A 49,860-nucleotide genomic window follows, 5' to 3' on the forward strand; every position below is an offset into this window, starting at 1 on the left:
TCAGCTACTCCTCCGAGCCCGCCCTCTCTTTCTCCTGCATTTTCTGATAGCGCTGTATTTCGTTGGTTCCCCTGCCAAACTCGCGTTGTTTGTAGAGTTTGAAGCGAGAAGGCTGCGCACGGCGGGGCCATGCGTTGTTGCCCAGATCAGCGTCGGCCGTTTCGAGGTGGGGATCGAGCATGATGGATACCGCTTCCTTGTCGGTAACAAAAACCTTGGTAACCTTCTCGGTGTTCTTTCGCCAGATTTCTGCCGGTATGCGGCGGATTTCTTTGGTGCCATCGGCGTACTCAAATTCAAGAATAAGCGGCATCACCAAACCACCTATATTGCGGAAGGTGATTTCGTAGAACTGCTGACCTGATTGCAGTCGCGCCAGTTCCTCGTCGCTCAATGACGCAATGTAGCGCTCGTAAGCCACTTCCTCATGCTTGGCAAAAGCTTCGTGGCGGTCAAAATCGGAGTAGAAATCACGAAGGGTTGAATCCTTGTCTGCCAGTCGTTTTGGCATTTCCTCACGGTTGCGGATTTCGCTGATGTGCTCGCGCTCGTTGGCTTTTTGCTCTTCGCGCCATGCCCTGATGTCTTCGGGGTTGCGGGTGTTGATTTGAAACCAGCGGACGTCATCGATGGAAATATCCACGTGGTCCGTTGTAAAGAACCAACCTCGCCAGAACCAGTCTAAATCCACGCCCGAGGCATCTTCCATGGTGCGGAAAAAATCCGCGGGTGTAGGATGCTTAAACATCCAGCGGTTGGCGTATTCCTTAAAGGCAAAGTCAAACAACTCGCGCCCCATCACTGTTTCGCGCAGAATATTGAGCGCAGCCGTGGGCTTGGCGTAGGCGTTGTTTCCGAGCTGAAACACACTTTCGGAGTTGGTCATGATGGGCACCTGGGTGCTTTTATCGCCACTCATGTACTCCACAATGCTGGCCGGAGTGCCGCGACGCGAGGGAAAATCTGCGTCAAACTCACGCTCGGTAAGGAATTGCAAAAAGGTGTTGAGGCCTTCGTCCATCCAGGTCCATTGGCGCTCGTCTGAGTTCACAATCATCGGGAACCAGTTGTGGCCTACTTCGTGGATGATGACCCCAATCACTCCCCATTTCATGCGCTCGGAGTAGGTGCCGTCGGGCTCACAGCGACCGTAATTAAAACAAATCATTGGGTACTCCATCCCGATGCGGTCGGCGTTCACAGAGATGGCTACCGGATACGGGTAATCAAAGGTGAATTTGCTGTAGGTTTTAAGGGTGTGCACCACGGTTCGGGTGCTGTATTGCTCCCACAGCGGATTGGCCTCCTTGGGGTAGTAAGACATGGCCATTACGGTTCGGCCGTCAAAATCTACACCTTGCGCGTCCCAGATAAACTTGCGGCTGCTGGCAAAGGCAAAATCGCGCACATTGTCGGCCTTAAAGCGCCATGTTTTGGTTCCCGAGGCGCGGCCTTTTTCGATTTCTTCGGCTTCTTTCTGCGAGAGAATCATCACGGGTTGGTCGGCCGTGCGGGCTCTGTCGAGCCTGGAGCGTTGCTTTTCAGAAAGCACATCGCGGGGGTTTTGCAGCACGCCTGTAGAACCCACCATGTGGTCGGCAGGTGCTGTAATGCGCACATCGTAATTCCCAAAGTTGAGGGTAAACTCACCTGCGCCGAGAAATTGTTTGTGCTGCCAGCCGTCGTGATCATTGTACACGGCCATGCGCGGATAGAACTGCGCGATGGTGTAGAGGTAGTTGCTGTCGGCTTCAAAGAATTCGTATCCCGAGCGCCCGCCAATCTTCATGCGGTCGTTGATGTTGTACCACCACTTGATTCGAAAAGTATAGGCCGCTCCGGCCGGCAACTGGCGTGGCATATCAATGCGCATCATGGTTTTGTTGATGGTAAAAGGAAGGTCTTTGCCGTCTTTGTCTTTTACCCAGTCAATTTTAAAACCTCCGTCAAAATCGGGTTCCCAGTAATCAATGTCGGCAAAGCGCAGCGAGTCGCCCATAGAGCTTGTGCGGGTTTTGTAGGTGTCCGAATCGCGCGCCCGCACGTTCTGGTCGAGCTGCACCCACAGGTATCGCAACTGGTCGGGAGAGTTGTTGAAGTAGGTGATGGTTTCCTCGCCGTAAATACGCTGGTTGTCATCGTCGAGCGTGACGTCAATCTGGTAATCTGCCCGCTGCTGCCAGTAACGGTGACCGGGGGCACCCGAAGCTGCCCGGTACACATTGGGGGTGGGAAGCAGGTCGTCAATCTGGGCAAATTTGTGTGGCTTATCCTGCGCGTTTGAGGGCGCACACCACATCAAGCCGGCTAGTATGAGAAAGAAACCAAGGTATTTCATGGGCAACTGGGGGTTCAACTTTGCGAAGCGGCTAAATTAAGGAAAATGCCCTGTGCAATGCCTATTTTTGCCCGTATGAAAACAGCGCTGATTTGTGTTCTGCTTATCGCGGCTCCATGGCTCACAGGTTCACCGCCGGTACACGAGGTGTACGTAAGCCTCGCTCAAATTGAATACAACCCCGAAGCCCATACCCTGGAGGTTGCGCTCAAGCTCTTTACCGACGACACCGACCGTTGTGTAGGCCGCAGGTTTCGGGAGAACCTCCGGCTGGGCGAAGCCGATGAGCACGCGCAAAGCGATTCCCTTTTGATGGCCTATGTAGACGAGCATTTCCAGCTTCAATGCGGAGAAGTAAGGCTTCATCCGCGCTACTACGGCAAGGAGGTAAGCATTGATGAAACATGGGTTTATTTTGACTACCCCATTGAATGTGAACCCGGAGTCGACTTAAAAGTGAGCAACCGCATTTTTACGGAAGTGTTTGTGGCGCAGGTGAATCTGGTAAAATTCGAAGGGCCGGGTGTTCAGGCGCAAAGCCTTCAACTCACCCACGATCAATACCGCGGAACGCTGCAACTGCCATGACCAAAAAAGAGAAAGCAGCTTTTGTGATGGAGCAATTGGAGCGTCTGTACCCTGAAACGCCCGTGCCGCTCAACCATGTTGACCCCTATACCTTGTTGGTTGCTGTGCTGCTCAGCGCACAATGCACCGACGCCCGTGTAAACCAGATCACGCCATTGCTTTTTGAACGCGCCGATAATCCGCACGACATGGTGAAACTCACGGTGGATGAAATCAGGGAAATCATCAAGCCCTGCGGGTTGAGTCCGGCAAAATCCAAAGCCATTTACGGATTGTCTGAAATCATTCTGGAGAAGCACGGCGGAGAGGTTCCGCAAACTTTTGAGGAGCTTGAGGCGCTGCCCGGTGTGGGACACAAAACAGCATCCGTGGTGATGGCCCAGGCGTTTGGTGTGCCGGCTTTTCCGGTTGATACGCACATTCACCGCTTGATTTACCGCTGGGGACTGAGCACCGGCAAAAGCGTTGAACAAACCGAAAAAGACTGCAAAAAGCTCTTTCCGCGAGATAGCTGGAACAAGCTGCACCTGCAGATTATCTTTTACGGCCGCGAGTACTCTCCTGCCCGGGGGCTGGACCTCAACAAGGATTTCATTACGGCAGCCATCGGGCGGAAGTCGGTGATTCAGAAGGCTGGGAAAAAGTAGCCAGGCCTAAGAGCGTTAATTGAAGGAGCGGAATTGAGATTTACTGGTGGTTTAAATCCTTTCCGAAAACACTCATATCTGCCTTGGCAACTCGTGGGATAGTTCTTAACTTTATACAATGATTACGCAGCGCCAGAAACAAGCGATTAAGGATGTCCTTTCGGCCTACAAACCCATCATGATTGGTTTGTTTGGGTCTTATGCACGCGGCGAACAGAACTCAAAAAGTGACCTTGATTTACTGGTAGACTTTGACGACAATGTTAACCTACTAGATATCATAGGAATGGAGCAAGAACTGAGCGCCAGATTGGGAATCAAGGTTGACCTCGTAACCAGACGTTCATTACACCCACGACTCAAGGAATACGTAGAGCGCGACCTAATCATTCTGAAACAATGAAAAAGGAGCCTGCTATTTACCTGGAACACATTGCTGGTTGCTCGCTGAAAATTCTTCAGTACACCGAAAACATAACGCAAAATGACTTCATGCTGAACACATTGGTTCAGGACGCGGTAATCCGAAACCTCGAAATAATTGGAGAAGCGACAAAGCAACTGGATCATGACTTTCGCTCAAAATACAGCGAAATCGAATGGAAGAAAATTGCAGGAATGCGTGACAAGCTTATTCATGACTACATTGGGGTTGATTTATGGGCTGTATTCAAGGTGGTAAAGGATATTATACCTGAGTTTCATCAGCAAATTTCAGACATCATTCAGCGCGAATCCGATGGTGCCTGACGTAGGAGGAGTCCGGATTCCAGAGGAGCCATTCGCCATTACAGGTTCATCTGGCTGAGTACATTTTCAATTGTCTTTCCTTAATTTGGCGGCTATGCCGACCATGTTGCAGGATAAACCCAAAACCTACTTCCACGGCCTCGACGGTCTGCGGTTTCTGGCGTTTATGGTGGTGATGGGCGCACACCTGGCGCACCCGCTGTCGGCAGAGTATGAAACCGGATGGCTCCACTACGTGCTGAGCTGGTTTCAATTTGGTTACCTGGCGGTAGATTTATTTTTTGTGCTCTCTGCCTTCCTGATTTCATGGTGGGGTTTTCGCGAAATGGAGCAGCATGGCCGCTTCAGGTTCAGAAGGTATTTTGCACGCCGCGCCATCCGAATCTGGCCGCTTTACTTTTTGATGGTGCTTATTTCGGTGCTGGTCATTCAGCTTCAGCGCGCGGGCGGCATGCCTGAATCGCCCATGCCTTCCATCTGGCACTATCTCACCTTTACGCTCAATTTTGCGGCACTGGAAGGCGACCAGTTTCTGATGGTGATTCTGTGGTCCATTTCGGTGGAAGAGCAGTACTACATCCTGAATGGTTTGCTCATGCGTTTTGCACCGCGTTACTTTGCTGCTGTGAATGTGTTGATTTGGGGCGGCTCCATTGTTTTCAGAATCATGCACCTTGATGCTCCCCTCACCCTGCACTACCATACGCTAAGTGTAATGGCGTGTTTTGCCGCCGGAAATCTTCTCGCCTGGCTTATTTGCCGCAGCCGATACAAATCCACACTGGAAAACTTCTACCGGCAGCAAGGCGCCAATATCCCGCTATGGCTGCTTGTGGGCGGACTCGCTGCCTACCCCATTCTCGCAAGCTACCCATGGGTCTTTGCGCTGGAGAAAGCCTGGATTCCGGTTTTGTTCGCTGCCGCCATCGGCTACCAGTACTTTCGCACATCCGGTATTTTCAGCCTGGAAAAAAGGCGTTGGATCAACTACCTCGGCAAAATTTCCTACGGGCTTTATTGTTTTCACGGACTGGTCATTGCAGTTTTCGTGAATACCCTACATGTAGCCGGAATGACCTATCCTCCACAGCAACCCTGGCTGGCACTTGTGGTTTATCCGATGTTGATGTTGTGCTGCACGGTGCTGCTGGCACACCTCTCATACCGCTGGTTTGAACTGCCCGTGCTTAGACTTCGCGACCACTTTCGATAAGGAACTTCGCTCAAAAATGGTTATTCTTGTATGACCAAAATCACCGCACCATGAGCGAAGAACGCATCGCCAGTTTTCGTGAATTCTACCCCTACTACCTGCGCGAACACCGTTTGCGGGGCACCCGCATCACGCACTTTATCGGAACCACCGGTTTTTTGGTGGCGCTCATTCTGGCAATCTCTACCCCCAACGCGTGGTACATTCTCTATGGCGTTGTATTTGCATACGGCTGGGCGTGGATTGGTCATTTTTTTATCGAGAAGAACAAACCGGCCACTTTTCGCTATCCATTGTGGTCATTGATGAGTGATTTTAAGCTTTACTTTCAGATTATTGCCGGGAAGGAAAATTTTGGAGAATGAAGTACGTAATGATTTTTGTGGCAGGCTTTGTAAGCTCATTTTCAATGGCTCAAACAACACCCGCGTTGAAAGCAGATACAGCCGACGTTTCGAGTATTGACAATATTGTAAGCGCCTATTACGACGTTACCAACGGACCAGCGGGCCAGCGTGATTGGGCGCGTTACCGGTCGTTGTTCAGGCCTGAAGCACAACTCAACGCGCGGGTTTTCAATCGCTCGGGGCGTTTGCAGTTCATTGGCGGAACGCTCGAGGAATACATCGCACAGGTGGATGAGTACTTTACCATAAATGGTTTTTTTGAGACGGAAATCGGTCGCACAGTACATCACTACAACGACATTGCGCAGGTTTTTACCGCCTATGATGCCCGTCTCGCAACCAACCAGGCCAGCTACCACCGGGGCATGAAGTCCTTGCAATTGGTTTACGACGATGGGCGCTGGTGGATTGTTAATGTATTGTACAACAACGAGCCGAAGCTCAAGCCCATACCCAATGAGTTTTTGTTCGAAAAATATCACAGCGAGCAATGATACCGGAAGGTGTATTGATGGTAAGGCCGCGCTGTTTTGGATACAACCCCGAAACGGCAGAAAGCAATGCATTTCAGCAGAACACTGATCTTGAGCAGGCTTCGTTCCTTGCCCGGGCCGAGTTTGATTGCATGGTTGAAGCGCTCAGCAATGCAGGCGTAAAAGTATTGGTTGCTTCCGATCCGGATGAGCCTTGCTCCGACGCCGTTTTTCCCAATAACTGGCTGGCCTGTATGCCGGATGGAACGCTCATTGTTTTCCCGATGATGGCACCCGGCAGACGCAAAGAGGTGAATGAACCCACCATTGAGTTACTGCGTCATCACACCCTAAGTAAGCACACCATTGACCTGCGCCATCATGCGGATGTGGGCCGCTACCTGGAAGGCACAGGAAGCATCGTCTTTGACCATGCTTTCCGCATAGCCTATGCATGTGTTTCGCCTCGAACCGATATAAAGTTGTTTTCAATGCTTTGCAAAGACATAAACTACGACGCTGTATCATTTCGGGCAACCGATATACGGGGCCAAGAGATTTACCATACCAACGTAGTGATGAGCGTAGGTGCCAACAGGGTTATTCTTTGCGACGAAGCCGTGGAGGACCCGCTTGAGCGCAGTATGCTGAAAGAGCGCATCAAGCGAAGTGGAAAAGAACTGCTCATCATTTCGCTTGCGCAAATGCAAGCCTTTGCCGCAAATGCTTTTGAAGTGCGCTGCGGCGAGGATCATTGCTGGATATTTTCTGAAACCGCATGGAATGCACTTACCGCCGATCAACAGGAATCTCTCAAAAGCGACGGCAAGATTTGCGTTGTTTCCATTCCCACCATTGAGCAACTCGGTGGCGGCAGCGCGAGGTGCATGGTTGCGGGGTTTTATGCTGCTTGAAAACGGCTGCCAAATTCTGAAATAAGAAAAGCCAAAACAAAAAACCCCGCACGAGGCGGGGCTGTTTTTTTGTGATTGAAAACGCGGTGTTACGCCAATCGCCGCTGCAGTTCTGTATCAAGCGCCTCCAGAAAACCTTCGGTGGTGAGGTAGTGCTCTGAAGTCATCTTGTCGCCATGAATGAGCAGCGCAAGGTCTTTGGTCATTTTTCCGCTTTCTACGGTATCAATACAAACACGTTCAAGGATTTCACAGAATTTGACCAGCTCCGGGTTGTTATCGAGCTTACCTCTGAAAGCCAGTCCACGCGTCCAGGCGAAGATAGAGGCAATGGGGTTGGTAGAAGTCTTTTTGCCCTGCTGATGCTGACGGTAATGACGGGTTACGGTACCATGCGCGGCTTCAGCTTCCATGGTTTTGCCGTCGGGTGTTACCAGTGTGGAAGTCATTAAGCCCAACGAGCCAAATCCCTGGGCTACCGTGTCGCTCTGCACATCTCCGTCGTAGTTCTTACACGCCCATACAAAACCGCCGTTCCATTTGAGAGCTGCGGCCACCATGTCGTCAATCAGGCGGTGCTCGTAGGTGATGCCCGCTTTCTGAAACTTGTCTATGAACTCGTTTTGGTACACTTCCTCAAAAATATCCTTGAAGCGGCCATCATAAGCTTTGAGGATGGTATTTTTGGTGCTGAGGTACAAGGGCCATCCTTTGGTAAGGGCCTGATTCATGCACGAGCGAGCAAAACCATAGATAGATTCATCGGTATTGTACATGCTCAGCGCCACACCATCACCCTCAAAGTTGTAAACCTCCCAGGTTTGGGTTTCTCCGCCATCTTCGGGAATGAAGCTCATGGTGAGTTTTCCTTTTCCTTTGATAACGGTATCGGTAGCCTTGTACTGATCACCAAAAGCATGACGACCAATACAAATGGGCTTGGTCCAACCTGGCACCAATCGGGGCACATTCTTCATGATGATAGGCTCGCGAAACACCGTTCCACCCACAATGTTACGAATGGTTCCGTTGGGTGAACGCCACATTTTCTTGAGTTTAAACTCTTCCACACGCGCTTCATCGGGGGTGATGGTGGCACATTTGATACCTACATTGTATTTCTTGATGGCCTCGGCTGCGTCAATGGTAATTTGGTCATCGGTCTCATCCCGACTGGTCATTCCGAGGTCGTAATATCTAATATCCAGCTCAAGGTATGGAAGGATGAGTTTGTCTTTGATAAATTTCCAGATGATGCGGGTCATTTCATCCCCGTCCATTTCAACCACCGGGTTGGTAACTTTAATTTTTTGCATTGTTACGTGTTTTTTTAAGCGATTTTCTACTGAGCGGCAAAGGTAGCAATCCCTGCGTTTTAAGGCGAGTTTACAAGGGCTTAATCCTAAGAACCTCCTCTATAAACCGGCTTACCTCGCGCTCCACACGCTCCACGTCTTTCGACTTGATGGGTGAGGCCAGCACATGATCTCCGGGGGTATCAAAAGCGTAAAGCACCTTCTCATCATCGGGGGTGGCGAGCAGGTTGTGCATCCAGCGAATGGCCTCCACCTTAACCACTTTATCCTGTGCGGTATCATTGGCAAAGTAGAACCCATTGAACACCGGCTGGGTTACACGCTCAAAGGTTTCAGGAATCATGGTGGTTTCAATCAGCTCTTGAAGTTCAACCAGCGCCTCGTTGCGGTATTTGGTGTTCCAGTATTTGGCGTATTCGTCGCTCCCATCTACATAGCGGTACTCGTCGCCCAGTACAATGTTGGCTATTTGAAGCCCCCACGGATTATTGAGCAAAAAAGCAAACGGGTCGTTGATGCGCACATTGGGCGAGAGGTTGATGACGGCGTGTACCTGCGGAAATTCTGCCGCCAGTTTAAGCGCTGCTGTGCCACCCGTGGAAGTGGAAAGCAGAATGACCTTCTCTCCGATTTGGGTGCCAATGGCCAGTGCGAAGAGTGCGCTGTCGTAGAATTTCTCCGCGCTGAATTTGAGAAGTGCCTCCGTGGTATCGATGCCGTGATCGTGCAATCGCGCAAGGAAAAGATTGAAGCCATAGCGCTCTGCCAGGTTGCGATGCAAGGGATAACCTTCGTGGTGTGAAGCTGAAAAACCGTGCAGGTACACAAGGGCGTATGGCGTTTTCTGCCTGAGCGTGTCATTGGTCCAAACGATGTGTGCCTCATTACCCGGTTTCAACTTGTGCCGCCCTTCCATGCGCGCCACAATTGCGTCGAGCAGATCAGGCTCTACAGGCATCTCAGGCAATGTGGTTTTGTACTGTGGTGCGGGTGGCCTGGGCCCGCCAATATAGAGCATCAGAAGAGCAAAAACTACAGCAAGCAGCAGGTACCGTTTGTGGCGCATCTCAAAGAAATTGACCCCCGAAAGGTAACGAAAAAAGGCCGGCACCGGGCCGACCTTTTGAATGCTGTTTCAGTATGCTGTTTACCGCACAGGGGCTGAATCTCCACGGCGTTGTGGAGCCTGATCTCCGCGCGAACGCTGCTGCATTTGCTCACCACGTGATGCGGGTTTCTGACGCATTTCACGGCGGTGTTCCTGTCGCTGATCCATTCGCTCGCTGCGCTGTTTCTGCATCGCGTCCCACCGCTCCTGCTGCTCGGTGGTGAGAATTTCGCGAATGCGCGCATCGGTTTCATCACGCTGCTCGCGCACTGCTTCGCGGCGATCTGCACGCTGCTCTCGCTGGGCATCTTTCATCTTAGCTTGCTCGAGCACGAGTTTGTACACGCGCTTTTGCTGCTCTTCTGTCAGGTTGAGGTTTTCCGTCATGCGCTCGGTTCGCATTTTGGCGCGGTCTTCTGCGCTGCGGGTTTGCATTTCAGGTTGCCGCTCCAGTCTTTTCTCTGTTGTGGGGTTTCCTTGTTGTGCCATGACTGTGCTTCCTGCAATCAGTGCTATGGCAATGATGGCTATTTTCTTCATGTTGTGTGATTTTTTTGGGTTGTTGTGCAAGGGTCGTGCCAGTGCTGGGTTATGTTTCTGTTTTGCTCCGTTTGACTTGCATTTCGCCAAAAGGTTTAAAATCCATGAATGCGTTATATCCGACTTATCAGAAACGAACTAACTGAAAAGCTCCAAACAAGACAAATCCGCACATTTCGCATCATCCAAAAAATCTTTGATTAACTCTTGCTATTTCACGAAAAGCTGAGCTACCATCCTTGAGTTCAAATTTCCTGTACGCAACCAAATGATTTTGGGAGGATGACCGTAAAGACCTGACATGTCAGAAAAATCTGAATCGAAAGTGGCTATGGCGTAATTATTCTCTTTAGCATACGACCAAATCTGCAAATCAGTAAAGTTTTCCAGGTTCAACAATATTACTTGAGCACACCCGGGAAAGCTGTCTTCAATTAATGTCAAAACGCGAAACGAAATATTTTGGTCGAATAGAATTCTCATCAGGCCACCCTTGTTCTACCCTCTCTGTCAGCAGCATAAGCCAAACAAGCCCTTATATCCCTTTCTGTCAATTCCGGAAAATCAGCAACAATCTCAGCAATACTCATCCCCGAAGCGAGCCAGCCCAATACATCATCTACTGAAATCCTTGTATCTCTTACGCATGGCCGGCCAAATCGAACCTCGGAACGAATACGAATAATTTGCTGATACTCCTTCATGGTAGGTTGAGATTACGTTTACGTCTCGTCAAAATCAATGTGCGCATCCTGGGACGCCCTTCCACAAATATCGTAAAAATCCGTCAAAGAAAATCGTTGAAGGAATGTTGCATGAACCCACTTCAACGGCCATTTCCACGGAATAAAAACTTTCCAACAATACCCATAAAGGGTGCAAATCGTGGTTCTATCCTCTTCAATTTCCCGTAATTTTGGAGCGTGGATTACTTAAACGAACTCAACGAATCACAGCGGGCCGCAGTGCTGCATACTGAAGGCCCCAGCATGGTGATTGCCGGCGCTGGTTCCGGAAAAACCCGGGTGCTCACCTACAAAATTGCACACCTTATTGAAAAAGGAGTGGACCCCTTCAACATCCTGGCGCTCACCTTCACCAACAAGGCGGCACGCGAGATGAAAGAGCGTATCGGGCAAATTATTGGCGAGGCCGAAGCGCGCAACATCTGGATGGGAACCTTTCACTCGGTGTTTGCCCGAATTCTTCGCTTTGAAGCTGAAAAACTGGGCTACCCCTCCAACTTCACCATTTACGATACTGCCGATAGCAAGAGCCTGCTCAAGTCTATCATCAAAGACATGCAGCTCGACGACAAAATTTATAAGCCCGGTTTGGTGCTCGGACGAATTTCGGCTGCCAAAAACAACCTTATTTCTCCGCAGGCTTACAAAGAAAACAGCGATGTAGCCGGTGAAGACCACCTAAGCGGACGACCCAAGCTGGCCGATATATACCACGCCTACGCCGTGCGCTGCTACCGCGCCGGAGCCATGGATTTCGACGACCTGCTGTACAACACCAACGTGCTGCTGCGCGACTACCCCGATGTGCTTCACAAATACCAGCACAAGTATCACCACATTCTGGTGGACGAGTACCAGGATACCAACTACTCGCAGTACCTCATCGTGAAGAAACTGGCGGCACTCAACGAAAACCTCTGCGTAGTGGGCGACGACGCTCAAAGCATCTACGCCTTTCGGGGAGCGGATATCTACAACATCCTCAACTTCAAAAAAGACTACCCCGATTACAAGCTGTTTAAGCTGGAGCAAAACTATCGCTCCACCCAAACCATCGTAAACGCCGCCAACAGCATCATCGATAAAAACAAAAACCAGATTAAAAAGAAGGTTTGGACCGATAACGAAGAAGGCAGCACCATTGAAGTGAAATGCTGTGTTTCGGATTCGGAAGAAGGTTTTATGGTGTCTAACGCCATTTTTGACACGCAAATGAGCGAGCAGGCCCTCTACTCAGATTTCGCCATTCTGTATCGCACCAACGCGCAGTCGCGAAGCATGGAGGAAGCCCTGCGAAAGCTCAACATCCCTTACCGCATATACGGTGGACTTTCATTTTACCAACGTAAGGAAATCAAAGACTTGCTGGCGTATTTCAGACTTACCGCCAACCCCAATGATGAGGAAGCCCTGAAACGCATCATCAACTACCCCGCTCGTGGCATCGGCGCTACCACCGTTGACCGCATTGTGGCAGCCGCGCTCGAAAACAACGTGGCCCTGTGGGACGTGGTAACCGAACCTCAACAATTTGGCGTATCGTTGCGATCCAACATTGTCCAGCAAATTCAGGGCTTTGTATCCATGATTCGTGGATTCAGAAACCAACTTGCCGCGGCCAGCGCATACGATTTGGGGCACCTGATTGCCTCCAGTTCCGGATTGCTGCGCGACTTGCACGCCGACAAAACCCCGGAGGGCGTGAGCCGCTACGAAAACATTCAGGAATTGCTGAACGGTCTGAAGAACTTTACCGAGCAAGCCATTGCCGACGGGCGCGAATCGCACACCCTTAGCGACTTTTTGATTGACGTTGCCCTGCTTACCGATGCCGACCAGGATGACGACGACAACAACAAGGTTACGCTGATGACCATTCACGCGGCCAAGGGGCTGGAGTTTCCGTACATCTACATTGTGGGGATGGAAGAAAACCTGTTTCCGTCGCAAATGGCCCTCGAAAGCCGTTCCGGACTCGAAGAAGAGCGTCGGCTGTTTTACGTGGCCCTGACCCGCGCCGAAAAACGAGCCATGCTTTCTTACGCCCTGTCGCGATACAAATGGGGAAACCTTCAGCGCTGCGAACCGAGCCGTTTTATAGATGACATTGACGAGAAATACCTGACCCTGCCCCCCAAGCCGCACTCAACTTTTGCACACAGTGAAACACGGTCGGCCTTTGGTACCAAATACCGGCCCCGCACCGCTCCTGAAACTGCGCAACCCAAACCTTTTGAGCCACGCAAGAATCTGAAAAAAGTGCAGTCGAACATGGCTTCGGCACCCGGCGACAACGCGCTGGGCCTGTCGCTGGCCGTTGGCGACGAAGTAGAACACGATCGTTTTGGCAAGGGCAAGGTGCTTCAACTCGAAGGAAAATCGCCCGACACCAAAGCCACGGTGTTTTTCCCAACCGTAGGTCAAAAGCAACTTCTGCTCCGCTTTGCGCGGCTCCGGCTGCTCAACTGACCCCAATCAGAATCATTACCTTTGGCCCGTTAAAATCAACACATGGAATACAATTCACAACGACCCGACCTGGTTATTCCCGAATACGGAAGAAACATCCAGAACATGGTCAATCACATTAAAACCATTGAAGACCGCGAGGAGCGCAACCGCGCTGTGGAGTCGGTACTGAAAATGATGGGGCAACTCTTTCCCTATCTGCGCGACATGGACGACTTCAAGCACAAACTCTGGGATCACCTGCACATCATGTCGGATTTTGAGTTGGACGTGGACAGCCCCTACCCCAAACCATCGCCGGAAACCTTCAAAACCAAGCCTAACCACATGGCTTATCCGCAGGGCGATATACGCTACGGACACTACGGAAAAACCATTGAGCGCCTGATTGCATCGGTGGCAGCCGAGGAGGATGATGAGAAACGCGAAAAACAAATGTGGAGCCTCGCCAACCTGATGAAAAAAACCTACCTGGCGTGGAACCGCGATACCGTAAAAGACGAAGTAATTGCCAATCAACTTAAAGAAATGTCGAAAGGCAAACTTGTGCTGGACGACCCTTCAAAACTTCAGCCTACCGCCGATTTGCTCAAAAACCTGCCCGCAACAACCACCTCGAGCAGCGGAGCAAAAAGGAAAAAAGGAAAAAGTAACCGCCGTAAAAAACGCTAATGGGATCTTTCTTGATTGAAGGCGGACGACAACTCAGCGGAGAACTCGTTCCACAGGGAGCCAAAAACGAAGTACTGCAGATTCTTTGTGCGGTATTGCTCACTCCCGAAGAGGTGGAGATTTCGAACATCCCCGACATTGTGGATGTAAACCGGCTCATTGATTTGCTGCGCGATATGGGTGTGAAGGTGAATCGCGTAAGCGGCGATACCTACCGCTTTCAGGCAGATGATGTGGACCTTGAATACCTGCTTTCAGAAAAGTACAAGAAGAAAGGCGCGGGACTGCGCGGGTCTATCATGCTCGTTGGCCCAACCCTGGCCCGTTTTGGCAAGGGCTACATTCCCAAGCCGGGCGGCGATAAAATCGGCAGGCGACGACTGGACACCCACTTTATCGGCTTTGAAAAGCTGGGCGCGAAATTCACCTACAACGCCGAGGAAGAGTTTTTCAGCGTTTCGGGTGATGACCTCAAAGGCACCTACATGCTGCTCGACGAGCCGTCAGTTACCGGAACGGCCAACATCATCATGGCCGCCGTGATGGCCGAAGGCACCACCACCATTTACCACGCTGCCTGCGAGCCTTACATTCAGCAGTTGTGCCAGATGCTCAACAGCATGGGAGCCAAAATACACGGTGCAGGCTCCAACCTGATTGAAATTGAAGGAGTGGAATACCTCGGCGGCTGCACACACCGCTGTCTGCCCGATATGATTGAAATCGGTAGTTTTATCGGGCTGGCCGCTATGACACAAAGCGAAATCACCATAAAAGACGTGGCCTACCCAAAACTGGGTGTAATTCCCGACGTGTTTCGCAGGTTGGGAATCCAAATGGAGCTTCGGGGCGATGACCTTTATATACCGGCACAGGAATCCTATACCATTGACAGTTTTATTGACGGCTCCATTCTCACCATCTACGACCACCCCTGGCCGGGATTCACCCCTGACCTGCTGAGTATTGTACTTGTGGTTGCCACTCAGGCCCGGGGAAGTGTGCTGATTCATCAGAAAATGTTTGAGAGCCGCCTCTTTTTTGTAGACAAGCTGATTGACATGGGTGCACAAATCATTCTCTGCGACCCGCACCGGGCTACCGTTATTGGATTGAACCGCCAATATCCGCTCAAGGGTATCAGCATGACCTCGCCCGATATCCGTGCGGGTGTGTCGTTGCTCATCGCAGCGCTATCAGCTCGCGGCAACAGCACCATTCACAACATTGAACAAATTGATCGCGGCTACCAGCACATTGACCAACGGTTGAACGCAATTGGCGCAAGCATTCAGCGTTTGGGTTGAACAATGGCTTTCCAAAGCAAAGTGGAATAATGTTTGCGTAGCCCCTTGCCTCAACAACGAACTAAACGTAAATTGGCTCAAATTTTTGCAACATGAAGAATACAGGAATTTTCGCATTGGTTTTGATGATAGGCGCATGGCTTTTCACCACCACAGCAATGGCACAGAGTGCTGTAACCCCCACCGGCAAGGTCGGTCTCAACATTGGCGACACCGCGCCTGAGCTCGCCTTTAAAAACCCTGATGGCAAAGAAATCAAGCTGTCGCAACTCAAAGGCAACGTGGTGCTGATTGACTTCTGGGCTTCGTGGTGCGGTCCTTGCCGACGCGAAAACCCCAATGTGGTTGCGGCCTATGAAAAATACTCCAAGGCAAAATTCAAAGACGCCAAAGGTTTTGAAGTGCTGGGCGTTTCGCTCGATAAAAACCACGCCAGTTGGGTAAAAGCCATTGAGCAGGATAATCTTCACTGGCCACACCACATGAGTGATTTGGGCGGATGGAGCTCAGCCCCTGCGGCTGTGTACCAGGTGCGCAGTATTCCTGCCAGCTTTTTGGTGGACGCCAATGGTGTAATTGTCGCCAAAAACCTCCGTGGCCAAACACTGCACCTTGAACTCGACAAGCTGATTAAAAAGCTGTAAACAATACGGATTGAATCTATAAAACGGGCTCCTGAACAGGGGTCCGTTTTTTTTTTGACGAATTGCTCCATCGGCACATTCCGAAATCGTTCAAAAACTTCTGGAGCAACGCAAAGGATGCCGCTTGCAGCATTTTTTACGTTAACCACAGGGATTTTGGCTTAACATTGCAGAAATGAACTTTCTGACCAAACCTTTTCCCGCATTCAGAGAACCCAAACAAGTGGTTCAATCGGCCATTTTGTTTGGACTTTTTGTAGCCTTGTTTCTCGGCGTGTTCAAGCCTTTCGGACTTGAAGGTCTTGGCGAAAACCTGCTGTTGATTGCCGCGGGTTACGGCGTCATTACCTCCGTGTGTATGCTGATGATTCAGTGGTTGACCCCTAAACTTTTTCCGAATTTTTACCGCGAGGAACACTGGACCACAGGGCGGGAGATTGTTCAAACCATGGCCAATATTGTGCTGATTGCCGTGGGAAACTGGATGTACTCCTGGGCGCTGGGGTTTTTTGACGCCAACTGGTATTCCTTTGTTGTGTTTTTAGGATTCACTTTGGCCGTGGGTATCATTCCGGTGAGTATCCAGGTGTTGATTCGCCAGAACAGTTATCAACGCAAATACAGCAAAAGCTCTGATGCGATTAATCTCCAAATCGCCGAACGAACTGCGGATGCCCGCGATAGCCGCGCGATTCAAATCAGCGACGAGAACGGGAAAGTTGTATTGGAAACTGCTCCTGAAAAAATCATCGCTGCCGAATCGGCAGACAATTATGTGAAAATCTATTCCCTGGCCGACAACGGAGCATCCAACGAAATGATCCGCACCACCCTGGCTGCTCTGGAAGACATGCTGGCAAATGACCCACGTTTTTTCCGCACCCACCGATCATGGCTGGTCAATCTGGGCAGAATAGAAAAAGTGAGCGGCAATGCGCGGGGATATACCCTAAGGCTCGATGGATTTCAATCTGAAATTCCGGTGGCCCGAGGTCGGATTGCAGCCTTTGATGAGGTGATGGGTAAATTTTAGTTCACGAATTCCCTTTCCCGTTCACCCCAGGAGCCCCTACTGGCTTCCCATTCGTCCCAAAGCCTTCCCTGCGGCCCCATTTATTTGAATACACACACATTGCGCTGTAAGATTGCAGCAGTACACGCTTTTCACTGTTAAACTGCTATATCATGACCGCACAAATCTTACTCTACATTCACATTGCAGCTGGCACCATTGCACTGACGATCGGCGCACTGGCTGCATTTTCGCGCAAAGGCGGAAACCTGCACATACAGGCCGGGCGGGTATTTGTGATTTCCATGGCCGTTACGGCGCTTTCGGCCATTGTTCTCAGCACCATTCGTCCAAACCCCTTTTTGTTGGGCATCGGATTTTTCACAGGATACCTAGTATTCAGCGGCTGGATATGGGCACGGCGCATAAAAATTCGGCTTCGGTTGCGCTATGCAAAATGGGTGGCCTGGCTCAGTATGGCACCGGCCATCTACATGCTCTATCACGCATTTTCTCATGGGTTTATCAACTGGATACTGGTGGTGTTCGGTGGAATTCTACTTTCGATGGCCATTCCGGATGCCATCCGGCGTAAAAATCCCGAATCGCCCATTCGACTGCACGCCAGCAGAATTGGCGGGGCTTATATTGCTGCGTTCACGGCATTTCTGGCGGTAAACATCGAGTGGAGCTTGTGGGTGTGGCTCGGGCCCTCAGCAGTGGGCGCACCGCTGATTGCATGGGCGCAAAGGCGTTTCGCAAGATGAATGAATCCGCAAAGACACTAGTCTTGCCTCGCGTGGTAGACCAGAATTTTGACTCCTGCGCAGTAGCCCTTCCTCGTCCTCGTTGCAAACGAGGATTTAATGACCCCACGAAGCAGAGCTTCGCGAGTACGGGGGATACTATCCTGCTCCAGAGCCAATCCCGGCCCTTTGCTTCTGAATTGATTTTGTGAGCGCCTTATCACTGGTAAATTCTCTCTTTTCACCCGTGTAAATGATGGGAAATCTGTACTTTTCGGCTATGAAATGGTTCTGTGTGTATCTGCTACTTCTGTTGTGTACGTCAAGTGTATCAGCGCAAAAAATTCTGCCGGCTGAATCGCTCCAAAGGCTCGACTCCATGATTACCGCTTTGGATTATGTGATTGAATCTGAATTTGAGCACAGCTACATTTTAAGATATGACCCCGAGGGTGGAATTGTGGCCATGCTGCGAGAGAAGTTCTATGTGGACACCCCTAGAAAAACACCTGATCAGTATTACACGTTGTTTAAATTGTCGGAAATAGACCCCGTGACCGTAGAATTGCGCGAAGAGGAAAACGGTTTCGGCTTGCATTTCTTTACCGCCAATAATGCACGAGCAATCATCAATTCGATATATGTTGACAAGGAGCTAAAGATGCAGTCTGAGTCTGATAGACTGGTGTTGGGTTTTTGGCCTACAAAGGCCGACCAGGATTTGCTTGTTGCTCTGAAGAATGAACTTATCAGATTGATTTACGAGGTGTGGGAGGGCAACGTACCGCAATTCGAAACGGATGTACAAAAGCCGGCGGCGCTCTTTATCAACGGCGAAGAGGTAAAATGGCAGCAGTCTCCGACATCAAAGGACACTAAAAAGGATTGAGGCATATAGTTTATCCCAAATTATGCAATAGGAGGAGCGCTTAGCTCCGAACTACCTGCGCGCCGGCAGGCAGGCCTGACCGCCATAAATACTTCAATTTGTGTCAGGAGGACCTGCCCGCCTTCAATATCTTAAGACGGCAGGCGGACAGGTAGCTTCCTTGAATGCCGTGACTGAACTTGCACGCGTTTGCAACGTTTGCAGTTTTGAAACCTAAATAGATGGCTGTATACCGCGATTACACCTGGGCCTGCGGACAAAGTTCTGAAAGCACGCTTTGAAATCTTGTCGGAGCCACTGTTTGAATGAGGCTCCAAACCAAAGCCACCGTAGTTCCAAATGCGCCCGGGTTCTGTTTTGTTGGAGTGTGCCTGTCATGGCTAAAAGGAAAAATGCCGTTGGCAGCAAATCCCCTAACTGGCTAATGATCATGTCATGCCATCACCTCATCGCTATACAATCTTCCTCCCCTAAAACTCCGCGTTCTTCGGTGTCCTCGGGAAAGGAATCACATCCCGGATGTTGGTCATCCCAGTAACGAACATCATCAGCCGCTCAAAACCCAACCCAAAACCACTGTGTTCACAGGTTCCGAATTTGCGCGTTTCGAGGTACCACCACACGTGCTCGTCGGGGATGTTGAACTCGGCACACTTTTGTTTCAGCACCTCTAGCCGCTCTTCGCGCTGTGAACCGCCCATGATTTCGCCAATACCCGGAAACAGCACATCCATCGCTGCCACGGTTTTGCCGTCGTCGTTCAATCGCATGTAAAAGGCCTTGAATCCCTTGGGGTAATCGGTGATGATTACCGGTTTGTTGAAGTGCTTCTCAACCAGGTAGCGCTCGTGCTCGCTCTGCAGGTCGGTGCCCCACTCAACGGGATATTGAAATTTCTTCTTTTTGTAGGGTTTGCTGTTGCGCAAAATGTCGATGGCCTCGGTATAGGAAATGCGCTCAAAGGCGTTTTCCACCACAAATCGCATGCGGTCGGTAAGCGGCATTTCGTGACGCTCGTTTTGAGGCTTTTGCTTTTCGGCGTCGGCTTCGCGTTTTGCCAAAAATTCAAGGTCTTCTGCGCAGTTATCAAGAATGTATTGTACCGTGTATTTCAGAAAATCCTCGGCCAGGTTCATGTTGTCGTGAATGTCGGCAAAGGCCACCTCTGGTTCTATCATCCAGAACTCGGCCAGGTGGCGCGAGGTATTGGAATTCTCCGCACGGAAGGTTGGTCCGAAGGTATAAACCTTGCCCAATGCCAGCGCTGCCAGCTCGGCTTCCAGCTGCCCCGAAACGGTCAGGTTGGTTTCCTTGCCGAAAAAGTCTTTGCTGTAATCGATTTCTCCCGATTCGGTTTTGGGCACATTGTTCAGATCGAAGTTGGTGACGTGAAACATTTCGCCTGCACCTTCCGCATCCGAACCTGTGATAATCGGTGTGTGCAGGTTGTAAAAACCACGGTCATTGAAGTACTTGTGAATGGCAAACGAGAGCGCGTGCCGAATGCGAAACACCGCCGCAAAGGTGTTGGTGCGAAACCGTAAATGGGCTTTTTCGCGCAGAAACTCCAGGCTGTGCTTTTTGGGCTGAATGGGGTATTCTTCGGGGTCGGCGTCGCCAAGAATGATCACTTCGCTAACCTTCACTTCCACGCTTTGTCCGTGGCCGGGCGATTCAACCAGCTCTCCGTGTACCGCTACCGCAGCACCCACCGTTATACGTTTGCGGAGCGAGTCGTCTATATCGTCCAGACCCACCACCGCCTGTATATTGCGCAGCGTCGAACCATCATTAATGGCCACAAACTGGTTGTTGCGAAAGGATCGCACCCAGCCCTTTACAACCACTACTTCGCCCGGCTTGCCGCCGTCCAGTATGTCTTTGATTTGCTTCGTTCCCATAAGGCTTGTTAAACAGGGTGCAAAAGAACAAACTTTTTGCCTTTGCTCCGGCTCAATGCAGAGATTTTTAAACGCATAGCACACATGGCGTTCACCACTTATCATTCAATACGACCTTTCTTAAAAACGCCGGAAACATTTTAGTGTGTAAATTGTTTCCATTGTTCCTTTGTCTTACATTTGCGCCCGTGAATCAGGAACAACACATTATTCAACAGGTTATTGGTCTCTTTTTGAAGTACGGCATCAAGAGCCTTACCATGGACGACATTGCCCGTCACCTGGGCGTATCGAAGAAAACATTGTACAAATACGTTTCGGACAAGAACGACCTGGTGCGCCGTGTAGTTACGCTTCAGAGTGAGCTGGAGCAGCAGATCATCGCCAAAATCTGTGAACGCGGACTGAATGCCATCGACGAGATTTTTGAAATCAGCAGGATTGTAGCCGAGCTGCTGGGTCAGATGCACCCTTCAGTGCACTACGACCTGGAAAAATACCACCCGGAGGTATGGCGCTCCACCTTTAAGCACCGCGAAGATTTTGTGTTTAACTGCGTGCTGGAGAATCTCAACAAGGGCAAAAAGGAAGGCCTTTACCGCGAAGACCTGAACACTGGGGTCATTGCACGGTTGTACATCGCCAAGATGGATGTGCTGTTCGACGGTGAGATGTTTCCGGCTACACAATTCAATTTCAGGGAGGTGTACCTGGAATTTTTCCGCTATCACATCCGCGGAATAGCCAGCCACCAGGGATTGCAATACCTGATTGCCAAGGTTCAACAAGAAAAAAATTCGCCAACAAACCACTAAACCCAAACCCGATATGAAACCCCTACAAATTGCTGTTTGCGCGCTGTTCCTTGCCGGAATGCAGCCGGCTGTGGCACAACAGGACCCCGTGCGGCTGTCGCTGGAAGAGGCGCAGAAATACGCCCTGAAGCACGCCTACAGCCTGGATTATGCCGATATGGAGGTGCGTGCAGCCAGCTACCGCAACCGCGAGCTCACAGCCATCGGTTTACCGCAAATCAATGGAGACATTTCGTTTACCAATTACCTGGATCTTCCAACAACCGTGCTTCCGGCCAATGCATTTAACCCGGCGGCACCCGAAGACGAACTGGTAGGTGTCCGCTTTGGAACGGATTATACTTCTACGGCGTCGCTCAGAGCCTCTCAGCTCATTTTTGACGGAACCTACTTTGTGGGGCTTAAGGCGGCAAAAACCTATGTCAGGTTGAACCAGTATGGCCTGGAGCAATCCAAAAACGAGTTGCGGAAAAACGTAACAGAGGCCTATGCCCTGGCCGCTATGGCTTCTGAAGCCGTACAAGTGCTAAAGGACAATATGAAGAGCCTGGAGTCACTGCTGGCAGAAACCGAAAAGCTATTTGACAGCGGTTTTCGGGAGGAGTTGGATGTAAACCAGTTGCAACTTCAGTTTTCAAGTCTTAAAAATGCGGTGCGCCAAGCAGAGCGCAATGTGGATATTACCCGCAATCTGCTGAAGTTTCAGATAGGTATGCCGGTGGCTACACCCCTTGAATTGAGTACCACGTTGGATGAACTTGCCGATGTGTCCTACATGCCCATGATGCTTGAGCGTGATGTGAAACTTCAGGGACATACCGACATTCTCACCAACGAAACCAACGTGCAATTGCGCGAACTGAATGTGCGGGCCGAGCGCATGGCGGGGGCACCCAATCTAGGCGGGGTTTTTACTGCCCAGCAACAGGCTTTTCGCAACGACATGGATTTTTTTAGTGCAAACAGTGATTGGTTTCCCAATACCTTTTGGGGCCTTCAGCTCAACGTGCCCATTTTCTCGGGCTTTATGCGCCACAACAAGGTGCAACAAGCCAAGGTGGAGGTGGAACGCGCCAAAAGACAGCTTGAACAGGTGCGCGAAGGTCTGGAGCTGGAAATTGCCACTCAGCGCGCCAATTTTGCCAGTGCCATGGAAGTGTACAACACCGAAAAAGAAAACGTAGCACTGGCCGAAAAAATATTCAATACCACCACCCGCAAATACCAGGAGGGCCTGTCGGGAAGCTTTGAATTGCAGCAGGCTGAAACGCAAATGCTCAACGCCCAAAGCAGCTTTTTGCAATCTGCCTACGAAGTAATCACAGCCAAAGCCGCCCTCGAAAAAGCCCTTGATATTCAACCGTAAACCGATAGCCCTTACACCCATGAAAAAGCTAGTATATTTTGCCGCTGTAGTGCTTTTCACCTCCTGCGGGAATGATTCGTACCAAACTGAACTCGATCAGCTCAAATCGCGTCGCGACAGTCTGAGAAATGTCTATGAAAACCTTGCAGAAACCATTCACGAACTGGAAGCTGAAATTGCACGGCTCGACACCAACAAACGCCTAACACTGGTAACTACTTTGCCCGCTGAGCGCGATACCTTCAGACACTTTTTTGAGGTATATGGTAGTGTGGACGTAAAACGAAACGCTGTGATGGTAGCAGAAAGCCCCGGTAGGGTGATTGACATCAAGGTGAAAGACGGCGATCGGGTGCAACGCGGCCAGGTGCTCATACGGCTGGATGATAGTGTGCTGCGCAAAAATATGGCCGAGCTGGAAACCAGCTACGAACTGGCCCTCACATTGTATGAAAGGCAGGAGCGCTTGTGGAAGGACAAAATCGGTTCGGAGGTGCAGTACCTTGAGTCAAAAAACCGCAAAGAGAGCCTCGAAAACTCGCTGGCTACGCTGCAGGAACAGATTCAGAGAATGACCGTTCGCGCACCCTTTTCGGGTGTGGCGGAGAATGTCATGATTAAGCTGGGAGAAATGGCCGGAGCCGGAGTGCCTCTCTTGCGCGTACTCGACCTTTCGGAGTTTCAGATTGAATCGGAAGTACCCGAACGGTACGCAGGCTTGCTCAAAACCGGCAGTGCAGTGGAAATTATTTTCCCCGGTCGGGATACGCTCAACGCTACCATCAGCTCGGTAGGAAGTTTTATCAACCCGGGCAACCGCACCTTCCGCATCCTGGTGGATGTGGATGCCGAAAACGGCAAGTTCAAACCCAATCAGCTCACCATCCTGCGCATCAATGATCAATTGGTTCCGGATGCTGTGGTGCTGCCAGCCAATGTGATTCAGCAGGATGCGCAGGGCAAAAGCTTTGTCTTTATTGCGGTACAGGAGCCCAACGGTGCGCACAGGGCCCTAAAGCAGGTAGTACAAACCGGGGCAACCTACAAGGGGAAAACCCTGGTGCGGTCAGGGCTCAAAGGCAACGAACACATCATTGACAAAGGCTCGCGCAGCATTCGAAGCGAACAACTTATCTCGCTGGCCGACTAATCACCCAACTACACCGGTACAACCATGAACCTTCAACCCAAACATACCAAAGAATTCGGGCTTTCATCCGCCGCGGTCAACAACCGAACCACTGTGCTGGTGCTGGTGGTGTTCATCTTTCTGGCCGGACTGATTGCCTACACCAATATGTCCAAAGAGAGCTTCCCGGAAGTGGTGATTCCCGAGATTTATGTCGGTACGCCCTACCCCGGTAACTCACCGCTCGATATCGAAAAACTCATCACGCGGCCCATTGAGAAAGAAATCAATACAATTTCGGGCGTGGATGAAATCAACTCAACGTCCATACAGGGCCACAGCTCCATCCAGGTGAAGTTCGACTTCAGCGTGAGCCCAGAAGAGGCTTTGCGCAAGGTGAAAGACAAGGTGGATGTGGCCAAAAGCGACAGCGACTTTCCGCAGGACCTTCCGGCCGATCCCAACGTCTTTGAGCTCAACATCTCAGAGATGATGCCCATCATGAACATCAACCTCTCGGGCGATTATTCTGTAGATCAGCTCAACAGCTACGCCGAATACCTCGAAGAGAAAATCGAAAACCTTCCCGAAATCACCGAAGTGGAGATTCGCGGGGTTACCGACAAGGAAGTGGCCATCAGTCTGGATCTTCATAAGATGGAAGCCATGCAAATCAGTTTCTACGACGTATCACAAGCCATCAGCGACGAGAACGTAACCATCTCGGGGGGTGATGTGCTGATTGGCGATTTCCGCCGAAATGTGCGTGTAGTAGGTGATTTTGCCCACATGGATGACATACGCAATACCGTGGTGAAGCGGGAGAAAGGCAACATTGTGTACCTCAAGGATATTGCGGAGGTGACCTTCGGCGAAAAGGAGCGCGAAAGCTATGCCCGCGATTACCTGAACCCAGTGGTGATGGTAGATGTGAAGAAACGCGCCGGCGAGAATCTGCTGGAGGCGTCAGACAAAATCCGCGACATTGTGGCCTATGCCCAGGCCCATGTTTTCCCTGACGACCTCAAAGTGTCTATTACCAATGACCAAAGCAACAGCACGCGCAACCAGCTTGACGAACTGGAAAACAGCATTCTGTTCGGGATGATGCTCGTGGTGGGGGTGCTTCTGTTTTTCCTCGGATTGCGCAACGCTGCCTTTGTAGGTATTGCTATACCGATGTCCATGCTCATGGCCTTTATGCTCCTGGGCGCGCTCGGCGTTACCCTGAACATGATTGTGCTCTTCTCACTGATTCTGGCGCTGGGAATGCTTGTGGACAATGGTATTGTGGTGGTGGAGAACATTTACCGCCTGATGGATGAAGGCCAAAGCCCGATGCAGGCTGCCAAAAACGGAGTGGGCGAAGTGGCGTGGCCCATCATTGCTTCTACGGCAACCACCCTGGCAGCTTTTCTGCCGCTCGCTTTCTGGCCGGGAGTAATGGGAGAATTTATGTTTTACCTGCCCATTACGCTGATGATCGTATTGGGTTCATCACTGTTTGTGGCCCTGGTAATCAACCCGGTGCTTACCTCGCTTTTTATGAAGGTGGGCGAGCCGCAGGTGAACCGAAAAAAGATTCTTCGCAACGGTGCTGTATTGATGGTTGTAGGACTTGCGATAGCCATCAGTGCACATCTCAACGGAATGGAACCACTCACCACACTGGGCAACTTGCTGGTTGTGATTGGCCTGATGGGATACGCCAACATCTTTGTGTTGAATCCGGGCACCACCTTTTTCCAAACCAGGCTCATTCCGGCCATGGAGCAGCGCTACGAAGCTTTTCTCAAACGTGCATTAAAAGGGATCAATCCGGTACTGTACTTCGTGGGCACTTTTCTCATGCTGATATTATCGGGTGTGTTGTTCGGCTTTTTCCCTCCCAAAGTGATCTTCTTCCCCGAAAATGAGCCGCAATACCTCAATATTTTCATTGAGAACCCCATCGGAACCGATATTGAACCTACCAACGAAATTGCTTACCAGGTAGAGCAGGAGGTGATTGAAATCATCAGCAAATACATTGTGCAAGATGAACCCGGCAAACCACATAACTTTTTGGTAGAATCTGTCATTGGCCAGGTGGGCAAGGGCACGAGCGATCCCGCACAAGGTCAGTCTTTTGGCAATACTCCACACAAAGCACGTGTAAGTGTGCAGTTTGTAGAAAGCCAGTTTCGCAGGGGTATCGGCACCAACGACGTGATGACCGAAATACGCGAGGCGCTGCGCGATATACCCGGTACGCAGATTACCGTAAGTAAAAACAGTATGGGACCACCCCAGGGCTTGCCCATCAATATTGAAATTGCGGGTGATGACTACACAGAGCTGATGGCCCATGCGCAAGGTGTGCGGCGCTTTATCAACGAAGCAGGTGTTGCCGGAATTGAAGAATTGAAGCTGGATGTGGACGATGGCCAACCGGAAATGCCGGTGCGCATTGATCGCGACAAGGCCCGCCGACTCAATCTTTCCACCGCGCAAATCGGAAACGCCATCCGAACTGCGCTCTACGGAATGGAGGTTTCTACCTTCAAGGACGGAGAAGACGATTACGAAATCAACATCCGTTTGGCAGAGCGCTACCGCAGAAGTCCGGACGCACTTCTCAATCAGCGCATTACCTTCCGCGACCAGAGCGATGGACAGATCAAGCAAATACCGGTTTCATCCGTGGCCACGGCTGATTTTACCAGCACCTTCAGTGCGGTAAAAAGAAAGGACCTCAACAGGGTAATTACCATCAGCTCCAATGTGCTGGATGGATTCAACGCCAACGAAGTGGTGCAAAACATCCGCAATATACTGGCAGATTACAACCTCCCTCCCGACATTACCCTGAAATTTACCGGGCAGCAGGAAGAACAAGCCAAGGAAATGGAGTTTCTTTCCATCGCTTTGTTCATTGCCTTCTTCCTCATTATCCTCATCATTGTTGCGCAATTTAACTCGATTTCTGCGCCGTTTATCATTGGTTTTTCGGTGATATTCAGCCTGATTGGGGTGCAACTCGGGTTGGTGGGTACCGGGATGGATTTTGTGGTAGTGATGACCATGGTGGGAATTATCTCACTGGCCGGGATTGTGGTAAACAATGCCATTGTACTGCTCGATTACACCAACCTGATACGCACCCGCCGCAGGGAAGACCTCGGACTGGAGAATAGGGGAGATTTGCCCTTTGCCGAAGTTTTTAATGCCGTCATCCAGGGAGGAAAAACACGTTTGCGCCCGGTGGTGCTTACGGCCATCACCACCATCCTCGGTTTATTGCCGTTGGCGATGGGTATCAACATCAACTTCTTCTCTTTTTTCAGCCGTTACGACGCGCAGTTTTACATCGGTGGAGACAATGTAATGTTTTGGGGACCCATGAGTTGGACCATCATCTTCGGTCTTACTTTCGCTACTTTCCTCACCTTGGTGATTGTGCCGGTAATGTACCTGATTCTGGCGCGCATCAAGTACCGCGTGGTGTACAAAAAATCCACCAAGGTGTGAGTTGCGTAAGGACACAAAAAAAACCCGGATGGCTGCCATCCGGGTTTTTTTGTTTGTGGTATTACACTTTGCTCCGGTTTTAGAAAATATGTCCGAATCCAAAGAAGAACTGACCTCCTTCGCGACTGTTTGCATAATCGAGACGCAAAATGGTGGATTGATTCCAGGCTATTCTTGCCCCCATACCGGGAGCACCTTGCCAGCGGTGGAAGCTGATGTCTCCCGGTCTGTCCCACACTGATCCGAGGTCGTAAAAGGGATTGAGCCCCAGGGCGATGTGTTGCTTGAGAAATTTGAAGTCGAAAAAGCGGGCACGCATTTCCAGGTTAATCAGGGCTACTGCCGGCGCCATAAAGCGTGCCTCGCGGAAACCCCTGAGTGAACGTTCACCGCCCAGTACCATAATACCGCCCGCTTCGGCTTGGCTGGAAAGGTCCCACATTTCGATAAAGTTGATTTTGGGACCCCAGATGTATCCAAATGCTCCCAAACCTGCAAAAGTTAAGCGACTTTTTCCACCCCTCCACCTGGCCAGTGTCTTGATGTACTGACCCTGAATCATGAATTTGTTGAAGTTAAATTGTGAACCCAGCCACGGGGCGCTGTATTCATGTGAGTATTCAAGGAAAACACCCTCGGAAGGGTCGGGCTCAAAATCACGTGTATCATAGATAAGCGCAGCAGCCAGCATGCTGGTAAACATGTAGGTATTATCGTTGTTGAAGCCGGCAAGGTTAAAACGCTCCCAGGTTCCGTCATTGATTTGTTTCTCTACAAGGGTGGTGTTGCTGATGGCCTCTACCTCCTCCCCTTCAAGATTCACCGCCTCTTCGGCTACCTTGCCTCCGTACGATTGAAACTGCGTAAAAAGAGCTTCATACCCGAACATAAAGCGCAGTTTTCCGCCCATCATTACGCGCTCTGCCAACAGGTTGTAGAGTTGTTCGCGCTGCAAAATATGGTTGTAGTGAAAGTCTGTTCGATATACACCATCATTGCCCAACTCGGCAATCCCAAGGTTTTCTTCATAGTCGCTTACCCGGTTAAAGGTGCGGTTTAAACCGCTGGTTTTATCTCTAAAGCTAAGAGGATTTAGGGTGTTGCGACCCACACCCCAGTACTGTGCGTTGGGATCTTCCCACAGCACGGCATCTGCCCGTAGTCGCCATTTTGAGTTGAAGATATAGGGCGAATCGAAATTGAGCGCATAACGCACGCGGCCGTTTTCAAAGACAAAGAGTTCCGCGTTTAACCTCGACCGGTAGGGCGTGTACTCAAAAAACGGGTCTTCTTTGGTTTTGTTGAAGTACAAAAACACGTTTCCGCCTACACCAAAACCGCGGATGGGGTCGAATTCGAGGCGTGGTAAACCGGTTACAAAGGTGCCTTCGCGTTTGTCTTCGCGCTCAAACTCGGGTATGCGCTTGGATTCGTGAATAAAGAAGGGTAGTTCGTTGTTTTGGTTGCTACTTTCGTTTTGAGCGAAGGCATGGCTTGCAATGAACAAGCAAATTATAACTAAGTAGATGATTTTCATAGCTTCCGGTTTTTGAGATGTACACCTTTTTTGACCGGCGCAAAAGTAGTTTGACACGGCTTGTCAACCCTTTAGAGATCTTTTAGAATCCTATTAGAAAACTATTAGAACCGATGTGGTTTTTAACCCAGTTGCACCCTGAAGATGGTGGATTGGCCGGGTTTTGACTGCACGTCCACCGATCCTTTATGCAGCTCAATGATACGTCGGGTAAGGGATAAACCGATACCGTGACCTGACGCAGAAGCCAGGTTTCTTCCGCGGAAAAAAGGCGTAAACACGTGCTCAATCTCTTCAGGTTGTATGCCGGCTCCTTTGTTTTCAAATTCAACTTGCACATTGTTGCCGTGTACATTGATACGCACCAGCACTTTGTTTTCGGGCGAGAACTTGCAGCCGTTTTCCATCAGGTTCATAAAAGCCACTTTCAGCAGGTAGGCATTGCTGTGAAGGGTCAGCGGCGTTTCACTTTCTGTCTCGAGGGAAGTATCAAAACTCATTTCCACACGGTAACCTGGGTTGAGCTGTTGCACCTGCCGGCAAGCGTCAAGCAATAATTCGTCCACCCGCTCGGGTTTGAAGCGAATCCGCGATGGGTCATAGCTTGCGCGGGCAAGGTCGAGTAAACTCTGCGAAAGTCGATCCAGCTTGCGGGCATCGTTGAGCGCATCCTGAACGGCCTGTCGGTACTCCACCGTGCTGCGCTCCTTTTGCAGCGAGAGCTCCAATTCTGAGATGATGGCCGCCAGCGGGGTGCGAAGTTCATGCGAAATGTTGTGTACAAAGTGTTTTTGGGCAGAAAAAGAGCTTTCCAGCCGGTTCAACATATCGTTAAAGGTCTCAGCCATTTGCCACAGTTCATCGCGGTTCTTGCCCGTATCAATGCGCAGATCGAGGTTGCTGGCAGAAATGTTTTGCGCCCGCTGCGTAATGGCTCTTACAGGGTTGAACACCATTCTGGAAAAGTACCAGCCGGCCACAAAAATAACCGCACAAGCAAGCACAAAAATGAGCGTCATGTTTCGCCGCAAGGCCGCCAATTTGCTGAATCCGTATGCATCGTAGGCAGCGGCTGTTATCACGTAGGGGGTTTTATCCTGAACGTATTTGATACCCACCACCTGCCAATCGCCCTGGTAAAAGCGAATTTCTCCGTGACGGATGATATTGTTGAACATCGTGCGGGTTTCTTTCACATAGTCAATATCCACCGCATCGTGGTACATCAACTCAAAATCGGCGTTGTACACGGCTACTTCCACCTCATTGAGTATTTCGCGGTTGCTGCGGTAGATGTTTTGAAGGATAAAAGGGTCAACCCGGGCATCAAAAAGCAGGTTGGCCTTGGTGATGGCCTCCTGAACCAGTACTGCGTAAAACTCCTTTTCGCGGTTTTGGGAGGCTGAATAATACACCACCGCGGCGAAAATGAGCAAAATACTGGCCGTAAGCAGGGTAAAGAGAAGGGATATTTTTAACCGGATGCTCACGATTCTTTCTCGGTTCGCAGGATAAAACCGACGCCGGGTTTGGTGTGAATGAGCCGCTCGTTAAAAGGCTTGTCAACCTTTTTGCGGAGGTAGTTGATATAAACATCTATGAAGTTGGTACCCGTATCGAAGCGGGTGTTCCAAACCTTGTCGGCAATTTCAGAACGGCTCAATACGCGGTTGGGGTTGCGCAGCATGTATTCCAGCAATCCGAATTCTTTGGGAGTAAGTTCAATGGGGGTGTTATTGCGCTTTACTTCCCGGGTTTGGAGGTTCATTTCAAGGTCGTGAAACCGCAGCAGAACCAGTCCAGATTGGTGGCTCGCAAAACGCTGCACATGTGCCCGCACGCGAGCCAGTAGCTCTCGCATTTCAAAGGGCTTTACCATATAGTCGTCGGCACCGGCATCGAAGCCATCTACTTTATCGTCGGTGGTGCCAAGTGCAGTGAGCATAATCACCGGTAGTCCGGGACGCCGTTGTTTGATTTCTCTGCAAAGTTCGAGACCCTGAATTTCCGGAAGTATCACATCGGCAATTACAATGTCGTAGCTGCCGTAGAGCGCCAGTTTTTTGCCGGTGGCGCCATCGTAGGCCAGGTCGCAATCGTAGCCGTTTTCCTCCAGGCCTCGCTTAAGGAGTTGTGCTACGCGTGCGTCATCTTCAATTACCAGAACTTGCATTGCCATTGAGCAGAGTATTGAAGGCCCAAAGGTACAAAGTGTAAGCGCTGATAAGACCTGATGGCAGTAAAGCCCAGGGGGTGAGCTAAATCAGCTTTCTTTGGCTTTTACCGCAGCCCGAATCGCCTCCCAGTCGAAATCAAACGGGCGGCTTTCAAAATCATCGCCTATTTCAAACTCAAACGATTTTTTTACCCGCGATGATGTAGCGGGGTGAGTATTGATGATTTCGAACATATCGGCGCTGCCATACTCGCTCTTTATGCGGCGAAACAGGGTGCCCAGCGCCCTGGGGTTGATTCCGCAGCGATAAACCAGATCGAGCGCAAATTCATCGGCTTCTTCCTCTTGTTTTCTATCGAAATAGCTTGAAGTTACTGTACGCGAAATTTCGGAGAGCACCACGCCGTCCGTACCCGTCAATACGCCAAACAGCACCGCCAGCCCAAGTTCTTTCACCAATCGTTTGGTAACGTGCCGGAGTTCTACATGCCCCATTTCGTGGGCAATCACCGCGGCTACCTCTTCGGGTGATTCGCTGAAGGCGATCAAGCCTGACAACACCACGATGTTTCCGCCGGGCATGGCAAAGGCATTTACGTTTGCGTTGTCAACCACCACAATGCGATAGTCAAAATCGCTCAACCCCAGACTGTCTTCCAGTCGCCTGGATATCACCCAAATCGCAGAGTCAACAAGGTGGTTGTTCAGTGGTTGAAAGCCTGGTTTCTTGAGGGTACTCTCCATGATCATCTCCCCGAGCTCTATTTCCTTATCAACCGGAAACTCAAGGCTCACTTCATCCGGAACCCACGGAATAAATGTAAAGGCAACCCAAAGCCCGCCAAACAGGGCAAGAACCTTTAGAAAATCTATCAGCAACTTGGTTTTCAACGTGGTGGGAGGTTTTCACGGATTACGGTTCCGCCACCTGAGCTTTCGCGAATGGCAAAGGCACTTTGGTAGCTCAAACGGCCAAAGAAAAGGAAGTAGTACATCCTTCCCTGGCGCGCCCTAACGGCACCTACAATACTAAACACAAAATACAGCAGGTTCACAATGAGCACCATCGCGAGGTAGCCTTTGTAGGTGTCGGTGAAAAAGCGATCATCAGAAACAAGGATGCGGATGGTCCACGAAATCAAGCCTATGTTGAGAGCCGTGGTGGGCAATTGCGACCAGAGTGATTGCAGGCAGTGAAATTTCACAAAGCGCCCTTTGTTTTTGTTTACAGAGTAGTAAATCACGCTGGCGATGAGGTTGAGCATGGGCAGTGGAAGACCGGCTGCAAGTGCTGCAAACATCATGAGGTAGGCCCCCATGGCGTCGTCGCGTTCGCGCTTGCTTACCTCATCGGGCTGGGGCAGTGGGTGATATTTCTCGCTTTCCATTACGCTGCGGCTGAAGGTGAGGGAGAAGGCTCGGGCGGAAGGTTTTGCGGTTTTTCCTCCTCCTGATCCAGGCTGAATGGCGGGTAGTCATCGGTCATCAGTCCGAGGTAGAGTTGTACGCGCAAGCCCCATCGCATTACACCCACGTTAAAGCTGTGCATGCCTTTGGGGTACTCTGCAGTAAAAAGTACCACCCAAAACGCGATAAACTGCACAATTCCTCCGGCCATCAACAGGAAAAACAGAATGAAGTAATGCGGAATTCCGCAGTAAAGCCATCCAAAAAATACTTTGAGCAGGGCGTGTCCGCGGCTCAAGCGCTCGGGGTAAGGAACTTCGAGCACCACGGCCGGGTCGTCCACGTCGAAACCAAAAGGAGGGTAGCCGTCGGCAAGGTGAATGAGTCTGGCTTGCACGCGCTGATTCCAGTGCATCACTTTTACCTGAAACTCAAACAAGCTCTCGGGGTAACTGCCGGTAAAGAGAATGACCCAGAAGGCAATAAAAGTGATGACCTGAGCTGCAATTCCCACAAAAAGAAGCAGGAAAAAGTGGGGTATTGCTATGTACAAAAAGCCAAAGAATGCACGGAGCAGCAACTCTCCTCTCGAGTAGCGCTCCTGGTGAATAATGTCAAATTTCATGGTGTTGGATTGTTGTGGTTTGGATGGCCAAAGTAAGTAAAATATAAAATATGCCAAATTCATAGTAAGACTGCGAAAATCAGAATCAATGCTTGGAGTATTAACACTACAACCTGTATCTTTCGGGCTGTTGAAATAAATAAACATTGATTCAAATCAGATATGAAAGACTTGATTAAACAACTGGGCTCTCTTCACGGCGAGGCCTGCGTGAGTATTATGGTGCGCACCCATCGCACCCATCCTGACAACCAACAGGACGCCCTTGCATTGAAAAACATGCTTAAAGAAGCTGAAACCCGTCTGGCTGAAGAATACAGCGCCGATGTAGCGGCCGACCGTATGGCCAAACTCAATCGCCTGGCCTCACAGGTAGACCACCAAAAAAACCTTGAGTGCCTTGTTCTTTTTGCCAATAACGAAGTGGCACAATTCCATCAATTGCCGGTAGATGTTCAGAGCAGGGTGGTGATTGACGAAACCTTTGCCACCCGCGATTTGGTTCGGGCCAAACACGAACAGGCAAACTTTTATGCTTTGGTGGTAAGCCGGCGTAATGCGCGCCTGATCAAAGCGCACAGCGAGCACGTGGATGCCGAAGTTGGAGATCCGTTTCCGATTGAAAACGAAACACTGTTCTCTACCAACAAACATCAGCTTACCATGGCAAAAGGAACAGATCAGTTGCACGAGGAGTTTTTCAGCCAGGTAGATAAAGATGTGCAGAAAGTGGTGAAAGAAGATCCTGCGCCGGTCATTCTCTGTACCGAAGAGCGCAACCATCATCACTACCTGAAAGTGAGTTCGGGGTTAGTCATTGCCGGCCATCTCAATATGAATCGCGACGACGAACCCGCCCACGCCATCGTGAAAGCAGCGTGGCCTATCATGCAGGCATATGTTGAAAAAACCAATTCCGATCGGTTGAGCGAGCTGAGCAAGGCCGTGAGCCAGCAGAAGTTTTTGAGCGATTTGAGCGACATCTGGCGCGCGGTGAATGAAGGTCGCGGTCGTACGGTTTTTGTGGAGCGCGGATACTTTCAGCCCGCCCGTTTGGACAGTAATGCGGTAGTGCCCGTAGAAAGCCCCAACGGCAGCGATGTGGTGGATGATATTGTGGATGAAATTGTGGAGCGCACCATGCAAAACGGCGGTGAAGCCGTTTTCATGAACGGAAACGACCTCGAAGCCTTTCACGGTATTGCGCTCATTACGCGCTACTAAAGCTGTAGAGGATGACACAAAAAAAACCGGCGGGAAAATCCCTGCCGGTTTTTTTAATCATGAAAAAATTCAATGAAACTATCCTGCCATGGCTGGTTGGGTGATTTCTCCACTCCAACCTATAATGCCGTCGGCCAGGTTGTACACTTCGCTAAAACCCCATTGGCTCATGGCTCCTGCTACCATCCCGCTGCGGTTTCCACTGCGGCAATAGATGTAGTAGGCCCTGTGGGGGTCCAGCGCTTTGATTTGTTCTGCAAAGCCGCCGCTCATCAGGTCAATGTTGATGGCGCCGGGAATGATTCCGCTGAAGAACTCACCGGGTGTGCGCACGTCGAGCACCACTGCGTTTGGGTCGTTTTTGATGCCGTTTTCAAATGTTCGGCTGTCGATATTCTTGTACATGACTCGTGTTTTTAATCTGATTTCTTAAACCGATACAAAGGTAGGACGGATTCAGGCCGCGGGTCGTAACCGATGTTACCCAAGGGTTTTGTTCAGATGGGGCAAAATGTCAGTCTCTGTGCCGCAGCCAACGCGCAAACACCACGTCGTGAACAAGATACTCATCACCCAATTGCACCACAAATTCCTTGTGCTGCAGCTGCTTCAAGGCGCTGGCCACGGTGCTGGCTGCTCCCAGTTGGTGGCGCATCAGCACTTCTTTTGACAGCGGGTTGACCAGAGGCTCCTCCTTGGCGATGGCCCTCAACACGTTCCATTGTGTGGTGGTGAAGAGATTAAAATAGTTGATAAACACATTGTTTTCCTGCTGCAAAACTTCTTGTTTTACGCGGTTCAGGGCCTGCAAATCGGCGTGCGCAAAAGAGCCGTACAGCCTGTTGCACAGCAGTTGCACGCAATAGGTTTGTCCGCGGCTCCATCGGTAGATTTCGTCCACCACATCGCGGTCAATGTTCTTTTTGGCAGCCTTGAAATGCTTGCTAATAAACGGGCGGTATTCATCCAATGCAATAGGCTGAAGTTCTTTGAGTTGTGCGCTCCGGTAGAAGGGGCGGTTTTTTTCAGCGAACATAGACATCATCATTTGCCTGTGACTGCCGCTGAAGATGAAACGGATTTCAGGAAACTGCTGCGCCCAGGTGCGAAAAATGGCCTCGGCGTTTTCCTTTTTAAAGGTGCAAACCTGCTGAAATTCATCCATGGCAATCACTACAGGTTTTTTTCGAGCTTTGAGAAATGTTCCCAGCGATTCGAGCGAATGCGCCGGTGAGGGCCCTTGTCGCAATCCCATGGAGAGAGATGGCAGGCCGGTCATGGGGTCAATACTGATGTCGAAACCCACCTTTCCCAACATCTTCATAAACGCCGGGCCCGCTCCTGAAGTAGCCTTGCCGTATCGCTGCACCACTGCACGAGCAATTTGCAAAATGGCGTCTTCGGCAGTTTGCGTGGCCAGCAAATCCACAAAGATCACCTCGGCTTTGCCGCTGCGCTCCAGCTCTTTAAGCACACATTGAATAACAGCCGTTTTACCCAGTCTTCGCAGTGAGTAGAGTACGCTGTTCCGACCGTTTTGCAGGTTGTCTTCCAGCCAGTTGATTTCATCGTTGCGATTGCAGAAGTACTTGCGGCTGTGATAACCAAGTAGTAAAAATGGGTTGTTCGGTGCATTTTTCATGGCGGTACCCTTTATTACGAACATTTCGTTACGAACATCTCGTTACGAACACCTCGTTACGAACACCTCGTTACGAATATCTCGTTACGCAAATGTCGTAATAAGCTTTGGGTTTTACAAGCGCCGCAACCAGCCAGCCATTTATTCGCTGATTTTCCGAATCATACCCCCAAAGATAAAGGAGTGAAAAGGCCACACGGCCAACCAATAGAGCCGTCCCCAAACGCCCAAAGGTCTGAAAGTGGCACATTGGTGCAGGGTGTTGTCAATTAGTTTGAATTCGAGCCATGCTTCACCGGGAAGTTTCATTTCAGCGTATAGCAGGAGTCTCTTTTCGTCGCGATTGGCATAGAGCACGCGCCAGAAGTCGAGGGCTTCACCGGCAGCAATTTTAGTTGGGTTTTTTCGTCCGCGGCGCAAACCCACACCTCCGTGCAACTGGTCGAGCAGTCCGCGTAATTTCCACAGCCAGTTGGCGTAGTACCAACCTGTGTCGCCACCAATGGCCCAAATGCGTTGCAGTGATCGTTCGGGATCCTGAACCTGTACGGTGCGGTGGTCGGTGAAGCAACCATAGGTGGGCACCTGCATCAGTCTGGCCAGTCCTTTTTGCAGCACATCGCTCGATTGGGCATCTTTCCAGCTTGCATCTACTGCCTCGTTTTGAATTTTATCGAAAGCCCGTCGGATGGCCTCATCATAAGGCAACAGCCGGATATCCAGTTTTTCAGCGAGGTCATTGGGTTCGCCCACTACCTCTACACTCATGCTTTGTACCAGATGCCGGGCCAGCGGGTAAGAGGTTGAGGTTACAAAGTACAGCCAGTACGACGAAAGTTTCGGGGTCATGACGGGTACCGTGATGATGGTTCGCTTCAGATTGCGAACAGCAGCAAAGCGAAGAAGCATTTCTTTGTAGGTCAGCACTTCGGGTCCGGCAATGTCGAACGATTTTCCAAAGGTATCTTCCTTTCCCAGCACACCACTAAGGAATTGAATCACATTCCGGATAGCAATGGGTTGCGTGCGTGTGGCGAGCCATTTGGGAGCCACCATGATGGGCAGCTTTTCAACCAGATCGCGCATAATTTCAAAGGAGGCACTGCCCGAACCAAGTATAATGCCGGCACGAAGGGTGGTAAGTTGAAACCGACCAGCGCCAAGCAGGTCTTCCACTCTTTTGCGTGACCGAAGATGCCGCGAGAGTGTTTGATCGTTCACGATTCCGCTTAGGTAAATCACCTGACGTATCCGGGTTTCATTGACGCGGTTTACAAAATGCTTTGCGGTTTGTTGCTCCAACTCTTCAAAATCGCCCGAGGCTGAGGACATGGAGTGGATGAGGTAGTACGCGGCGTCGCAATCCGCCGGTATATTGCCCAGGGAGTCGGGATTCAGCAGGTCGGCTTCCACCACTTCAACAGACCCCATGGCCCGGTAAGCCGAAGCATCAAAACGATTGGCATCACGCACCATGCATACTACGTGATGCTTGTTTTTGAGCAGCACGGGCAGCAGGCTTTTTCCGATGTAGCCGGTGGCGCCGGTGAGGAGTATTTTCATGGTGTAGGTTGAATCCAACAAACCGCCGGATGTCGCGAAAGTTCAATGAGCATCCAGGGGACTGCCGTATCTTACGCAACACCGAGCCATTGTTTAAGGGCGAAAAAAGAGCCTCGAAGTGAGGCCCTTTGAGTTTGGATTCTGTGGAATATTATCTCCTGCCCGAGCCGAAAGACCTACTGAAACGCTTAGGTCGTGGAGTTGCCGAGGAATGAGATGCTGCCGGCCTTTGGTGATTGCGCCGGCCGCCTGTTTGCTCCGCTTTTGGGGCTTCGCGATATACGCCTGGATTCTCACAGGGATAGGGGTGGTCGGTAACCACGGGCACTTTAAGTCCGATAAGTTTCTCAATGCTTCTCCAGTCTTTCACCTCTTCGGGCATACAAAGCGCAAAAGAACGTCCGGCAGAACCAGCTCTTCCCGAGCGACCGATCCGGTGCACATATGTTTCGCTGATATTGGGAATTTCGTAGTTCACCACATAGGTGAGTCCTTCCACATCAATCCCTCTTGCGGCGATATCGGTAGCAACCAGCACACGCGTTTTACCGTCTTTAAAATTGCTCAGCGCCCGCTGTCGGTTGTTTTGCGATTTGTTGCCGTGAATGGCTTCGGCTGTGATGTTCTTCTTGTTCAGCATACGCACCACCTTGTCGGCGCCGTGCTTTGTGCGGGTAAAAACGAGCACGGTGTCCATTTTTTCCTCGTTAATGAGGTGCACAAGCAGATCGTTTTTATCTTGCCGTTCCACGTAGTAAAGTTGCTGGTGGATGGTTTCGGCGGTGGTACCCTGCGGGGTGATGTCCACACGTTTTGGCTGGTGCAACATGCTCTGGGAAAGTTTCACGATATCATCCGGCATGGTGGCCGAGAACAACAGCGTTTGTCGTTTTTGAGGAATGATTTTCAGAATCTTTCGCACGTCGTTGATGAAGCCCATGTCGAGCATGCGGTCGGCCTCGTCGAGCACAAAAATTTCCAGGTCATTCAGGCGAATAAATCCTTGCTGTTGAAGGTCGAGCAAACGGCCTGTGGTCACCACCAGGATATCCACGCCTTGTTGCAGGGCGCGGGTTTGAGAGCCTTGCGTTACACCGCCAAAAATCACAGTGTGACGCAAGCCCGTATAGCGGCCGTAGTTCGCAAAACTTTCGCCAATCTGAATGGCCAGCTCGCGGGTGGGCGTGGCAATGAGGGCGCGTATCGGCCGGCGACCACCCTGTTGGGGATTGCGTCGCTCCATCAATTGGTGTAGAATGGGTATGGCGAAGGCAGCGGTTTTGCCGGTTCCGGTTTGGGCACAGCCCAGTAAATCGTGGCCCGACATTACTACCGGTATGGCTTGTTGCTGAATAGGTGTAGGTGTGGTGTAGCCTTCTTCCGCCACTGCACGCAGCAGGGCAGGGTGAAGGTTCAATGAATCAAATGTCATAAAAAATAGGGGGTGTTGTGTGGCCTGCTTCATTCGTTCATGCGGGCCTCGATAAGAATTGAGCTGCAAAGGTACGCTTTTTTTATTAGGTGCGTAAGTTTGAGGGAGAAATACCTCCGCGTCAGATCCGAGGCGACTTACTTGCAACAGGAAATTGCCGACGCGAGGAAATCATGGTTATGCTGCACGGACTGGTATCGGCCATGCGCGAAGCGAAGACTGCATGCTGAGGGGCTAGTCACCAATGGCGTGCAAAAATCTCCTGATCGGTTTCACACGCTCCCGGCTTACCGGAATGATGGTGCCATTTTCCATTTCGATTCCATTAGATTCCTTCCAGTGTGCGGCAAAGTGAAGTGCTGCGATATACTGGCGGTGGCATCGAAAATAGCAGTAGAGACCGACCTTTGCACCACAGCACAACTTTTCTTCGAGCTCTGAAAGGCTGTGAAATACCATTGTTACACCCTGGTTGAGCAAGTGCATTTCCGCATACTTATCGCAGGACTTAAAAAACAATATTTCATTCAATGGTTGGAACGTATAGCCCTTGGTGGTTTTGAGTAAAATCTTAGGACTTTGTATCATGGCTGTTAAGGTTTGATTGCACACGGTAAAAGTCGTGCAGATGAGACCAGAGCTTTAGCGCAGAATTACGCTAATCCGGAAAACACGTATATCTACTCGGTTTAAAGCGGAGAAGGAATACTTCTCATACACTGATATTCAATTGATGCCTGTATTTTTCTTATCATTGAAGCACCAAACAACCAAGCCATGAACAACCGATTGCTTAAAACAGCCTTCATCCTTCTATTCAGTCTGTTTGTAACTGCAAACGCTGTGTGCCATTCAGACTCTCTCTGGACATTATGGAGCAACACAAACAACCATGACACCATTCGGCTTAAAGCCCTGGATGCCTTCATTCACCATAACAACTTTTCGCGCACCTATCCTGACAGTGCCTTGCGGTATGCTGAAATGCTACTAAACCATGCGAGCAGCTCCCTTGACAGCCTGTACATTTTAAAAGCCCACACCTTGAAGGGAATGCTTTTTCACCAAAAGGGAAACCCGGAATTGGCAAGGCAAAACTTCAATGCGGCGCTTAACATTCAGCAAGCCACCGGCGATGTGGCGGGTGCTGCCAATAGCCTGAACCGTATTGGAGTCACCTACCGGGCAACCGGAAAATACCGGGATGCCATTTCACATTATGCACAAAGCCTTAAACTTCAAAGGCTGATTGGTGATAGCATCGGAGTTGCCCGGTCATTGTTGAACATCAGCAACTGTTACAACGACCAGGGAGATTTTCAACTGGCTCTGAAATACGCGCGACCCAGTTTAAAGATTGTTGCGCATGAGGAGGAGCATTTTATAGAAGCTACGGTGTGGAACAATCTTGGGATAATCTACAATAATTTGGGAAGGATTGACAGTGCTATTTACGCCTATAAGCAAGGGCTCGACATCAGGGTTTCTTTAGAGGATGCAAACGGAATTGCTGTAACACACTACAATCTGGGGATCATACACTATGACCGCGGTCAATATGAGCTGGCAATAGAAAATTTCAACCAGAGCCTGGCCTTTTTCGAGGAGCAGAATGATTTCGGCACAGCCGCACAGGTTTTGAACGCATTGGGTGTGGCTTCAAGAAACATGGGCGACCACCGAAGCTCAATAAACTACAATCACCGCGCACTAAGACTTCGGGAAAAATCGGGCGACCGACACGGGATAGGGCAATCGTATGTAAACCTGGGATTGATTCACCACGATCAAAATGATTACGACCGTGCTATGGAGTACTGCCTGAAAGGCCTATCCATTTTCGAAGAATTGGAGGCGAAACAAGAGATAGGTGAGACGCATGTATCCATAGGCGACATTGCCTTTAAACATGGAGAGCTGGATGTTGCCCTTCATCACTTTGAAAAATCACTCGCTATTTATCAGGAAATAGGATACAGAAAAGGTGAATCCACGGCCCTTCACAATATTGGTCTGGTCAATAGAGATAAGGGCAACCGAGTTTTTGCCATGGAATGTTTTGAAAAAAGCATACAGATTAGTGAAGAACTCGAAAACTTCCAAAGAATTGCGCATCCCCTCACAAGTATGGCAATGCTCTTATTGGATGACGGAAAATACTTACAAGCCAGGGCCTTGGGCGAGAAAGCCCTAAAGCATGCAGAAAACCACGGTTCAATAGAGCAAATACGGGATGCCGCCAATCAATTGTACCTCACCAACAAATTACTTGGCGATGCACGTTCCGCGCTGGAAATGCACGAACTGTATATTCTGATGCGCGACAGTTTATTGAGCAAGGATAACATTAAGCAACTTGCAAAGTTTGAATTCCAGTATGCATACGAAAAAAAGGCTTTGGCAGATAGTCTCCACTACCTTGCAAAGGAAGAGGCGAGCAAACTCAACCATAGCATTCTATTGGCCCAAAAAGAAACCGAGCGCAACTTGTACGCCTCTGGTGGGCTGTTCATGATTTTCATTACGTTTTTGTTCTACCAACGCAAGGTGAACAAAAACAAACTGATGCTCAAAGAGAAGGAAGCGGCTTACCAACAGGAGCTCATCCATGCCTCCATCAAAAGCCAGGAGCAGGAACGGCGACGTATAGCCCAGGACCTGCATGACGAAGTGGGGGCCATGCTCTCTACCATTCGACTTCAACTAAGCGCAGCAGCAACAAAACTTGCACACCAGGACAACCCTGTGATACCCGCGGTAAACATGGTTGATGAAACGATTACCAACGTGCGGCGCATCAGCAAAGACCTGCTGCCCCCTACCCTCGAAAAGTTTGGATTGACCCACGCGCTCAATGAGCTGGCAGATAAAGTAAGCGAGGCCACGGGTATTACCATTCAAAAAGAACTACCCACCCAAACTACCCGCATGGAGCTTGAACGCGAACTGGCGCTTTACCGCGTAATTCAGGAAATGATGAACAATGCCATGAAGCACGCAGAAGCCACAACATTTAATCTCCGACTGAAAGAGGAAAACGGAAATCTACACCTAACTTTTTCTGACAACGGGAAAGGATTTGACATCAATGCGCTGCAGCAATCGCGCTCCGGGCAAACCGGTTTGGGCCTCAAGAACCTCGAAAACCGCGTGGGACTGGCCGGTGGGGAGATGACACTGACAAGCGCTCCGGGTAAGGGGACGAGGATTGATATCGCATTGTCTAAACACTCAATAGGCCGGGTTGCCTGATAACAAGAGGGGGCTGCCACTGAGACAACCCCCTTTACTGAATTCGGATTCCTAACACATTCACCCATCAATTGAACTGTTAGTTATTGGCTTGCAATACTATCAACGTATTTCAGCGTTTGACACGAATTCTATTGCTTCAGGGTTTTGGATAACAAACCTTTCTACTTCCTCGTAAGAATCCAAATTCAAATCATCGGGAATTTGAGCTTTTTTCAAAACAAAAAAACGATACCCTAACTGAACAGGATCATTTTGATTACCGTAAGGAACCCCTCCATCACTTCGTCTCATATATAACCAGAGGCGTCCATTGCCCGCTACAGCAAAATAATGCTTCACATACACACTACCGCTATTCCAATAATGATTGTGCGGCAATGCCACGAATTGTGCACTTGTAGTGACCGTATTAAGCATGAAACCAACTACCGTGTTATTATTAAGATTAATGGGGGGAAATTGTGAAGTTGTGGTTTGATACTGATATACCCCATTACTTTGCCACGCAAATTGATTCAAAGGTGGCGTTACATCGTAATACCCTAAGAGGTTCGATGCACCAGCCGGCCCCGGAGGACCTTGCTGGCCTTGCGGTCCTTGTGGCCCTATCTCACCACCTTTTGAGCAAGAAATAAGAATGATTGCCGAGAAGATTGCGAGTAAAATTGATTTGTTCGTTTTCATGACTTTTGGTTTTTTAGTGAATGATTCATTTGAACACTCCAAAAGTCGGAAGCAAGCCTTTTAAGCTTGAGCGCAGAAATACTTGAATTGGCATATGAGTAAAAATACGTGATCGCTTACTGCCATATAAAAAGGTCAAAAGGTATACGACTTCTATGGCGCATTCACATGCGCTCCCGTAAGCCCTGAATAAGGCAACCCGCTCATCTTAATACCAATTCAACGTGGAGAATCACACACAATCATCTCGAGTCGTCCTTGCCGAATTAACAAGTGGCTTCCCGCATCAGCCCAATATTAAATACTGAAAGGGGCGGAGTGTTGAGGCCTGTGAGGGTTAACACATAAACACGTTTGGCCCAAAATATTTATTGGCTTCGGCGAATTGCTTAACCCGGGTTTAACTTTCCTTAAAGTGGTTTCACTAAATCCAGCCTCCTACAGATGGCTAAAACTTAAACCCAACTATAGCTCCCACAATAACCGACTCAAGATTGTATCCAAAAGGATTGGAGTAAATAACAGTTGCTCCGAGATCAAAAAAGGAAAACCTGAATTTCATTTGTGGCGAGACACAAAGTCCCATCCTCACCTGCTCCATAATCCCAAAGTAATCTAAGAATATGTTGGTTCCGCCAAGAAGAGTGAACTCAATTCCTGATTTTCGGGTAAATGCACCAGCCCATGTCAAACCAATGTTGCCAATGCCCAACTGAGCGCCCCAATCGCTGCCAATCGCAGAAATATACATCAGATCCAACCCTACTCTTGATCTTCGCTCTTTCTCACCAAAGAAAAACTTTGATCCGATTCGCCCACCACCAGCAAAACTGAATCCAGGCCTTAATCCAGAACTAACACCTCTAACATTCCAATGGTCTATCCCTCCAAATAATCCGTTGATATAAAAACCACTTTTCGTAGCCCTGTACCAGGTTAGGTTGTTTAACGGCACCCATCTTGGGGTTGCTGTTGATTGGCTCGCGTCATCAGAAGTTTGCTCCGTCAATTTTCTTTCAGGCCCAGGAGCCTCCGCTTTAACCCTGGGAGAAGCTTTCTGATTGGTGCCATCCAACTTTTCTTTTAACTCTGCTGCACGAGCATAGTCTTTTTGATCAATGGCATCTTTTATTTGTAATCTGAGTTCTTTTTCGCGCTTTAGTTTCGCCGCAAGCTCATAGTCCCCGCTGCTGACAGCCTCACTCATTTCCCGTTCAATCTGAGCCAACCTTTCTTCGTTGCTAATCTGGGCGCTTAAAGAACCCACCGTCACAACCAATGACACCAGTATGAGAACAATAATTTTCATGTTGTAAATATTAAATGTTGACTAATTACCGGAGAGTGAAAGCGAAAAATTTATCTCCGTTCTTAAAGGCATATTGACCGGGCGCCAAACTGCTGTGGACCTTTATCTGGAAGATACCTTCGCCCAGCGATTCAAAGGAAATTTCTCTAAGATTGTCTGTAACCTGATTGGATGACCCGGCATACACAAAAGTGCGGCCTTCCGAGATGTGGGCGTATCGATTATTTCCTTTCACATCCAGCTTAACAAGTTGAATGATATCGGAAGGATCCACACCCAAATCGGCACGAACAACAAAACTAAGGTCCTGCTTTGTTAATAAAATACGCGACTGCCGGCCAGCAAGCACAAAAGATGTGCGTCTGCCAGAAAATCCACCGTACCCACCTCCGCTTGACTTAAACTGGCCATTTACTTTTTCAAGACTGCTTACAGAACCATCCATTTCCCTTTTATACACCTGGTTGTAAAACTCAGGCACTTGAAGGCGCAAGGGCTGCCCGGTTTCATTGGTCGGATAGTAATAGTCATCTTCAAGTGCAACTTGTGGTGAACCATTGTGCCACTCCGTTAAACTTGATGCCTCTGGAAATATCCCGTCAATTTCATTCTGAATCTCTTGAGCCAGATGGTAATTCTCAACATCCAACGCCTCCTGCAGCCTTCTCTTCAACTCTGAATCCGAATTATCTGAACCGGATACCAGAAGTTCTCTAAGTTCAGCAGCCCTTATAAAATCTTCGTTCTGGATGGCTTTTTCAATTTCTTTACGCACATCACGCTCCTTAACCAGATTTGCTGCCCTGAGAAAGTCCTCATGTTGAACAGCAGCATCAATTTCCTGCTGGATGGCTGCCAATCTCTTCTGATTTTCTGTAGCCTGAGCCAATGCAATCTCCAGTGTAAATATCAAGCCTAAAAAAATAATTATTGTCTTCATTTTATCACATTTCCAAATTACATCAGCGAAGGTCCATACAGCCCGTTAAAAAATAAATAGCAATTCTACCTGTTTCCAAAACCGGGTATATTTACGTGCAGCCTGGCAGACAGGGTTTAAGCGCTAAGCAAAATGGCAGCCCCACCCTAGATAGGCCTTAAAATCCCATTTACTGGCCAACGGAAACTCGCCATTGACAATACAACTCAGAACATCAGCTCTTTACTTTCCCGCTGGCTAACGCTGTTACGGAGTCCATAGAGCTGTTCGTGAAAGCAGCGTGCGAAGAGCTCATTCTGCTCTTCGGAAAGCGCATCCTTTCCACCTCCTGATACACCTTTACGAATAAACTGATTATACACCCGCTGGATTCCCTGCTGCTCGCCGAATTTATCTTCATGCTTCTTCATAAACTCAAAGCTGCATCTCTCTGTGATACGCTTCATGTCGCGTTCTGAAACCTTTACATTCAAAAAACCGGCAATTCTCAGGACAGAATTTTCAAAATCGGAGAGCAAATCTTCGTAATGAACATGAATTATATTGAAGCCATGCCGATTCTCCATCCACTCTTTGGTATGACCAAACCAATTGTAATCGGAATCCGGAAGTATAAACTCATTAAAAACATCGGTGATGCTTTCATCTACATCATTGTAATTTCTGCGATGGTGCAACAGCGAGAGCGCAACATCTCTTCCATCCCGTACCACATGAATAAACCGAAATTTATTGTTGGGGTCAAACTTGTCATAGGGATCGTGCGACTTGAATACCCGTGGTGAGGCCAATGCGTTTACTCTGTCTGCTGAATGCCCCAAGACCGCTTCATTACTGAGCCAGGGCGACACATCATAAATATGATTAAACCGCATATTGCCGTCTGTGAGCAACTGATAAACTATCATCTGCACCCAGGTAGTACCTGAACGCAGAAATGTGGAGATGTAAATATCAGATTCGCGCGAAACAAATTGTTCCAAATATCGCTGCTCCCTCACACTGACCAAAGCTGCAGTACAACGATCGATTGCCTTATTAAGCAAGCCTTCAGCTCCTGTCAATACTTTTAGTTTAATGTTCATATCGGGAGTAAAAAACCCAGGCAGAACCCGGGCCCTGCCTGAGTAAAACATACACATCACTTAGCGGCAACGCGCCCCATATGATTCATAGTAAGCAACAGCCGCATCAAAAGCCACTTTGGACCTGTATTGTTCACGGCAAATTTCATAAACAGAGCCATAATATGTGCAGGTAACACAGCGCTTGCATGACGTGAGTCCACTGACTGTCATCAGGGCCGCTAACAAAATTCTGAAAATGTTCTTTTTTTTCATGGTTTACACATTTTGATTAATAATTGATTGTTGTTATTCGATTGGTTCATTCAAAAACCTTAATCTAAATCGGTTCTGAGCAAATTTACATGACCATACCCTGACACGCCCAAATGAACACTACATTTTCGCCAAAGGCATAATGATGGCGCAGATTGTATTTAGCGTTGAATTAATTGAGTTGTACAATTACAATTTCTCTGGATACAGTTCTCAACCACCACACCTCGCCAGCACCCTCTCCCTTCTTTCAAAGTTCTGTTCAATCCAGCGCTGCACAACTTCGGGGAGCGCGAGGGCTCCCATTATTTCCTTCTGGATGGCCACCACCTGGGTGATGTATCCTGCTTCATCAACAAACAAAGCCCTGAAAGCAGCAATCTTTGTGGGACCCAACTCACCGCGCATGGTGATACCCATTCCGATTGCATTGCGTAATGCGCAGGTTTTGCCGTCAGGTACAAGACTGGATCCATTGAACCCCCGCATACCATAGAGCAGTTCATCCTCCATGTCCATATCCAGCTCCTCTACATTCGACACAAACATCAGAATGCCGGACGGATGCTCCAGGATAATATCGGCATCGTCAGCCATGTCGGTAAGCAAAGACATACCGGCTTTATACGGTGTGAGCTGCTGTGCAGAAACAAATAGGTTTTGAACCGGCTGCCACTCGCTCCTTGCGTTCTGACCGGTGCAATCCGTTTGAAACCCGAACCATACCATACACACAAGAACAAGTGTTGAGAATTGATTGCTGAGCGTTTTCATGACGTATGTGTTTTTTGATTTATACACCACAAATGTCCGCAGCTACCAGCCCCTTTTTAAGCGTAAATACACCCCATTTCTAAAACACGTAGTTCTACCTGATGGCAGCCTCGGGCTTCATCCCACCTTTGTAGTACATCAAAAGAACCTTCAAAAGGCAGCAGAATTCAGTGTTGAAAAACAGCTTCATAGCACCCCGCCACACCTCTCATGAATGCGCGACCTACAATGGATACTGCCTTACCATTGAAGCGGATCCACAGTTCGCCCTGCCCTGTCCAAGCATAGAAGCCGGCATGACATCACTCAACTTTATGCATGGGCTAAACATCACTTTGTTTGTTTTATCCATACTCGCAGTGTGCGCATTTATAGCAGTCTGGCTTAGAGAAGGACGAAAAGGAAGAAAAGACTTTCAACGCCTTAATCAATTGACCCACATGCAACACCAGTGGCTGCTGGATTGTCTCAGAAAACCGTCATTAACGCCAAAAACCTTTTCACCAACAGAGACTCCTGACGCTTCACCAAAGACAAAACCCATGAGCAAATGGGTTTCTTTTTCTAACTTTAGCACCGAACCAAATATGAACCAAACCAATACGTTCACCCGATTTAAACCAACAACCATGATCAGAATTAGCCTGGTAGATGACCACAAACTTTTCCGATCCGGAATAAGAGCTCTCCTCTCAGCTCACAACAACTTTGAAGTGGTAAGCGAGTCTGACAATGGCAAAGAGTTTACCGAGACCGTGGATCAAGTGAAACCCGACGTGGTGCTTATGGACCTCGAAATGCCAGAAATGGACGGCATGGAGACCACAAAGTACCTGAAGGAGCACCATCCCGATGTAAAGGTTATTGTCATTTCCATGCACAACGATGAAAAGTTCATTGTACATCTGATGGAAATTGGCGCCCGGGGTTACCTGCTTAAAAATGCAGACCCCGATGACATTATCAGCGCAATACATTCAGTAAACGAAACAGGCTACTTTTTCACAGAACTGGTATCGCGCGTTATGCTGCACGGACTGGTAAAAGGAGAAAAAGTTAAACCCTCTTTCCTGCCTGGCAATGACCTTACAAGCCGGGAAATTGAGGTACTCAAACTGATCTGTCAGGAATTCACCGCAGCAGAAATCGGAGAAAAACTTTTCATAAGCCCACGAACAGTGGAAGGACACCGGAACAACCTGCTGCTAAAAATCGGTGCGCGAAACATCGCGGGCATCGTGGTGTTCGCCATGAAGCACGGGTTTTACGAGTGAGCCAGAATGAATCTTTACTTCAGTTGATGGCTTCAGGTGAGCAAAAAATACTGCCCGGCACTCAGCCTCAATTCAGAAATGAGCCCTCAAATCAATGATGCAGTGACATCAACCCCTCCGCGCAACATCTTTTTTCTCCAATCTCTATTCCTCAGCGGAAATAACGGCTTTCACAAAACGGTTAAGGCTTCATTACCTATAAGCCTTAATGCGATTACCTCGGGTTTTTTCACAATAGAAAAACAGCGCTTTTCAAAATTGCTCTCAGTCGCTCAAGGTCTATCCTTCTGGCTCACCAATATTTTTTCTACTCATTAATTTCCAGCTAATCGTTTTTTTTGTGTACATTCACCAAACCACGCAACGGATAAATGTCCCTAATCAACCCCATTGAAGCTCTACATAAAATATATGGTAAGCCTGCGCTGCAAACTACTCGTGAAAGAGATGTTGGAGAACGTAGGTATGAAATATTTCCGTGTAGACCTGGGAATGGTTGAGTTGTTGGAATCCATCACACCTGAGCAACTAAAACAGTTTAGCAAACAAATACAATTATCCGGACTGGAGTTGATTGAGGATAAAAGAAGTGTCATCATCGAAAAGGTAAAGAACATCATTGTTGAGATGATTCATTACAGCGATGAACTGCCCAAGGTAAAGTTCTCTGTTTTTATTAGTGAGAAAACGGGTTACGAGTACAATTACCTGTCTGGCATTTTTGCTGACGTTATGGCTACCACGATAGAGCACTACATCATCGCCCACAGAATTGAGCGCGTAAAGGAATTGTTGCTCTATGATGAGCTCACGCTAACAGAAATTTCTTACAAGCTGAATTACAGCAGTGTTGCCCATTTGTCTAATCAATTCAAAAAAATTACCGGCCTTACACCATCCTACTTCAAAAAAATGCAGTTGTACAGAAAACGCATCGCATTGGAAGATGTGGACAGGAAGTAAGCTGCTTTTAACGGGCTGATCTATCTCAAAATCAGCGACCCATTCTCCTCCTCAGGTTTTTTTTAATCTCACAGGCATTTCACATTGCAATTCCCGACAGAGGACATTGGGCTGTGATCGGTTGGTGTCTCCCCTCCATTTTTACTAAAGCCTGAAGCAAAAAAAAGCGGCCACCCTCATAGGGCAGCCGCTTTTTGCAAAATCAAACGAACGCT

The 49,860-nt window shown here is 49.4% G+C and carries 47 protein-coding genes; 24 read left to right on the forward strand and 23 right to left on the reverse strand.

The window, feature by feature from the left end; all coding sequences use genetic code 11:
• Positions 1–4: 4 nt before the first annotated feature.
• Positions 5–2,338 carry a M1 family peptidase gene (locus EA392_03330; protein ID TVR40628.1) on the reverse strand — a complete coding sequence of 778 codons (2,334 nt, stop codon included), beginning with the start codon at positions 2,336–2,338 and terminating at the stop codon, positions 5–7.
• Positions 2,339–2,395: 57 nt separating this feature from the next.
• Here EA392_03330 and EA392_03335 point away from each other — a divergent pair, with 57 nt between their 5' ends.
• From EA392_03335 to EA392_03370, 8 genes are all read left to right on the forward strand, one after another.
• Positions 2,396–2,926: a hypothetical protein gene (locus EA392_03335; GenBank protein ID TVR40587.1), complete on the forward strand. Its 531-nt coding sequence runs from the start codon at positions 2,396–2,398 to the stop codon at positions 2,924–2,926.
• The gene (gene nth, locus EA392_03340) at positions 2,923–3,573 is read left to right on the forward strand and encodes an endonuclease III (GenBank protein TVR40588.1); all 651 of its coding nucleotides are present in this window, start codon (positions 2,923–2,925) and stop codon (positions 3,571–3,573) included. The genes EA392_03335 and nth overlap by 4 nt, the downstream gene beginning before the upstream one ends.
• Before the next feature lie 118 nt (positions 3,574–3,691).
• Complete coding sequence (locus tag EA392_03345) at positions 3,692–3,976, forward strand: DNA polymerase beta (GenBank protein ID TVR40589.1); 285 nt, start codon at positions 3,692–3,694, stop codon at positions 3,974–3,976.
• A complete protein-coding gene (locus EA392_03350) occupies positions 3,973–4,323 on the forward strand; it encodes a DUF86 domain-containing protein (protein TVR40590.1) in 351 nt (116 codons plus the stop codon). Before EA392_03345 ends, EA392_03350 begins: the two co-directional genes overlap by 4 nt.
• 94 nt (positions 4,324–4,417) lie before the next feature.
• Positions 4,418–5,536, forward strand: a complete 1,119-nt coding sequence (locus EA392_03355; GenBank protein ID TVR40591.1) for an acyltransferase — start codon at positions 4,418–4,420, stop codon at positions 5,534–5,536.
• A gap of 50 nt (positions 5,537–5,586) precedes the next feature.
• Positions 5,587–5,901, forward strand: a complete 315-nt coding sequence (locus EA392_03360; protein ID TVR40629.1) for a DUF962 domain-containing protein — start codon at positions 5,587–5,589, stop codon at positions 5,899–5,901.
• Positions 5,898–6,437: a hypothetical protein gene (locus EA392_03365; GenBank protein TVR40592.1), complete on the forward strand. Its 540-nt coding sequence runs from the start codon at positions 5,898–5,900 to the stop codon at positions 6,435–6,437. Before EA392_03360 ends, EA392_03365 begins: the two co-directional genes overlap by 4 nt.
• Entirely contained in the window at positions 6,434–7,330 is an 897-nt protein-coding gene (locus EA392_03370) for an amidinotransferase (protein TVR40593.1), read from the forward strand. The genes EA392_03365 and EA392_03370 overlap by 4 nt, the downstream gene beginning before the upstream one ends.
• An 89-nt stretch (positions 7,331–7,419) precedes the next feature.
• Here EA392_03370 and EA392_03375 read toward each other — a convergent pair whose 3' ends face one another.
• The 5 genes from EA392_03375 to EA392_03395 form a co-directional block, all read right to left on the reverse strand.
• The gene (locus EA392_03375; protein ID TVR40594.1) at positions 7,420–8,646 is read right to left on the reverse strand and encodes an isocitrate dehydrogenase (NADP(+)); all 1,227 of its coding nucleotides are present in this window, start codon (positions 8,644–8,646) and stop codon (positions 7,420–7,422) included.
• A 70-nt stretch (positions 8,647–8,716) separates the two neighbouring features.
• Positions 8,717–9,712 (reverse strand): alpha/beta hydrolase, encoded by a 996-nt coding sequence (locus EA392_03380; GenBank protein TVR40595.1) that lies wholly within the window; start codon positions 9,710–9,712, stop codon positions 8,717–8,719.
• Positions 9,713–9,793: 81 nt separating this feature from the next.
• On the reverse strand, positions 9,794–10,294 hold the full coding sequence (locus EA392_03385; protein ID TVR40596.1) for a hypothetical protein: 501 nt from the start codon (positions 10,292–10,294) through the stop codon (positions 9,794–9,796).
• 210 nt (positions 10,295–10,504) lie between these two features.
• Complete coding sequence (locus tag EA392_03390) at positions 10,505–10,738, reverse strand: hypothetical protein (protein TVR40597.1); 234 nt, start codon at positions 10,736–10,738, stop codon at positions 10,505–10,507.
• Positions 10,739–10,776: 38 nt separating this feature from the next.
• Positions 10,777–10,998, reverse strand: a complete 222-nt coding sequence (locus EA392_03395) for a DUF433 domain-containing protein (protein ID TVR40598.1) — start codon at positions 10,996–10,998, stop codon at positions 10,777–10,779.
• 219 nt (positions 10,999–11,217) lie between these two features.
• Between EA392_03395 and EA392_03400 the strand changes: the two genes are divergently transcribed.
• From EA392_03400 to EA392_03430, 7 genes are all read left to right on the forward strand, one after another.
• Positions 11,218–13,509, forward strand: a complete 2,292-nt coding sequence (locus tag EA392_03400) for an ATP-dependent DNA helicase (protein ID TVR40599.1) — start codon at positions 11,218–11,220, stop codon at positions 13,507–13,509.
• Positions 13,510–13,551: 42 nt separating this feature from the next.
• Entirely contained in the window at positions 13,552–14,181 is a 630-nt protein-coding gene (locus EA392_03405; GenBank protein ID TVR40600.1) for a DUF4290 domain-containing protein, read from the forward strand.
• Positions 14,181–15,488, forward strand: coding sequence for a UDP-N-acetylglucosamine 1-carboxyvinyltransferase (gene murA, locus EA392_03410; GenBank protein TVR40601.1), 1,308 nt, complete (start codon positions 14,181–14,183; stop codon positions 15,486–15,488). The genes EA392_03405 and murA overlap by 1 nt, the downstream gene beginning before the upstream one ends.
• 92 nt (positions 15,489–15,580) lie before the next feature.
• Entirely contained in the window at positions 15,581–16,132 is a 552-nt protein-coding gene (locus EA392_03415) for a TlpA family protein disulfide reductase (GenBank protein ID TVR40602.1), read from the forward strand.
• Between the two features lie 175 nt (positions 16,133–16,307).
• A complete protein-coding gene (locus EA392_03420) occupies positions 16,308–17,165 on the forward strand; it encodes a LytTR family transcriptional regulator (protein TVR40603.1) in 858 nt (285 codons plus the stop codon).
• Positions 17,166–17,317: 152 nt separating this feature from the next.
• Positions 17,318–17,911 carry a DUF2306 domain-containing protein gene (locus EA392_03425; protein ID TVR40604.1) on the forward strand — a complete coding sequence of 198 codons (594 nt, stop codon included), beginning with the start codon at positions 17,318–17,320 and terminating at the stop codon, positions 17,909–17,911.
• A gap of 235 nt (positions 17,912–18,146) precedes the next feature.
• On the forward strand, positions 18,147–18,779 hold the full coding sequence (locus tag EA392_03430; GenBank protein TVR40605.1) for a hypothetical protein: 633 nt from the start codon (positions 18,147–18,149) through the stop codon (positions 18,777–18,779).
• Between the two features lie 470 nt (positions 18,780–19,249).
• Here the strand turns inward: EA392_03430 and EA392_03435 are convergent, their stop codons facing one another.
• The gene (locus tag EA392_03435; protein TVR40606.1) at positions 19,250–20,680 is read right to left on the reverse strand and encodes an asparagine--tRNA ligase; all 1,431 of its coding nucleotides are present in this window, start codon (positions 20,678–20,680) and stop codon (positions 19,250–19,252) included.
• A 188-nt stretch (positions 20,681–20,868) separates the two neighbouring features.
• Here EA392_03435 and EA392_03440 point away from each other — a divergent pair, with 188 nt between their 5' ends.
• From EA392_03440 to EA392_03455, 4 genes are read left to right on the forward strand one after another with little or no spacing between them, the layout of a single operon-like run.
• A complete protein-coding gene (locus tag EA392_03440; GenBank protein TVR40607.1) occupies positions 20,869–21,495 on the forward strand; it encodes a TetR/AcrR family transcriptional regulator in 627 nt (208 codons plus the stop codon).
• A 13-nt stretch (positions 21,496–21,508) separates the two neighbouring features.
• On the forward strand, positions 21,509–22,861 hold the full coding sequence (locus tag EA392_03445; protein TVR40608.1) for a TolC family protein: 1,353 nt from the start codon (positions 21,509–21,511) through the stop codon (positions 22,859–22,861).
• A gap of 19 nt (positions 22,862–22,880) precedes the next feature.
• A complete protein-coding gene (locus EA392_03450) occupies positions 22,881–24,011 on the forward strand; it encodes an efflux RND transporter periplasmic adaptor subunit (GenBank protein TVR40609.1) in 1,131 nt (376 codons plus the stop codon).
• 24 nt (positions 24,012–24,035) lie between these two features.
• The gene (locus EA392_03455; protein ID TVR40610.1) at positions 24,036–27,500 is read left to right on the forward strand and encodes an efflux RND transporter permease subunit; all 3,465 of its coding nucleotides are present in this window, start codon (positions 24,036–24,038) and stop codon (positions 27,498–27,500) included.
• Positions 27,501–27,579: 79 nt separating this feature from the next.
• Here EA392_03455 and EA392_03460 read toward each other — a convergent pair whose 3' ends face one another.
• The 6 genes from EA392_03460 to EA392_03485 form a co-directional block, all read right to left on the reverse strand.
• Complete coding sequence (locus EA392_03460) at positions 27,580–29,037, reverse strand: peptide-binding protein (protein TVR40611.1); 1,458 nt, start codon at positions 29,035–29,037, stop codon at positions 27,580–27,582.
• Between the two features lie 122 nt (positions 29,038–29,159).
• Positions 29,160–30,527 carry a HAMP domain-containing protein gene (locus EA392_03465; GenBank protein TVR40612.1) on the reverse strand — a complete coding sequence of 456 codons (1,368 nt, stop codon included), beginning with the start codon at positions 30,525–30,527 and terminating at the stop codon, positions 29,160–29,162.
• Entirely contained in the window at positions 30,524–31,210 is a 687-nt protein-coding gene (locus EA392_03470; GenBank protein ID TVR40630.1) for a DNA-binding response regulator, read from the reverse strand. Before EA392_03470 ends, EA392_03465 begins: the two co-directional genes overlap by 4 nt.
• A 90-nt stretch (positions 31,211–31,300) precedes the next feature.
• Positions 31,301–32,104 carry a hypothetical protein gene (locus EA392_03475; protein TVR40613.1) on the reverse strand — a complete coding sequence of 268 codons (804 nt, stop codon included), beginning with the start codon at positions 32,102–32,104 and terminating at the stop codon, positions 31,301–31,303.
• Positions 32,101–32,601: a DUF4870 domain-containing protein gene (locus tag EA392_03480; protein TVR40614.1), complete on the reverse strand. Its 501-nt coding sequence runs from the start codon at positions 32,599–32,601 to the stop codon at positions 32,101–32,103. Before EA392_03480 ends, EA392_03475 begins: the two co-directional genes overlap by 4 nt.
• Positions 32,601–33,392 carry a DUF4389 domain-containing protein gene (locus EA392_03485; GenBank protein TVR40615.1) on the reverse strand — a complete coding sequence of 264 codons (792 nt, stop codon included), beginning with the start codon at positions 33,390–33,392 and terminating at the stop codon, positions 32,601–32,603. Before EA392_03485 ends, EA392_03480 begins: the two co-directional genes overlap by 1 nt.
• A 15-nt stretch (positions 33,393–33,407) precedes the next feature.
• On the opposite strand from EA392_03485, the gene EA392_03490 reads away from it, so the two are divergent.
• The gene (locus EA392_03490) at positions 33,408–34,469 is read left to right on the forward strand and encodes a hypothetical protein (GenBank protein ID TVR40616.1); all 1,062 of its coding nucleotides are present in this window, start codon (positions 33,408–33,410) and stop codon (positions 34,467–34,469) included.
• 78 nt (positions 34,470–34,547) lie between these two features.
• Here EA392_03490 and EA392_03495 read toward each other — a convergent pair whose 3' ends face one another.
• The 5 genes from EA392_03495 to EA392_03515 form a co-directional block, all read right to left on the reverse strand.
• Complete coding sequence (locus EA392_03495; GenBank protein TVR40617.1) at positions 34,548–34,874, reverse strand: rhodanese-like domain-containing protein; 327 nt, start codon at positions 34,872–34,874, stop codon at positions 34,548–34,550.
• Positions 34,875–34,983: 109 nt separating this feature from the next.
• On the reverse strand, positions 34,984–36,135 hold the full coding sequence (locus EA392_03500) for an ATP-binding protein (GenBank protein TVR40618.1): 1,152 nt from the start codon (positions 36,133–36,135) through the stop codon (positions 34,984–34,986).
• A 117-nt stretch (positions 36,136–36,252) separates the two neighbouring features.
• A complete protein-coding gene (locus EA392_03505) occupies positions 36,253–37,674 on the reverse strand; it encodes an SDR family oxidoreductase (GenBank protein TVR40631.1) in 1,422 nt (473 codons plus the stop codon).
• Positions 37,675–37,825: 151 nt separating this feature from the next.
• Positions 37,826–39,106 carry a DEAD/DEAH box helicase gene (locus EA392_03510; GenBank protein ID TVR40632.1) on the reverse strand — a complete coding sequence of 427 codons (1,281 nt, stop codon included), beginning with the start codon at positions 39,104–39,106 and terminating at the stop codon, positions 37,826–37,828.
• Positions 39,107–39,340: 234 nt separating this feature from the next.
• Entirely contained in the window at positions 39,341–39,694 is a 354-nt protein-coding gene (locus tag EA392_03515) for a hypothetical protein (GenBank protein ID TVR40619.1), read from the reverse strand.
• Between the two features lie 189 nt (positions 39,695–39,883).
• Here EA392_03515 and EA392_03520 point away from each other — a divergent pair, with 189 nt between their 5' ends.
• On the forward strand, positions 39,884–42,358 hold the full coding sequence (locus EA392_03520) for a hypothetical protein (GenBank protein TVR40620.1): 2,475 nt from the start codon (positions 39,884–39,886) through the stop codon (positions 42,356–42,358).
• 102 nt (positions 42,359–42,460) lie between these two features.
• On the opposite strand, the gene EA392_03525 is transcribed toward EA392_03520, so the two are convergent.
• From EA392_03525 to EA392_03545, 5 genes are all read right to left on the reverse strand, one after another.
• The gene (locus EA392_03525) at positions 42,461–42,652 is read right to left on the reverse strand and encodes a hypothetical protein (GenBank protein ID TVR40621.1); all 192 of its coding nucleotides are present in this window, start codon (positions 42,650–42,652) and stop codon (positions 42,461–42,463) included.
• Between the two features lie 841 nt (positions 42,653–43,493).
• Positions 43,494–44,354: a hypothetical protein gene (locus EA392_03530; GenBank protein TVR40622.1), complete on the reverse strand. Its 861-nt coding sequence runs from the start codon at positions 44,352–44,354 to the stop codon at positions 43,494–43,496.
• Between the two features lie 25 nt (positions 44,355–44,379).
• Positions 44,380–45,294, reverse strand: a complete 915-nt coding sequence (locus EA392_03535; protein TVR40623.1) for a hypothetical protein — start codon at positions 45,292–45,294, stop codon at positions 44,380–44,382.
• 206 nt (positions 45,295–45,500) lie between these two features.
• A complete protein-coding gene (locus EA392_03540; protein TVR40624.1) occupies positions 45,501–46,436 on the reverse strand; it encodes a sulfotransferase domain-containing protein in 936 nt (311 codons plus the stop codon).
• Positions 46,437–46,847: 411 nt separating this feature from the next.
• Entirely contained in the window at positions 46,848–47,408 is a 561-nt protein-coding gene (locus tag EA392_03545; protein TVR40625.1) for a hypothetical protein, read from the reverse strand.
• A 629-nt stretch (positions 47,409–48,037) separates the two neighbouring features.
• On the opposite strand from EA392_03545, the gene EA392_03550 reads away from it, so the two are divergent.
• The 3 genes from EA392_03550 to EA392_03560 all read left to right on the forward strand — a co-directional run bounded on the left by EA392_03550 (position 48,038) and on the right by EA392_03560 (position 49,645).
• Positions 48,038–48,682, forward strand: coding sequence for a DNA-binding response regulator (locus tag EA392_03550; protein ID TVR40633.1), 645 nt, complete (start codon positions 48,038–48,040; stop codon positions 48,680–48,682).
• A gap of 36 nt (positions 48,683–48,718) precedes the next feature.
• Positions 48,719–49,000, forward strand: coding sequence for a hypothetical protein (locus EA392_03555; protein ID TVR40626.1), 282 nt, complete (start codon positions 48,719–48,721; stop codon positions 48,998–49,000).
• 72 nt (positions 49,001–49,072) lie between these two features.
• A complete protein-coding gene (locus tag EA392_03560) occupies positions 49,073–49,645 on the forward strand; it encodes an AraC family transcriptional regulator (protein TVR40627.1) in 573 nt (190 codons plus the stop codon).
• The last annotated feature ends 215 nt before the right edge of the window (positions 49,646–49,860 follow it).

This window comes from Cryomorphaceae bacterium, assembly GCA_007695365.1.
Taxonomy (GTDB): Bacteria; Bacteroidota; Bacteroidia; order Flavobacteriales_D; family SKUL01; genus SKUL01.

Coding starts and splice junctions, on each gene's coding strand:
- EA392_03370 (TVR40593.1), top strand. CDS start 6,434: ATGATACCGGAAGGTGTATTGATGGTAAGGCCGCGCTGTTTTGGATAC.
- EA392_03355 (TVR40591.1), top strand. CDS start 4,418: ATGCCGACCATGTTGCAGGATAAACCCAAAACCTACTTCCACGGCCTC.
- EA392_03360 (TVR40629.1), top strand. CDS start 5,587: ATGAGCGAAGAACGCATCGCCAGTTTTCGTGAATTCTACCCCTACTAC.
- EA392_03335 (TVR40587.1), top strand. CDS start 2,396: ATGCCTATTTTTGCCCGTATGAAAACAGCGCTGATTTGTGTTCTGCTT.
- EA392_03510 (TVR40632.1), bottom strand. CDS start 39,106: ATGACATTTGATTCATTGAACCTTCACCCTGCCCTGCTGCGTGCAGTG.
- nth (TVR40588.1), top strand. CDS start 2,923: ATGACCAAAAAAGAGAAAGCAGCTTTTGTGATGGAGCAATTGGAGCGT.
- EA392_03435 (TVR40606.1), bottom strand. CDS start 20,680: ATGGGAACGAAGCAAATCAAAGACATACTGGACGGCGGCAAGCCGGGC.
- EA392_03395 (TVR40598.1), bottom strand. CDS start 10,998: ATGAAGGAGTATCAGCAAATTATTCGTATTCGTTCCGAGGTTCGATTT.
- EA392_03505 (TVR40631.1), bottom strand. CDS start 37,674: ATGAAAATACTCCTCACCGGCGCCACCGGCTACATCGGAAAAAGCCTG.
- EA392_03470 (TVR40630.1), bottom strand. CDS start 31,210: ATGCAAGTTCTGGTAATTGAAGATGACGCACGCGTAGCACAACTCCTT.
- EA392_03345 (TVR40589.1), top strand. CDS start 3,692: ATGATTACGCAGCGCCAGAAACAAGCGATTAAGGATGTCCTTTCGGCC.
- EA392_03425 (TVR40604.1), top strand. CDS start 17,318: ATGACCGCACAAATCTTACTCTACATTCACATTGCAGCTGGCACCATT.
- EA392_03485 (TVR40615.1), bottom strand. CDS start 33,392: ATGTTTATTTATTTCAACAGCCCGAAAGATACAGGTTGTAGTGTTAAT.
- EA392_03535 (TVR40623.1), bottom strand. CDS start 45,294: ATGAAGACAATAATTATTTTTTTAGGCTTGATATTTACACTGGAGATT.
- EA392_03500 (TVR40618.1), bottom strand. CDS start 36,135: ATGTTCGTAATAAAGGGTACCGCCATGAAAAATGCACCGAACAACCCA.
- EA392_03445 (TVR40608.1), top strand. CDS start 21,509: ATGAAACCCCTACAAATTGCTGTTTGCGCGCTGTTCCTTGCCGGAATG.
- EA392_03460 (TVR40611.1), bottom strand. CDS start 29,037: ATGAAAATCATCTACTTAGTTATAATTTGCTTGTTCATTGCAAGCCAT.
- EA392_03415 (TVR40602.1), top strand. CDS start 15,581: ATGAAGAATACAGGAATTTTCGCATTGGTTTTGATGATAGGCGCATGG.
- EA392_03420 (TVR40603.1), top strand. CDS start 16,308: ATGAACTTTCTGACCAAACCTTTTCCCGCATTCAGAGAACCCAAACAA.
- EA392_03430 (TVR40605.1), top strand. CDS start 18,147: ATGGGAAATCTGTACTTTTCGGCTATGAAATGGTTCTGTGTGTATCTG.
- EA392_03405 (TVR40600.1), top strand. CDS start 13,552: ATGGAATACAATTCACAACGACCCGACCTGGTTATTCCCGAATACGGA.
- EA392_03520 (TVR40620.1), top strand. CDS start 39,884: ATGAACAACCGATTGCTTAAAACAGCCTTCATCCTTCTATTCAGTCTG.
- EA392_03480 (TVR40614.1), bottom strand. CDS start 32,601: ATGGAAAGCGAGAAATATCACCCACTGCCCCAGCCCGATGAGGTAAGC.
- EA392_03540 (TVR40624.1), bottom strand. CDS start 46,436: ATGTGTATGTTTTACTCAGGCAGGGCCCGGGTTCTGCCTGGGTTTTTT.
- EA392_03380 (TVR40595.1), bottom strand. CDS start 9,712: ATGCGCCACAAACGGTACCTGCTGCTTGCTGTAGTTTTTGCTCTTCTG.
- EA392_03530 (TVR40622.1), bottom strand. CDS start 44,354: ATGAAAATTATTGTTCTCATACTGGTGTCATTGGTTGTGACGGTGGGT.
- EA392_03455 (TVR40610.1), top strand. CDS start 24,036: ATGAACCTTCAACCCAAACATACCAAAGAATTCGGGCTTTCATCCGCC.
- EA392_03490 (TVR40616.1), top strand. CDS start 33,408: ATGAAAGACTTGATTAAACAACTGGGCTCTCTTCACGGCGAGGCCTGC.
- EA392_03350 (TVR40590.1), top strand. CDS start 3,973: ATGAAAAAGGAGCCTGCTATTTACCTGGAACACATTGCTGGTTGCTCG.
- EA392_03545 (TVR40625.1), bottom strand. CDS start 47,408: ATGAAAACGCTCAGCAATCAATTCTCAACACTTGTTCTTGTGTGTATG.
- EA392_03550 (TVR40633.1), top strand. CDS start 48,038: ATGATCAGAATTAGCCTGGTAGATGACCACAAACTTTTCCGATCCGGA.
- EA392_03525 (TVR40621.1), bottom strand. CDS start 42,652: ATGAGACGAAGTGATGGAGGGGTTCCTTACGGTAATCAAAATGATCCT.
- EA392_03495 (TVR40617.1), bottom strand. CDS start 34,874: ATGTACAAGAATATCGACAGCCGAACATTTGAAAACGGCATCAAAAAC.
- EA392_03385 (TVR40596.1), bottom strand. CDS start 10,294: ATGAAGAAAATAGCCATCATTGCCATAGCACTGATTGCAGGAAGCACA.
- EA392_03365 (TVR40592.1), top strand. CDS start 5,898: ATGAAGTACGTAATGATTTTTGTGGCAGGCTTTGTAAGCTCATTTTCA.
- EA392_03330 (TVR40628.1), bottom strand. CDS start 2,338: ATGAAATACCTTGGTTTCTTTCTCATACTAGCCGGCTTGATGTGGTGT.
- EA392_03450 (TVR40609.1), top strand. CDS start 22,881: ATGAAAAAGCTAGTATATTTTGCCGCTGTAGTGCTTTTCACCTCCTGC.
- EA392_03515 (TVR40619.1), bottom strand. CDS start 39,694: ATGATACAAAGTCCTAAGATTTTACTCAAAACCACCAAGGGCTATACG.
- EA392_03375 (TVR40594.1), bottom strand. CDS start 8,646: ATGCAAAAAATTAAAGTTACCAACCCGGTGGTTGAAATGGACGGGGAT.
- murA (TVR40601.1), top strand. CDS start 14,181: ATGGGATCTTTCTTGATTGAAGGCGGACGACAACTCAGCGGAGAACTC.